General features: G+C 45.8%; 53 protein-coding genes, 15 tRNA genes and 2 rRNA genes (1 of these 70 cut by a window edge). 12 read left to right on the forward strand and 58 right to left on the reverse strand.

What is annotated here, in order from left to right; translation table 11 throughout:
• Positions 1–645: 645 nt before the first annotated feature.
• On the forward strand, positions 646–774 hold the full coding sequence (locus NSQ57_RS20460; RefSeq protein WP_258012605.1) for a hypothetical protein: 129 nt from the start codon (positions 646–648) through the stop codon (positions 772–774).
• Between the two features lie 44 nt (positions 775–818).
• On the opposite strand, the gene NSQ57_RS20465 is transcribed toward NSQ57_RS20460, so the two are convergent.
• From NSQ57_RS20465 to NSQ57_RS20620, 32 genes are all read right to left on the reverse strand, one after another.
• Positions 819–897 (reverse strand) — tRNA-Leu (locus tag NSQ57_RS20465).
• An 11-nt stretch (positions 898–908) separates the two neighbouring features.
• Positions 909–983, reverse strand: a tRNA-Cys gene (locus NSQ57_RS20470).
• A 12-nt stretch (positions 984–995) separates the two neighbouring features.
• A tRNA-Gly gene (locus NSQ57_RS20475) sits at positions 996–1067 on the reverse strand.
• A 7-nt stretch (positions 1068–1074) separates the two neighbouring features.
• Positions 1075–1149 (reverse strand) — tRNA-Gln (locus tag NSQ57_RS20480).
• Between the two features lie 10 nt (positions 1150–1159).
• A tRNA-His gene (locus tag NSQ57_RS20485) sits at positions 1160–1232 on the reverse strand.
• 17 nt (positions 1233–1249) lie between these two features.
• Positions 1250–1323, reverse strand: a tRNA-Trp gene (locus NSQ57_RS20490).
• A gap of 7 nt (positions 1324–1330) precedes the next feature.
• A tRNA-Tyr gene (locus tag NSQ57_RS20495) sits at positions 1331–1416 on the reverse strand.
• 5 nt (positions 1417–1421) lie between these two features.
• A tRNA-Thr gene (locus NSQ57_RS20500) sits at positions 1422–1497 on the reverse strand.
• 22 nt (positions 1498–1519) lie between these two features.
• Positions 1520–1592 (reverse strand) — tRNA-Phe (locus NSQ57_RS20505).
• 37 nt (positions 1593–1629) lie between these two features.
• Positions 1630–1706: transfer RNA gene (locus tag NSQ57_RS20510), tRNA-Asp, on the reverse strand.
• 15 nt (positions 1707–1721) lie between these two features.
• Positions 1722–1798 (reverse strand) — tRNA-Met (locus NSQ57_RS20515).
• A 26-nt stretch (positions 1799–1824) separates the two neighbouring features.
• Positions 1825–1900, reverse strand: a tRNA-Val gene (locus tag NSQ57_RS20520).
• Between the two features lie 69 nt (positions 1901–1969).
• Positions 1970–2041 (reverse strand) — tRNA-Glu (locus NSQ57_RS20525).
• A 17-nt stretch (positions 2042–2058) separates the two neighbouring features.
• Positions 2059–2150 (reverse strand) — tRNA-Ser (locus tag NSQ57_RS20530).
• Positions 2151–2153: 3 nt separating this feature from the next.
• Positions 2154–2229 (reverse strand) — tRNA-Asn (locus NSQ57_RS20535).
• 65 nt (positions 2230–2294) lie between these two features.
• Positions 2295–5222, reverse strand: a 23S ribosomal RNA gene (locus NSQ57_RS20540).
• Between the two features lie 353 nt (positions 5223–5575).
• Positions 5576–7131, reverse strand: a 16S ribosomal RNA gene (locus NSQ57_RS20545).
• Together the 16S and 23S rRNA genes with 15 tRNA genes alongside form the textbook arrangement of a ribosomal RNA operon.
• A gap of 458 nt (positions 7132–7589) precedes the next feature.
• Positions 7590–8468: a nucleotidyltransferase-like protein gene (locus NSQ57_RS20550; RefSeq protein ID WP_341039997.1), complete on the reverse strand. Its 879-nt coding sequence runs from the start codon at positions 8466–8468 to the stop codon at positions 7590–7592.
• A gap of 112 nt (positions 8469–8580) precedes the next feature.
• The gene (locus tag NSQ57_RS20555; protein WP_342425224.1) at positions 8581–10299 is read right to left on the reverse strand and encodes a glycosyl hydrolase family 18 protein; all 1719 of its coding nucleotides are present in this window, start codon (positions 10297–10299) and stop codon (positions 8581–8583) included.
• A gap of 184 nt (positions 10300–10483) precedes the next feature.
• Entirely contained in the window at positions 10484–10915 is a 432-nt protein-coding gene (locus NSQ57_RS20560) for a Fur family transcriptional regulator (protein ID WP_029517193.1), read from the reverse strand.
• Between the two features lie 108 nt (positions 10916–11023).
• Entirely contained in the window at positions 11024–12427 is a 1404-nt protein-coding gene (locus NSQ57_RS20565) for a DUF4097 family beta strand repeat-containing protein (RefSeq protein WP_029517192.1), read from the reverse strand.
• Positions 12428–12434: 7 nt separating this feature from the next.
• Positions 12435–13088 (reverse strand): hypothetical protein, encoded by a 654-nt coding sequence (locus NSQ57_RS20570; RefSeq protein WP_029517191.1) that lies wholly within the window; start codon positions 13086–13088, stop codon positions 12435–12437.
• Positions 13089–13171: 83 nt separating this feature from the next.
• A complete protein-coding gene (locus NSQ57_RS20575; protein WP_029517190.1) occupies positions 13172–13885 on the reverse strand; it encodes an MgtC/SapB family protein in 714 nt (237 codons plus the stop codon).
• Between the two features lie 95 nt (positions 13886–13980).
• Positions 13981–14442, reverse strand: a complete 462-nt coding sequence (locus NSQ57_RS20580; protein WP_029517189.1) for a GNAT family N-acetyltransferase — start codon at positions 14440–14442, stop codon at positions 13981–13983.
• 129 nt (positions 14443–14571) lie between these two features.
• Positions 14572–16017 carry an Asp-tRNA(Asn)/Glu-tRNA(Gln) amidotransferase subunit GatB gene (gene gatB, locus NSQ57_RS20585; RefSeq protein WP_342425225.1) on the reverse strand — a complete coding sequence of 482 codons (1446 nt, stop codon included), beginning with the start codon at positions 16015–16017 and terminating at the stop codon, positions 14572–14574.
• A gap of 26 nt (positions 16018–16043) precedes the next feature.
• Positions 16044–17501 carry an Asp-tRNA(Asn)/Glu-tRNA(Gln) amidotransferase subunit GatA gene (gene gatA / locus NSQ57_RS20590; protein WP_340933161.1) on the reverse strand — a complete coding sequence of 486 codons (1458 nt, stop codon included), beginning with the start codon at positions 17499–17501 and terminating at the stop codon, positions 16044–16046.
• Positions 17502–17528: 27 nt separating this feature from the next.
• A complete protein-coding gene (gene gatC / locus NSQ57_RS20595) occupies positions 17529–17816 on the reverse strand; it encodes an Asp-tRNA(Asn)/Glu-tRNA(Gln) amidotransferase subunit GatC (protein WP_013311910.1) in 288 nt (95 codons plus the stop codon).
• A gap of 305 nt (positions 17817–18121) precedes the next feature.
• A complete protein-coding gene (locus NSQ57_RS20600) occupies positions 18122–18508 on the reverse strand; it encodes an ATPase (RefSeq protein ID WP_342425226.1) in 387 nt (128 codons plus the stop codon).
• A gap of 81 nt (positions 18509–18589) precedes the next feature.
• Positions 18590–18799 (reverse strand): hypothetical protein, encoded by a 210-nt coding sequence (locus tag NSQ57_RS20605; RefSeq protein ID WP_039273621.1) that lies wholly within the window; start codon positions 18797–18799, stop codon positions 18590–18592.
• 243 nt (positions 18800–19042) lie between these two features.
• Positions 19043–19672, reverse strand: coding sequence for an MBL fold metallo-hydrolase (locus NSQ57_RS20610; RefSeq protein ID WP_039273623.1), 630 nt, complete (start codon positions 19670–19672; stop codon positions 19043–19045).
• Between the two features lie 3 nt (positions 19673–19675).
• Entirely contained in the window at positions 19676–20245 is a 570-nt protein-coding gene (locus tag NSQ57_RS20615; RefSeq protein ID WP_029517186.1) for a thioredoxin family protein, read from the reverse strand.
• 1 nt (position 20246) lies between these two features.
• Positions 20247–20861: a DedA family protein gene (locus tag NSQ57_RS20620; RefSeq protein ID WP_029517185.1), complete on the reverse strand. Its 615-nt coding sequence runs from the start codon at positions 20859–20861 to the stop codon at positions 20247–20249.
• A gap of 145 nt (positions 20862–21006) precedes the next feature.
• Between NSQ57_RS20620 and NSQ57_RS20625 the strand changes: the two genes are divergently transcribed.
• Complete coding sequence (locus tag NSQ57_RS20625) at positions 21007–21330, forward strand: hypothetical protein (RefSeq protein WP_029517184.1); 324 nt, start codon at positions 21007–21009, stop codon at positions 21328–21330.
• A gap of 80 nt (positions 21331–21410) precedes the next feature.
• Here NSQ57_RS20625 and NSQ57_RS20630 read toward each other — a convergent pair whose 3' ends face one another.
• Together NSQ57_RS20630 and NSQ57_RS20635 are read right to left on the reverse strand one after the other, a co-directional pair.
• Positions 21411–22625 (reverse strand): SAM-dependent methyltransferase, encoded by a 1215-nt coding sequence (locus NSQ57_RS20630; protein ID WP_029517183.1) that lies wholly within the window; start codon positions 22623–22625, stop codon positions 21411–21413.
• Positions 22612–23268 carry a DUF6483 family protein gene (locus NSQ57_RS20635; RefSeq protein WP_069012001.1) on the reverse strand — a complete coding sequence of 219 codons (657 nt, stop codon included), beginning with the start codon at positions 23266–23268 and terminating at the stop codon, positions 22612–22614. The genes NSQ57_RS20630 and NSQ57_RS20635 overlap by 14 nt, the downstream gene beginning before the upstream one ends.
• A gap of 394 nt (positions 23269–23662) precedes the next feature.
• Between NSQ57_RS20635 and NSQ57_RS20640 the strand changes: the two genes are divergently transcribed.
• A complete protein-coding gene (locus NSQ57_RS20640) occupies positions 23663–24229 on the forward strand; it encodes a pyridoxamine 5'-phosphate oxidase family protein (protein WP_069011999.1) in 567 nt (188 codons plus the stop codon).
• A gap of 154 nt (positions 24230–24383) precedes the next feature.
• Here NSQ57_RS20640 and NSQ57_RS20645 read toward each other — a convergent pair whose 3' ends face one another.
• Positions 24384–25178 (reverse strand): alpha/beta hydrolase, encoded by a 795-nt coding sequence (locus tag NSQ57_RS20645; protein ID WP_029517180.1) that lies wholly within the window; start codon positions 25176–25178, stop codon positions 24384–24386.
• An 88-nt stretch (positions 25179–25266) separates the two neighbouring features.
• On the reverse strand, positions 25267–25857 hold the full coding sequence (yyaC, locus tag NSQ57_RS20650) for a spore protease YyaC (RefSeq protein WP_039273804.1): 591 nt from the start codon (positions 25855–25857) through the stop codon (positions 25267–25269).
• Positions 25858–25977: 120 nt separating this feature from the next.
• Here yyaC and NSQ57_RS20655 point away from each other — a divergent pair, with 120 nt between their 5' ends.
• Positions 25978–26205 carry a DUF1128 domain-containing protein gene (locus NSQ57_RS20655; protein ID WP_029517178.1) on the forward strand — a complete coding sequence of 76 codons (228 nt, stop codon included), beginning with the start codon at positions 25978–25980 and terminating at the stop codon, positions 26203–26205.
• A 192-nt stretch (positions 26206–26397) separates the two neighbouring features.
• Here the strand turns inward: NSQ57_RS20655 and NSQ57_RS20660 are convergent, their stop codons facing one another.
• Positions 26398–27117, reverse strand: coding sequence for a pirin family protein (locus NSQ57_RS20660; RefSeq protein ID WP_342425227.1), 720 nt, complete (start codon positions 27115–27117; stop codon positions 26398–26400).
• A 231-nt stretch (positions 27118–27348) separates the two neighbouring features.
• On the opposite strand from NSQ57_RS20660, the gene NSQ57_RS20665 reads away from it, so the two are divergent.
• The 4 genes from NSQ57_RS20665 to NSQ57_RS20680 all read left to right on the forward strand — a co-directional run bounded on the left by NSQ57_RS20665 (position 27349) and on the right by NSQ57_RS20680 (position 29461).
• The gene (locus NSQ57_RS20665) at positions 27349–28053 is read left to right on the forward strand and encodes a phosphatase PAP2 family protein (protein WP_069011993.1); all 705 of its coding nucleotides are present in this window, start codon (positions 27349–27351) and stop codon (positions 28051–28053) included.
• Positions 28054–28188: 135 nt separating this feature from the next.
• Positions 28189–28446, forward strand: a complete 258-nt coding sequence (locus NSQ57_RS20670) for a GlsB/YeaQ/YmgE family stress response membrane protein (RefSeq protein ID WP_069011991.1) — start codon at positions 28189–28191, stop codon at positions 28444–28446.
• 41 nt (positions 28447–28487) lie between these two features.
• Complete coding sequence (locus NSQ57_RS20675; RefSeq protein WP_029517175.1) at positions 28488–28889, forward strand: YtxH domain-containing protein; 402 nt, start codon at positions 28488–28490, stop codon at positions 28887–28889.
• A 95-nt stretch (positions 28890–28984) separates the two neighbouring features.
• Positions 28985–29461, forward strand: coding sequence for a DUF5665 domain-containing protein (locus NSQ57_RS20680; RefSeq protein ID WP_049816975.1), 477 nt, complete (start codon positions 28985–28987; stop codon positions 29459–29461).
• Positions 29462–29575: 114 nt separating this feature from the next.
• Here NSQ57_RS20680 and NSQ57_RS20685 read toward each other — a convergent pair whose 3' ends face one another.
• The 11 genes from NSQ57_RS20685 to NSQ57_RS20735 all read right to left on the reverse strand — a co-directional run bounded on the left by NSQ57_RS20685 (position 29576) and on the right by NSQ57_RS20735 (position 41623).
• Positions 29576–30535: a magnesium transporter CorA family protein gene (locus tag NSQ57_RS20685; protein WP_342425228.1), complete on the reverse strand. Its 960-nt coding sequence runs from the start codon at positions 30533–30535 to the stop codon at positions 29576–29578.
• Positions 30536–30656: 121 nt separating this feature from the next.
• A complete protein-coding gene (locus NSQ57_RS20690) occupies positions 30657–31430 on the reverse strand; it encodes a sigma-70 family RNA polymerase sigma factor (protein WP_013311929.1) in 774 nt (257 codons plus the stop codon).
• The gene (gene rsbW / locus NSQ57_RS20695) at positions 31427–31879 is read right to left on the reverse strand and encodes an anti-sigma B factor RsbW (RefSeq protein WP_013311930.1); all 453 of its coding nucleotides are present in this window, start codon (positions 31877–31879) and stop codon (positions 31427–31429) included. The genes NSQ57_RS20690 and rsbW overlap by 4 nt, the downstream gene beginning before the upstream one ends.
• Positions 31880–31897: 18 nt before the next feature.
• Positions 31898–32236, reverse strand: a complete 339-nt coding sequence (locus NSQ57_RS20700) for an STAS domain-containing protein (RefSeq protein WP_023990272.1) — start codon at positions 32234–32236, stop codon at positions 31898–31900.
• 99 nt (positions 32237–32335) lie between these two features.
• Entirely contained in the window at positions 32336–34006 is a 1671-nt protein-coding gene (locus tag NSQ57_RS20705) for a response regulator (protein WP_029517172.1), read from the reverse strand.
• A 19-nt stretch (positions 34007–34025) separates the two neighbouring features.
• Positions 34026–34895 (reverse strand): protein-glutamate O-methyltransferase CheR, encoded by an 870-nt coding sequence (locus tag NSQ57_RS20710; RefSeq protein ID WP_029517171.1) that lies wholly within the window; start codon positions 34893–34895, stop codon positions 34026–34028.
• Between the two features lie 79 nt (positions 34896–34974).
• On the reverse strand, positions 34975–38694 hold the full coding sequence (locus tag NSQ57_RS20715) for a response regulator (RefSeq protein ID WP_342425229.1): 3720 nt from the start codon (positions 38692–38694) through the stop codon (positions 34975–34977).
• On the reverse strand, positions 38678–39859 hold the full coding sequence (locus NSQ57_RS20720; RefSeq protein WP_342425230.1) for a fused response regulator/phosphatase: 1182 nt from the start codon (positions 39857–39859) through the stop codon (positions 38678–38680). The genes NSQ57_RS20715 and NSQ57_RS20720 overlap by 17 nt, the downstream gene beginning before the upstream one ends.
• A gap of 234 nt (positions 39860–40093) precedes the next feature.
• A complete protein-coding gene (locus NSQ57_RS20725) occupies positions 40094–40435 on the reverse strand; it encodes a general stress protein (RefSeq protein WP_023990277.1) in 342 nt (113 codons plus the stop codon).
• A gap of 96 nt (positions 40436–40531) precedes the next feature.
• Entirely contained in the window at positions 40532–41050 is a 519-nt protein-coding gene (locus NSQ57_RS20730; protein WP_029517168.1) for a hypothetical protein, read from the reverse strand.
• Positions 41051–41101: 51 nt separating this feature from the next.
• Positions 41102–41623: a DUF948 domain-containing protein gene (locus NSQ57_RS20735; protein WP_029517167.1), complete on the reverse strand. Its 522-nt coding sequence runs from the start codon at positions 41621–41623 to the stop codon at positions 41102–41104.
• Between the two features lie 260 nt (positions 41624–41883).
• Between NSQ57_RS20735 and NSQ57_RS20740 the strand changes: the two genes are divergently transcribed.
• A complete protein-coding gene (locus NSQ57_RS20740) occupies positions 41884–42051 on the forward strand; it encodes a DUF1328 domain-containing protein (protein ID WP_029517166.1) in 168 nt (55 codons plus the stop codon).
• A 126-nt stretch (positions 42052–42177) separates the two neighbouring features.
• Here the strand turns inward: NSQ57_RS20740 and NSQ57_RS20745 are convergent, their stop codons facing one another.
• Both NSQ57_RS20745 and NSQ57_RS20750 read right to left on the reverse strand, forming a co-directional pair.
• Positions 42178–43344 (reverse strand): SH3 domain-containing C40 family peptidase, encoded by a 1167-nt coding sequence (locus NSQ57_RS20745; RefSeq protein ID WP_029517165.1) that lies wholly within the window; start codon positions 43342–43344, stop codon positions 42178–42180.
• A 191-nt stretch (positions 43345–43535) separates the two neighbouring features.
• On the reverse strand, positions 43536–44405 hold the full coding sequence (locus tag NSQ57_RS20750) for a cation diffusion facilitator family transporter (protein WP_029517164.1): 870 nt from the start codon (positions 44403–44405) through the stop codon (positions 43536–43538).
• 454 nt (positions 44406–44859) lie between these two features.
• Between NSQ57_RS20750 and NSQ57_RS20755 the strand changes: the two genes are divergently transcribed.
• Complete coding sequence (locus NSQ57_RS20755) at positions 44860–45045, forward strand: hypothetical protein (protein ID WP_029517162.1); 186 nt, start codon at positions 44860–44862, stop codon at positions 45043–45045.
• Between the two features lie 182 nt (positions 45046–45227).
• Here NSQ57_RS20755 and NSQ57_RS20760 read toward each other — a convergent pair whose 3' ends face one another.
• The 8 genes from NSQ57_RS20760 to isdC form a co-directional block, all read right to left on the reverse strand.
• Positions 45228–46856 carry an ATP-binding cassette domain-containing protein gene (locus NSQ57_RS20760; protein WP_013311942.1) on the reverse strand — a complete coding sequence of 543 codons (1629 nt, stop codon included), beginning with the start codon at positions 46854–46856 and terminating at the stop codon, positions 45228–45230.
• 283 nt (positions 46857–47139) lie between these two features.
• Positions 47140–47919 carry an ABC transporter ATP-binding protein gene (locus NSQ57_RS20765; protein WP_029517161.1) on the reverse strand — a complete coding sequence of 260 codons (780 nt, stop codon included), beginning with the start codon at positions 47917–47919 and terminating at the stop codon, positions 47140–47142.
• Positions 47909–48892, reverse strand: a complete 984-nt coding sequence (locus NSQ57_RS20770; protein ID WP_241113419.1) for an iron ABC transporter permease — start codon at positions 48890–48892, stop codon at positions 47909–47911. The genes NSQ57_RS20765 and NSQ57_RS20770 overlap by 11 nt, the downstream gene beginning before the upstream one ends.
• 14 nt (positions 48893–48906) lie before the next feature.
• Positions 48907–49866, reverse strand: a complete 960-nt coding sequence (isdE, locus tag NSQ57_RS20775; protein ID WP_342425231.1) for a heme ABC transporter substrate-binding protein IsdE — start codon at positions 49864–49866, stop codon at positions 48907–48909.
• Between the two features lie 280 nt (positions 49867–50146).
• Positions 50147–54130 carry an NEAT domain-containing protein gene (locus NSQ57_RS20780; protein ID WP_342425232.1) on the reverse strand — a complete coding sequence of 1328 codons (3984 nt, stop codon included), beginning with the start codon at positions 54128–54130 and terminating at the stop codon, positions 50147–50149.
• 98 nt (positions 54131–54228) lie between these two features.
• Positions 54229–54726, reverse strand: coding sequence for an NEAT domain-containing protein (locus tag NSQ57_RS20785; RefSeq protein WP_039273678.1), 498 nt, complete (start codon positions 54724–54726; stop codon positions 54229–54231).
• Positions 54727–54758: 32 nt separating this feature from the next.
• Positions 54759–55226 carry an NEAT domain-containing protein gene (locus NSQ57_RS20790; RefSeq protein WP_029519187.1) on the reverse strand — a complete coding sequence of 156 codons (468 nt, stop codon included), beginning with the start codon at positions 55224–55226 and terminating at the stop codon, positions 54759–54761.
• A gap of 72 nt (positions 55227–55298) precedes the next feature.
• Positions 55299–55814 carry a heme uptake protein IsdC gene (gene isdC, locus NSQ57_RS20795; protein ID WP_069012154.1) on the reverse strand — a complete coding sequence of 172 codons (516 nt, stop codon included), beginning with the start codon at positions 55812–55814 and terminating at the stop codon, positions 55299–55301.
• A 398-nt stretch (positions 55815–56212) separates the two neighbouring features.
• Between isdC and NSQ57_RS20800 the strand changes: the two genes are divergently transcribed.
• Together NSQ57_RS20800 and NSQ57_RS20805 are read left to right on the forward strand one after the other, a co-directional pair.
• Positions 56213–57193, forward strand: a complete 981-nt coding sequence (locus NSQ57_RS20800; RefSeq protein ID WP_069012155.1) for an ABC transporter substrate-binding protein — start codon at positions 56213–56215, stop codon at positions 57191–57193.
• Between the two features lie 9 nt (positions 57194–57202).
• Positions 57203–57671, forward strand: partial view of an iron ABC transporter permease gene (locus NSQ57_RS20805; protein ID WP_176715747.1) — the 5' end (the start) only. The gene runs 530 nt beyond the window's last position; only the first 469 of its 999 coding nucleotides appear in the window; the start codon lies at positions 57203–57205; its stop codon lies beyond the right edge, outside the window.

Raw genomic sequence — 57671 nt, forward strand, 5'->3', positions numbered from 1 at the left:
CCGTCAGTTACCTGTGTCTAGATATATTATGGGGCCAAAGAGTATACCAAAAACTGTGGTTTTTGCTGGTGAATCCGAACAGGCGATGCTCCATTCTAGCCAGCACCGATCTGACACTGGAGGCGACCTAGATCATCGGACATTATACCGCCCGGTTCAAAATCAAATGCACCTTCTGGGCGCTAAAGCAATCCATCGGCGGATTCAGCTACCACTTTTGTAGCAAATCCATTCCGAAGCTCAACCGGTATTTGAAAAAGGATCGGGTTCACCCTCTGGAGGTGTTGGAAGAGGAGAAAGCGCAACGGGACATCCGCCTAACTGTAAAGATGAGAATGGTAAACGATAACCAAAATGGATCCCTACGGGGCTTAAGATAAAAGGAACCAAGAAAAGAGCCGAAATCTTGCTTCAGGAAGCCAGGAAGAATTCTCATATGGAAGGACAAGCACTCGCGGTTGAATACGAAGATATGCTGTAAGAGTAAAAGCGGCTACTCCATCCGGTAATCTGCCACTGGTGGACACGTTCTATGAGCTTCTGATTCGTATGAAGGAATAACAGGAATCCTATCGCTTATCTTCTGACAATTCTTATTGTCTTGAATACCTGGAGTATATTTATGTAGATGTATTAGGGGTAAGCATGAAAGAAGTTCAGGAATGGTTAGGCCACAGCGATTATGCAACAACGGCAAATATTTATTCGCATTTGGAATACAACTCAAAGGTGTCTTCAGCTCAAGCAATGAGTGGGGTACTAAAGCTCAAATAAAAAAAGCTCACTAGAGAATGTCTCTAATGAACTCTTTTAGTTAATACCGGCGAGAGGACTCGAACCTCCACGGTTTCCCACTCGATTTTGAGTCGAGCGCGTCTGCCATTCCGCCACGCCGGCGTATTCAATTATGGAGGCGCCACCCAGATTTGAACTGGGGAATAAAGCTTTTGCAGAGCTTTGCCTTACCACTTGGCTATGGCGCCAGAGTGTAACAAAGCGGACGACGGGAATCGAACCCGCGACCCTCGCCTTGGCAAGGCGATGCTCTACCGCTGAGCCACGTCCGCATAAAGATGGCTGGGGATATAGGATTTGAACCTATGCATGACGGAGTCAAAGTCCGTTGCCTTACCGCTTGGCTAATCCCCAATAAGTAAAGGGCGGCCGATGGGGCTTGAACCCACGAATGCCGGAGTCACAGTCCGGTGCGTTAACCACTTCGCCACGACCGCCGCAAGTAATGAATAATTGGCAGGGGCAGCAGGAATTGAACCCACACCAACGGTTTTGGAGACCGTTGTTCTACCTTTAAACTATGCCCCTATAAAACTGGTGGAGGATGATGGATTCGAACCACCGAACCCGTAAGGGAGCAGATTTACAGTCTGATGCGTTTGGCCACTTCGCTAATCCTCCAAAAATGGTGCCGGCGAGAGGACTTGAACCCCCAACCTACTGATTACAAGTCAGTTGCTCTACCAGTTGAGCTACACCGGCACATAAAATATTCAATTAAAAGTGGCTCGGGACGGAATCGAACCGCCGACACGAGGATTTTCAGTCCTCTGCTCTACCGACTGAGCTACCGAGCCTTAGAATAAGGCTCTTCATTACACGTTATAATACTAATGGCGGAACTGACGGGATTCGAACCCGCGATCTCCTGCGTGACAGGCAGGCATGTTAGGCCTCTACACCACAGTTCCATAATAATTTTTAATTGGTTGCGGGGGCAGGATTTGAACCTGCGACCTTCGGGTTATGAGCCCGACGAGCTACCGAACTGCTCCACCCCGCGACAATAATAAATATTAAATTTTCAAATGGTGGAGGCTGAGGGGCTCGAACCCCCGACCCTCTGCTTGTAAGGCAGATGCTCTCCCAGCTGAGCTAAGCCTCCACACCGAAACACTTTTCATATTATACCATAATAAAATTTTTATTGCAAGTTTTTTTTATGATATTTTTATGACCCGTAGGGGATTCGAACCCCTGTTACCTCCGTGAAAGGGAGGTGTCTTAACCCCTTGACCAACGGGCCATGCTACAAATGAATTATGGCGGAGAGAGAGGGATTCGAACCCTCGAGACGCTTTTGGCGCCTACACGATTTCCAATCGTGCTCCTTCGGCCAACTCGGACACCTCTCCATATGGCTCCCCGAACAGGACTCGAACCTGTGACAACTCGATTAACAGTCGAGTGCTCTACCAACTGAGCTATCAGGGAATATTAAGCATTTGTTTCAAGGTTACACCCTGAAAACTGGATCCGAAACTCATTGCGTTTTATCTTAGGATAAGCCCTCGACCGATTAGTATTGGTCAGCTCCATGCATTACTGCACTTCCACCCCCAACCTATCTACCTCGTCGTCTTCAAGGGGTCTTACTAATTGGGAAATCTCATCTTGAGGGGGGCTTCACGCTTAGATGCTTTCAGCGCTTATCCCTTCCGTACATAGCTACCCAGCGGTGCTCCTGGCGGAACAACTGGTACACCAGCGGTACGTCCATCCCGGTCCTCTCGTACTAAGGACAGCTCCTCTCAAATTTCCTACGCCCACGACAGATAGGGACCGAACTGTCTCACGACGTTCTGAACCCAGCTCGCGTACCGCTTTAATGGGCGAACAGCCCAACCCTTGGGACCTACTTCAGCCCCAGGATGCGATGAGCCGACATCGAGGTGCCAAACCTCCCCGTCGATGTGGACTCTTGGGGGAGATAAGCCTGTTATCCCCAGGGTAGCTTTTATCCGTTGAGCGATGGCCCTTCCATGCGGTACCACCGGATCACTAAGCCCGACTTTCGTCCCTGCTCGACTTGTAGGTCTCGCAGTCAAGCTCCCTTCTGCCTTTGCACTCTTCGAATGATTTCCAACCATTCTGAGGGAACCTTGGGGCGCCTCCGTTACTCTTTAGGAGGCGACCGCCCCAGTCAAACTGCCCACCTGACACTGTCCTCGCACCGGTTTACGGTACCAAGTTAGAACCTAGATACGATCAGGGTGGTATCCCAAGGATGCCTCCCTTCAAGCTGGCGCTCAAAGTTCGACGGCTCCCACCTATCCTGTACAGATCGTACCCAAATTCAATATCAAGCTGCAGTAAAGCTCCATGGGGTCTTTCCGTCTTGTCGCGGGTAACCTGCATCTTCACAGGTATTAAAATTTCACCGGATCTCTCGTTGAGACAGCGCCCAAGTCGTTACGCCATTCGTGCGGGTCAGAATTTACCTGACAAGGAATTTCGCTACCTTAGGACCGTTATAGTTACGGCCGCCGTTTACTGGGGCTTCGGTTCATAGCTTCGCCCCGAAGGGCTTACCACTCCCCTTAACCTTCCAGCACCGGGCAGGCGTCAGCCCGTATACTTCGCCTTGCGGCTTCGCACAGACCTGTGTTTTTGCTAAACAGTCGCTTGGGCCTTTTCACTGCGGCCCCCTCGGGCTATTCACCCTACCGAGGCACCCCTTCTCCCGAAGTTACGGGGTCATTTTGCCGAGTTCCTTAACGAGAGTTCTTCCGCGCGCCTTAGAATTCTCTTCTCGCCTACCTGTGTCGGTTTGCGGTACGGGCACCTTCTCCTGGCTAGAGGCTTTTCTTGGCAGTCTGAGATCATGACCTTCGCTACTACAATTTTCGCTCCCCATCACAGCCCAGCCTTACGATGTGCGGATTTGCCTACACACCAGCCTCACTGCTTAGACGGACATCCATCCGTCCGCGTCACTACCCTACTGCGTCACCCCATCGCTCATAACGGATTACGGTGGTACAGGAATTTCGACCTGTTGTCCTTCGACTACGCCTATCGGCCTCGCCTTAGGTCCCGACTTACCCTGAGCGGACGAACCTTCCTCAGGAACCCTTAGGCTTTCGGCGGATCTGATTCTCACAGATCTTTTCGTTACTCATACCGGCATTCTCACTTGAATGCAGTCCAGCGCTCCTTACGGTACACCTTCAACCCGCATTCAACGCTCCCCTACCCCTGATGCAAAGCATCAAGCCATAGCTTCGGTGGTGTGTTTAGCCCCGTTACATTTTCGGCGCAGAGTCACTCGACCAGTGAGCTATTACGCACTCTTTCAATGGTGGCTGCTTCTAAGCCAACATCCTGGTTGTCTGTGCAACTCCACATCCTTTCCCACTTAACACACACTTGGGGACCTTAGCTGATGGTCTGGGCTGTTTCCCTTTCGACAATGGATCTTAGCACTCACTGTCTGACTCCCGGAACTAAATCTATGGCATTCGGAGTTTGACTGAGCTTGGTAACCCTTGCGGGCCCCGCACCCAATCAGTGCTCTACCTCCACGATTCTTCTTTCCGAGGCTAGCCCTAAAGCTATTTCGGGGAGAACCAGCTATCTCCGGGTTCGATTGGAATTTCTCCGCTACCCCCACCTCATCCCCGCATTTTTCAACATGCGTGGGTTCGGGCCTCCAGTGCGTGTTACCGCACCTTCACCCTGGACAGGGGTAGATCACCCGGTTTCGGGTCTACGTCCACGTACTCATTCGCCCTATTCAGACTCGCTTTCGCTGCGGCTTCAGCTCTTCACCTTAACCTTGCACGGGAACGTAACTCGCCGGTTCATTCTACAAAAGGCACGCCATCACCCCTAGATCGGGCTCTGACTTCTTGTAAGCACACGGTTTCAGGATCTATTTCACTCCCCTTCCGGGGTGCTTTTCACCTTTCCCTCACGGTACTGCTTCACTATCGGTCGCCAGGGAGTATTTAGCCTTGGCAGATGGTCCTGCCGGATTCATACGGGGTTTCACGTGCCCCGCACTACTCGGGATCCGTCTCGGAGGGAACAAGTTTTGAATTACAGGGCTTTTACCTTCTCTGGCGGGTCTTTCCAGACCTCTTCATCTAACCGGTTCCTTTGTAACTCCATGTGAGACGTCCCACAACCCCAAGGAGCAAGCTCCTTGGTTTGGGCTAATCCGCGTTCGCTCGCCGCTACTGACGGAATCACTATTGTTTTCTCTTCCTCAGGGTACTTAGATGTTTCAGTTCCCCTGGTCTGCCTCTATTCTGCCTATGTATTCAGCAGAAAGTGACTGTCGATGAAGACAGCCGGGTTTCCCCATTCGGACATCCCCGGATCAAAGCTTGCTTACAGCTCCCCGAGGCTTTATCGTTGTTCGCCACGTCCTTCGTCGGCTCCTGGCGCCTAGGCATCCTCCGTGTGCTCTTTGTAGCTTAACCTAGTATTTACATCGTAAATACGATTTGCTTTGAATTTCGGTTCAACACTTACGTGTGAATGAAATTCAAGGCAGCTACCTTTATTTCACTTGTTTACACAAGATCAGCTTAAAGGAATATTCTAAAACGCAATTTCGTTTCGGTATCCAGTTTTCAAGGTGCAATTCGCTTCATCGAAGCGAAACCCGATGAATATTTCGGTTCCACACGAATGTGTGAATGAAGTATTCGTCGAAGCTTGAGAGTTTGAGCTCTCAAAACTGAGCAACGAGTGAGTAACAGGCCTAAACCTGAGTTTTGAAGCTTACGCTTCATATTTGAATGTTTCCATTGCAGGAAACGATTCTCCATAGAAAGGAGGTGATCCAGCCGCACCTTCCGATACGGCTACCTTGTTACGACTTCACCCCAATCATCTACCCCACCTTCGGCGGCTGGCTCCCTTGCGGGTTACCCCACCGACTTCGGGTGTTGTAAACTCTCGTGGTGTGACGGGCGGTGTGTACAAGACCCGGGAACGTATTCACCGCGGCATGCTGATCCGCGATTACTAGCAATTCCGACTTCATGTAGGCGAGTTGCAGCCTACAATCCGAACTGAGACCGGCTTTTCTAGGATTGGCTCCACCTCGCGATTTCGCTTCCCGTTGTACCGGCCATTGTAGTACGTGTGTAGCCCAGGTCATAAGGGGCATGATGATTTGACGTCATCCCCACCTTCCTCCGGTTTGTCACCGGCAGTCTGCTTAGAGTGCCCAGCTTGACCTGCTGGCAACTAAGCATAAGGGTTGCGCTCGTTGCGGGACTTAACCCAACATCTCACGACACGAGCTGACGACAACCATGCACCACCTGTCTCCTCTGTCCCGAAGGAAAGCCATATCTCTACAGCGGTCAGAGGGATGTCAAGACCTGGTAAGGTTCTTCGCGTTGCTTCGAATTAAACCACATACTCCACTGCTTGTGCGGGTCCCCGTCAATTCCTTTGAGTTTCAGTCTTGCGACCGTACTCCCCAGGCGGAATGCTTAATGTGTTAACTTCGGCACCAAGGGTATCGAAACCCCTAACACCTAGCATTCATCGTTTACGGCGTGGACTACCAGGGTATCTAATCCTGTTTGCTCCCCACGCTTTCGCGCCTCAGCGTCAGTTACAGCCCAGAGAGTCGCCTTCGCCACTGGTGTTCCTCCACATCTCTACGCATTTCACCGCTACACGTGGAATTCCACTCTCCTCTTCTGCACTCAAGCTCCCCAGTTTCCAGTGCGACCCGAAGTTGAGCCTCGGGATTAAACACCAGACTTAAAGAGCCGCCTGCGCGCGCTTTACGCCCAATAATTCCGGACAACGCTTGCCCCCTACGTATTACCGCGGCTGCTGGCACGTAGTTAGCCGGGGCTTTCTTCTCAGGTACCGTCACTCTTGTAGCAGTTACTCTACAAGACGTTCTTCCCTGGCAACAGAGCTTTACGATCCGAAAACCTTCATCACTCACGCGGCGTTGCTCCGTCAGGCTTTCGCCCATTGCGGAAGATTCCCTACTGCTGCCTCCCGTAGGAGTCTGGGCCGTGTCTCAGTCCCAGTGTGGCCGATCACCCTCTCAGGTCGGCTACGCATCGTCGCCTTGGTAGGCCTTTACCCCACCAACTAGCTAATGCGCCGCAGGCCCATCCACAAGTGACAGATTGCTCCGTCTTTCCTCCTTCGCCCATGCAGGAAAAGGATGTATCGGGTATTAGCTACCGTTTCCGGTAGTTATCCCTGTCTTGTGGGCAGGTTGCCTACGTGTTACTCACCCGTCCGCCGCTAGGTTATGTAGAAGCAAGCTCCTAAATAACCCCGCTCGACTTGCATGTATTAGGCACGCCGCCAGCGTTCGTCCTGAGCCAGGATCAAACTCTCCATTAAAGACCAACCGAAGCTGGTTTATAGAAAGAGCGATAAGCTCATGTTGAAACTGACGAGATAAAAATATCTCTTGTTTGATTTTGCAAGCAAAATCGTTTTACTCACTCGTTGTTCAGTTTTCAAAGATCAAACCTACATAACGTCTTACTTTGTTTCACCACCGCGTCTCAGCGGCGACTTAAATAATGTAACACATAACCTCATTTTTCGTCAAGCTTTTTTTTTGAAAACTTATTTTTTCCGCTTGATGCAACACGTTTATCCTGCTTTAAACAGTTCAAAACTATTCATGCTGCTTAATGGGGCGAGTTATAACTTATCACATATTTTATATACTCGTCAACCTAAATTAATAATTTATATTTTTTAACTATTTATAAATACTAGATCATGTGCAAAAAAAGGAAGAAAAGTCGGTTTAACAACCTTTCTTCCTGACAAATCAACCCCTGTATACATCAAATAAGAGAGTAACGCAGTTCACGATTTTGCCCGCGATCCCTAAAATCCCCGGCAGCTGTTTCTCTAATAAGTGATCGATATACCAGTTTACGGAGCACGACGGTAAGATCCAATTGGAGATTCTTTAGCTCAGGATGGTTAATAAGTTCATTTATAGACCAAGGTTCCCGTCTGCTGCCTAATATACGGAATAGCGGAGAGGAGCACTCCTCCATTTTTGACATAACTGAAAATTCACAAGCAAGCAGTACTAGTTCAACCCGTTGTTCCAAGGTTTCCGTACTTAATGTGAGTTCGTTATACAGTTTGTCAATTGTTCGATCCAGAGGCTGTACCTGAACCCATAAGTGAACCTTTGGATAAATCCCCCGTTCAATGAGTTCAATAGATGCCCAATGATCCAATGCTTTCAGAACACTTTGATAAGCGTCAATGATCCGCCCTTCTCGCACCGCTCTTTTACCATGAACGTAATTGACCAGAAAGCGGGAGAACTCATGAAATCGCTTCTGCTCCCGCAGTGGATCGTTAAAATCAACAATTTCCTGTCTTAAAAAACGAACCCTGTCATCCCTTTCCCAGACAATACGCCCTTCTAGCACATAATCTATAATGTTGGCTTGTTCACCAGCTATAATCCATTCCTTCAGACAACTGAGCGTTGCGTACAACACTTGGCATCTTAAACCATTCACAAATAAGTGTTGAATAGAACGGACTGGCTTGGTGCCTTCTCCAATAATTAGAATGAGTTCATCAAAGTCATACAACATCGAACCGTGAAAATACTCTCCCGGTTTTCTGTACGAAATAATACCTATCGAATCCTCCTGCAACAATTCATCATATATCAGGTTTAATTTGGTTAGCTGCACTTCTCCCTCCATACCTGCAAGGCGGCTATGACCGCAAATTGGATATTTGGATACATGTGATCATTTCTACATAAATAAGAAACTTCCTTCTTCAATTGTAAATTTTTTTATCTTATTCACTTATTTTTTTCAGTGTTATCCAAGCGTCTTTATCTGCAAAGCTTCGATTCCACACACCAATTCCTCCGAGCTTCAGCGATTTGGCAAGTTCTACTCTTGCCTTCAGAGATACCTGATCCTCCAGCCAAATCTTTTTGACTACGCCGTCTTCTGTATACTCGACATAATTCTGGCCTTCGGAAGCTCTAAACTTGGGCTTCAACTTAAATTGGGCTATGATATTGGCTGCTGACTCCATACCAAGTGATTTGGAGGTGACCTTAATCTTCCCTTCTTTGGGAGTCTCGGACCACACGCGAGTATATAACGGAATACCTAAAACCACTTTTTGAGACGGCACTTCATCTTCCCGAATAATTCGCTTAATTGACGCTTCCGTCCATGGTAACGAGGCGACGGAACCAGCTTTTGGACTAGCCGCCCAATGCTCATCATACGCCATTACCATGAGATAATCTGTTATAGTCCCCAATGCTTTTCGATCCAAAAAAACAGACCACATCTCACTTTGAGATTTAGGCGTAACATCAATGGACAGTATCAAATCATGTTCCCGAGCCATCGGTTTAAGTTCACGCAAAAATTGGGTGACATTGGGGCCATCCTTTGTATGAACATTTTCAAAGTCGATATTAATACCGTCCAGATCATTTTGTTGAGCAAGTGAAATCATCTGATCTACAATCGACTTTCGACGTTCAAAGGTAGACAAAGCTTCTGTTGTTAGTTCGGGATTAAAACTGTTGCTCAACAACCCCCAAACCTCCATACCCTTGCGATGTGCCCAGCTGACATAAGAAGGATCCGCTTTGCTTTCTACAGTGCCCTCATGATCGACGACACTGAACCACGTAGGGCTCACCACATTTACTCCAGGCATAGGATCAAACTTGGAAGGATCGGGCTTGCGATTATAGACGGCTTCCCAAGCGAGATTCACTGGTCTACCCTCCCAATGCTTCTCCGATATGGACAAATCGTCCTTAACCGAAGGAATCACAAGCTCTTCTCCTTCAGCGATATGGTCTGATTTAATGTATCCTGCATAGCCATTGTCTAACTGCACAAAATACCAATCACCCTGTTGGGACCAGATACGTACTTTCGTCCGCTGAGGTACATCTGTCAAAATAAAAGATAGGCTAGAGGCTTCTTTACGTAAGGCAATTCTAGCATCCTGTTGCCCATCCTTCTTTTCTACATTACCCAGCCTGACCTTCTCGCCGGCCTTCATCAAGATAACGGCACCCGTTACAGAATCTTCGTGTATAGAAACGCCGTATACTTCACGTACAGCCTCTATCGGGATATATACCTCTCTACTGATCACCTGGGGGGCTGCGCTCAGCGCATATGTTTTACCATTCAATTCCCCTTGTGCCTTCGAAACCTTCATATAGAGCAAGCTTTGTCTCGTCGCCATAATGACGGTTTGGCTGTCATCCTCATAGCGAACCGAAGGATCAATTTGACTTTGCACCAATTTAAGCGGCATCAGCATGTTCTTGCCGGAGCTTTGAGCTTCATACCCAGTCAACTTGCCCTGCATAAAAATAGGACGGACACTGCCCTGCCAATCGGGTTTCTCATGAAGGGGATTACCAAACCATACGACAGTAATTGCGCATATAATCGCTGCAAATAATAGCAGGCTTGCCGCTCCTTTGAATCGTGAACGTTTACGGCGGCGTCTGGAATGATTTCTGGCCAATATTGAACCTCCATTGTATGAACTTTGAATTCCGTATTTTGTAACCTCAACAGATTACTTGAAACAAAAGTAAAGTGATTTAAACAAAAAAACGCGGTAAATCCCCGCTTACGGAGAATTGCTCACGTTTCCAATCCATTACAATATATACATACCGCACAAAAAAACTCTATTCCTTGTTTCGTTACGTTTGTTTGTTACTACAAGTTTTGCATACTCCGTGTAACTCCATACGATGTCCATGCACTTCGAAGCCTGTTTCCAACGCAGCATGACGTTCCACATCAGCCAAATAGGGATAACTGAAATCTTCAATTTTTCCGCATTTTTCGCAAATGATGTGATAGTGCTCCGAAATATTGGCATCATAACGACTGGCGTTATCTCCATAGGTCAACTCATGTACCATACCCGCTTCTATAAACATCTTTAAGTTATTATAAACCGTAGCCACACTCATACTTGGAAACTTGGACTCAAGCGCTCGATATATTTCATCTGCAGTCGGATGCCCCATGGTTTCCATCAAATAGTTTAATATGGCATGACGCTGGGGTGTTATGCGTACACCTGTCTTCTTTAGAAGTTCCAAAGCATGCTGGACGCGTGCTGCCATATATGTCCACCGCCTTATCCCTTACTTACGATCCTATCAATTACCACGCATCTATTTACAACTTACTTCTAAACCTACTCACATTGTACGGTCTACTCAAGTTTCTTGTCAACGCGCCGTATTGTCGCCGGATGCTCCTATAGAGGTATCTGTCTCGGGAGCTCTAGGTTCAGCCGGAGAGATTTCAGATGTATCGGGCGCAGTCGTACCCCCGGAATCTTCCAAGTCGGGTAACGACGGCATCAGTAACTTTTTAATGGTTAAATTACTGTTGCCCTCCACGTTGATCGCATACTTGCCTGTCCCGTTTTGGCCTGAAATACTTTTACTGTCTATTTTAAATGGAAAATCGGATTGAAGATTACCATAACTGCTTGAACCCTCTAACTGAAAATCTCCATTCGACGGAAGATCCAATACGATATCACCGACAGCACTGTATATTTTCCAATCTCCGCTCACCTGTTCGCTATGCACTTTGATAGAGCCATTAAGCGAATTAGCATTCAGCTTGGCTGTAGAATTCAACACATTCATGTCCCCATTCTGAGTATCAACAGTGATATCTCCTTCCGAACGAGCAAGCTGAATGTCACCTACCATGGTATGTAGTGTGACAGCTCCCTCAATATCGCCTGCCTGCATGTCGCCTCGGTTCGTGCGCACATCCACATCTCCAGAAATCCGATGCAATTTAACCTGACCGTTCAGCGTGCCTCCCTTGACATTGCCGATAGCGTCATTAACGATGAGATTTCCATTACCGCTCTCGAGTCTAATGCTGTCAATAGCATCAACTCCATTCAAGGTAATATTCCCGTTGGAGGTTCTAATCTGCATATTGAACCGTCGGTCCTCAGGCACGGTGATCAGCATGTTCACACGGGGCTGACGTTTGCTTGATGCTCCGTATGACTGTGCCTCCGGACGAATCTGGATAGTCTTGCCGTCGGTAGAAGTCAGTGAAGAAGCTTGAGCAATCTTGTCCGCTTCGGCAGCAGGCGCTTGATCCACCCATAGAGTCCCTCGTACCTCTATATTGGACACAGGTCGTCTGATCAGTGTTACATCACCATTAACCGAATCAACTATTAAATCGGACGTCTGCATAGTTACAGGTACCAGCACACCACCCATATCATACCGATTCTCTTTAGCCTGGCTAAAATCCATAGAGGCTGACGTCAGATTGAGACTGACCCGATTCCACAGATACATATAATGATTTTGCTGGGTCACGATAAAAACCGAGGCTGCCACTACCAAAGCGGACAGAATCCCCTTTAGGTCAGGTCTGAATCGCCTTCCATTGTCAGACTTGCCTTCTTTCCGAAAGTACACAGCAAAAAAAATTAGATACTCCAGTCCCCAAAGCACGAAGATTACGGGCCACCAAACGAGGAGTTGAAGCATATATTCAGTATTTTGAAACACATCTACAATAAGCAAAATGCCTACAGCCATCAACAGAAGCGAAGAGGTGTAGCGCCCGACTCTTATTTTACGGTGCACGCCAGCTTCACCCTCTTTCTTTCAACTTTTTACGCTTAAAGGTCAGAAAGGCTTCCCTTAGAAAAAGGAATAAACCGATCATCATTAATAAAATAGCCAGCGTAAGGAATCCATAATCCTCAAAGAAATTGCTCAACCAGCGAGGTTTCATGCGAAACAAAATCATAAGCCCACCGCCTGCCACCATCAGCACAGCAAAAGCAAAGCCTCTCTCCCACGCATAAAAAGGACTACTTTGCTGGCCTCTAGCATCCATTCGTACATAACGATCAGGCTTACGTCGATAGCGAACCATATAATCTGCAGACTGTAAGACATCATATACATTATAAAAATATAAAACAGGTATGAACAATCCAAGCAAAATAAGTAATGGAATGTTGATCCTTAAGCCGTCAGAGGAAACATACAGCATCGCAAAAATATCTAGCAGGAGCAATACAATAAAACTAAGCCCCCTGATAAACAGTCCTAAAAAAAGATGTCCCAGTCCGGGTAACAATGCCGCCATGATAATGGCAATCACTTTGCGAAATTTAGCGTATTTTAGACGCTTCCCCTGTCTGGGTTGTTCCAGCTGTTCCGATGCTTGTAGCTGTCCAGCCTCTCCAGACGGTAACGGTTGTTCCGAGTTCATGCCATCCTCCCCTTTGAATCCCATACGTGGTTCCGCTGAAAAACATTTCAATGCTTACATAGTACCCCAATCAGATTTAAGAGTAACTGTTAAAAAAAGGTACCCTATTACTCAACAGAGACTGCAGCTATATCTTCCCATTGTCGTAAATCTGCTGCAATACGTACAGGATTAAAATCATGACGGGCCAGCACCTCTAGGGAAACCTCCATACTCTGCCGATCTGGATGTAATTCGTGAAATGGGACATTTTCATGTTCTTTAATCATTATTTTACGTATTTCCACTTTTTCTTGCTCTAAATAAGTCGAAATCTGATCCAGCAATCCGTGAGAGGCCAATCCGTACAATGTAATAAGATGGCGCTTGCGTCCACGCATATACCGAAGTTCAACTTTGTTAAACACCCATAAATTTAAAAATACGAGCACTGTCGCCGCTATAGATGGGAAATAAAACCCTGCTCCGACCCCAAGGCCAATAGCAGCCACGACCCAAATGGAAGCCGCAGTCGTTAGTCCGGTAATGGATTTACCTGTGAACATAATCGTTCCTGCACCCAAAAAGCCTACGCCAGTGATCACAGCGGTAGCCAAACGAGCGGGATCTATGCGTACATTAGCTTCTTTAATAAAATCGGCAAAGCCGTAAATGGAGAGTAGCATAATCAGCGTCGAACCAAGGCTGACCATAATATGAGTCCTCAAACCAGCTGCGTGATTGGAACGCTCGCGTTCAAACCCAATGAATCCACCGAGAAGCATGGACAGTAAAAGCCGTAAAATGATATGTGAATCGTCTATAATCCACGGATTATTCATTCGAGTCTCTCCTCCCGGTTATGTCGTGCTTCCCACTCCGGGTGCGCGGTTTGTGGGCTTATGTGCATTTTTAATGTCAATTTGATACCTCAATGCTATTCCACCTTATGCAGATGGTAGGTAGTTAATTCCACGCCTGGAGCGACCTCAGCCGCAGATACGGGACGAAAGCCATGTTTTCGATATAACGCCACCGCAGGAGTATTTAGAGTTCCTGTAGAGACGATAAACAACGGGATATTTTGATATTCATTCAAAACATGCTTCATTAAAGAATCTGCAATGCCTTTACGAAAATGATCTGGGTGAACCATCATACGTGTAAGGGTAAGCGAATCGGGCGATTCGGACTGCACAGCCAGTGCTCCTAGCAATTCACCGTCCTCCAGCCACCCATAAAAAGACTCTCCACAGCTTCTCAGCGTATCCAATGTATCCATCAGTGGAGGAATTTCATCAAACCCAATCAGCTCAGCTTCCAGCCTATAGGCAACATGCTGTAGACGCCATATCTGACTGACGATATCATCATCTTCCAATGAACATAGGGTAACCATGCTGTTTTCCCTCCTAAGGAAACTCATAAAATGCCATCAGGTTCTAAAGCTTGTTCGCGCCAACCATTCTTAGCGGCTATGCAAAAGGGGCCTGTCCCTAAAAGACAAGCCCCTGTCAAATCTATGCCATTAGCGGTTCAGCACTTCCGTCAGCAACTTATTAGCAAGGCCAGGGTTTGCCTTCCCCTTGCTCTCCTTCATCACTTGACCGACTAGGAAGCCGATGGCCTTTTGCTTGCCAGCTTTGTAATCCTCAACTGATTGCGGGTTAGCTGCTACAACTTGTTCGACAATTGTAAGGATCGCACCCTCATCACTGATTTGTACAAGCCCTTTTTCTTCGACAATTTGCTGTGGCAGTTTATCACTTTCCAGCATTTCCTTGAAGACCGTTTTAGCGATTTTGCTATTGATCGTTCCCTTCTCCAGCAGTCCGATCATTTCACCCAAGCCCCGACCGGTCAATTTAACCTGCGACAGTTCAACACCGGCACTGTTCAAATAACCGAGTAGATCCCCCATAATCCAGTTGGATACTGCTTTGGCATCCTTGGTGAATTGAAGGCTATCCTCGAACAAATCGGCCAATGGCTTGGAGGACGTAATCACCTGGGCATCATACTCAGGTAATCCATATTCGGAAGTGTAGCGTGCTTTACGCTGGTCAGGCAATTCAGGAATCGAAGCACGGATGCGCTCTTTCCATTCCTCGTCTATATGAAGAGTAACGAGATCCGGGTCTGGGAAATAACGATAGTCATGGGCCTGTTCTTTACCACGCATGGATAAAGTTTTACCTTGTGCTTCATCCCAACGACGTGTCTCCTGTACAATTGTTCCGCCTTCGTCCAGCGTCTGCGCCTGCCTGAACTGCTCATATTCCAGTCCGCGCTGTACGCCACGGAAGGAGTTCATGTTTTTCAGTTCCGCTTTAGTTCCTAGCTCTTTTTGTCCATGCGGACGAAGACTGATATTCGCGTCGCAGCGAAGTGATCCTTCCTCCATCTTCACATCGGATACGTCACAATACTGCATAATGGCACGTATTTTTTCCAGATAGGCCTTGGCTTCTTCCGGCGAAGATATTTCCGGTTCCGAAACGATCTCGACCAATGGTGTGCCGACCCGATTAAAATCGACCAAAGATGCGTAGCCACCATCAACATGTGTTAATTTCCCTGCGTCCTCTTCCAGATGCAGTCGAGTAATACCGATACGCTTTGTCTCACCATTCACTTCAATATCAATCCAGCCATTTTCGCCAATGGGTTGATCGTATTGTGAGATTTGGTAGGCCTTAGGTGAATCGGGGTAAAAATAGTTCTTGCGGTCAAACTTGCTCACATCAGCAATGGTGCAATTCAGCGCCATTGCTGCTTTCATTGCATAATCAACGGCCTGACGGTTCAATACCGGCAATACCCCTGGATGACCGAGACAGACCGGACATGTATGAGAGTTGGGTGGTGCTCCGAAGGATGTCGAGCATCCACAGAATATTTTAGACTTCGTATGCAATTCCACGTGCACTTCAAGTCCGATGACCGTCTCATACTTGGATGTAGTTGTAGACATAAATAGGTTCCCTCCTTTTTGGCAAATTACAGCTGCGGACGCTGCTTGTGAAATTCGGTATTTTGTTCAAAAGCATGAGCTACGCGTAGCACGGAAGACTCGTCAAAGGCTTTTCCGATGATTTGTAGTCCGACTGGCATTCCATCCGCTAGACCACACGGAATGCTAATGGCTGGCACACCAGCCAAGCTCACCGGAATCGTCAAAATATCGTTCAAATACATTGTTAATGGATCGTCCACTTGCGAGCCGATTTTGAAAGCAGTTGTCGGTGCAGTAGGTCCGATAATCACATCATATTGTTCAAATACACGATCAAAATCCTGTTTAATCAGTGTGCGCACTTTTTGAGCTTTCAAATAATAAGCATCGTAGTACCCGGAGCTGAGTGCATAGGTACCGAGCATAATCCGACGCTTCACCTCAGGACCAAACCCTTGCGTACGGGACTGATGGTACAGATCAAGCAGGTTATCTGGATTGTCAGCGCGCACACCATAGCGCACACCGTCAAAGCGGGCCAGATTGGACGATGCTTCGGATGAAGCCAGCAGGTAGTATGTCGCAACCGCATATTCCGTGTGTGGAAGAGATACCTCTTCCCATACAGCGCCCAATCCTTCCAGCGTTTTCAGTGCATCCAGCACCTTCTCCTTGACCTGAGGATCGACGCCCTCACCAAGATACTCTTTAGGCACAGCGATACGTAGTCCTTTTACATCCCCGGTTAAAGCGTTCAAATAATCAGGAATGTCTACCTTTGCAGAAGTGGAGTCCTTCTGGTCATAACCTGCAATGGCTTGTAGGACATAGGCCGAATCCTGAACATTTTTAGTAATGGGTCCAATTTGGTCTAAAGAGGAGGCAAAAGCCACCAGTCCAAAACGGGATACTAGACCATAGGTTGGTTTCAGGCCAACTACTCCGCAGTAAGAAGCGGGCTGGCGAATGGAACCCCCTGTATCCGAGCCGAGCGTGAAATAAGCCTCACCCGCTGCAACAGCCGCAGCCGAGCCGCCACTGGAACCACCGGGAACACGTTCTAAATCCCAAGGGTTACGTGCAGGGAAAAAGCTGGAGTTCTCGTTAGAGCCGCCCATGGCGAATTCGTCCATGTTCATTTTACCGAGTGTCACGGTTTGCGCTGCGCGTAACTTGCTAACAACTGTGGCATCGTAAACGGGATCAAAATTTTTCAAAAACTGACTGCCACATGTTGTACGCAGCCCTTCTGTCACAATATTATCCTTAATGCCAACTGGCAGGCCAAACAACAACCCTCTTTCCTCTCCGGAAATCAGTTGATCATCCAGCTGACGTGCGGATGCACGGGCCTGTTCCTCGTCAACGGTAATATAAGCTCTGATCTTGTCTTCCCGCGCACCAATTGTCTCCAGAGCGTGTCCTACCAGATCACTCACGGAAATTTCCTTTTGATGCAGCTTGTTATGTATCTCGGGCAATGTGTTATTGAACAAGCTCAATTTGCATCCTCCTTTCAAATATGAGATCTATTCCAGAACAGCAGGAACCTTAAACTGTCCGTCTTCTTCTTCAGGTGCATTGCGCATCACTTGCTCATGTGTCAAACTTTCGCGAACTTCGTCGTCTCGCATGACATTGCTGACGTGCAGCACATGAGTGGTCGGCTTTACCTGCTCCGTATCCAGCTCATTCAGCTTCTCCGCATAATGGAGAATGGCGTTTAATTGTCCTGTCATCGTTTCTTCCTCAGCCGCGGTCAGATTCAACCTGGACAGCTTGGCTACGTGACGGACATCTTCCGTGGAAATGTTCATACAAAACCCTCCTCATGTATATGAGGATTTTGCAAAAAATCCCAATAAGCGACTGAAATCGAATTTTGCAAAATCCTGATATTAAAAAATGCTGCACCGAACTTTGAAATAACGTTTTTAATTATAGGATAGAACCCTTTACAATTCAATCTTTGACGCGGTACAGAAGCAAACTGCACTTCGATGAGGTAAATGTTGCTAAAAGAATATAAAAAAAGCACCTTTCGGTGCTCTTTCGTGAAAACTATAGGAGCTGAGATTGTGCCCTTTATATATTCTTAAAAAGAATCGACCGTAGCCGACTTCTATATCCAAGCACGCAAATTGACTTGTCTGATAAAATCAGCCTGTGACAACAACTCCGCCGCGGTTTCTTCTTCCTCAGTCTCTACCGAATCAATACCACCGTTCATCACATGCATGAACAGTTGCTCATTATGGGTAGCAAGGGCGTAATCTATCAGCGCTTCACGCTCAATCCGCTCGGCTTCCAGCTTGAGAATACTCTCTTCCAGCTCGATGTCTCCGGATGGTACAAAAAAATTGCGGTTCACCTTCGGTACGCGAATGACATAGTCAAAAGCATTGTCCGCATTACGGTCGTAAGCAATGATATAACCATGTTCGCCCACAGGAAGATTCTGCTCAAAAGCATCCGCGACGATCATAATTCTAGATCCTAAATGATGCATCGTTAGCCCCCCCCGTTTGTCTGAACTTATCTGCTAAGTCTACTAAAAAAAAAGTAGCTTGTCTATATCATCTATGTATCTTCATAATCGACCGTCTCCACGTCCCAACCTGTGTTCATCCAGCCTCACATGCCAGTTTTGTGTAGGGATTCCGCCCCGTCGTTTCACCTTTTTCCAAGTTATGATCTTCGGCTCGGAATCTGCCACAGAATCTTCAATATCTATTATATTGGGAACCCGGAAACTACCTCCAATCTCACGTTGTACCCCATATATATGTTTTCTTTTCATTCTTGCTCCCCCTTGTGATCTGACGGCCTCATGCCTCTTTATCCTCTTAATGGGCAAAAAAAAGAACGCAAACCGGGATTCATCCACAGCTTGCGTGCTTCGCGAGTTTAGTATGTAACTTCAATAAATTTATGTTAACAAAAATAAAAACCTTTGTCTATACATAATTTATAATTTGTTGTCGAAATGGGGCAAAACCTGTCACACCTTTGATTTTGCCCCTACTGAAAACATTCATCACATTTACCGGATATACGGATTGTTAGCTTTCTCATAACCGATGGACGTTTTGGGACCGTGACCGGAATAGACTGTAACGTCATCTCCGAGTGGAAACAATTTGTTCTGAATAGAATCGTATAGATCCCGTTCGCGGCCGCCCGTCAGATCCGTGCGTCCAACGCCCTGACGAAATAGCACATCCCCGGAAAAAAGATCTTTGCCGCATAAAAAGCTGACACTTCCGGGTGAATGGCCCGGTGTATGGAAAACCCGGAACGTGTGACCGATCAAGTTCAATTGTTGACCTTCTGCCAAGTCATATTCGGCTGGTTCCGTCGAGATCGGAGGGGATGCCTCTGGCCACATCAAGGAGCCATTCAGCTTAGGAGATGTAAGCCAGTCTTGCTCCAAGGCGTGCAGATAAACCGGGCAGCCTTTGGCATTGCGAATCTCCTCTACTCCTCCGATATGGTCAAAATGGGCATGCGTCAGCAGGATAGCTTCAATCGTCAGTGGCTCAATGGCTCTCAGCAAAGGACCCGGATTCATCCCTGGATCAATAATAACAGCGCGCTTCGGATCATCTCCTTGAAGCAAATAAGCATTCGTCTGGAGCGGGCCGAGATTAAAACTGCGAATAGATAATGTCATAAGTTAAAATCCCGAGATCAGCTCGCGTAATTCCTGAACAATTACAGGATGGACCTCGGTTCCCTCCCCATATTTTCCAGCCATTTCTTTACGAGCAACTGCGATTTTTTCTTGATAATCATCGGCTTCCCGATCTGGATTTTCACGTTTGAATGCGATCATAATTTGTTGAACATGTGCAGGGCGTGGTCCCCAGTGGCCAAGTACATGACCTCCCGTATCCGCAAAAATCACAATCGGCACAGCACGTCCGCCCATTGTCAGGAAGTCGTCCATCAGCGCCTGATGATTTTCCAGAATCAATACTTCGGTTGGAATCCCGCTATTCTCCAACGCGCGGAACACAACTGGCACATTGCGTACTACATCCCCACACCAGTCGGCAGCCAATATAAGCACACGCAGATCATCACGATGGTTCAGGCTTTCAAAAAACTCCCGATCCTCTTCGCTGCTCCACACAAACTGATCGTATCCAGAGCGGAAGGCTTCTTTGTTCTTTTCCATGCCCTCCATAAATTGTTCAGGACTCAAGCCCTTTCCGAAATATTGCGATACGTTAGTACGGCTCATGTTATACACTTCCTTTTTTGTTTTTGGCTACAATCCATTTGATAACAAAATAAATGATCAAGAGCGCAAGAGCAACCAGCAAAATCGGTTTGATGTAAGGTGCTGCCACTTCGTCAATTTGTTCCCACTTGTCTCCCAACAGCATACCTAAATATATAAACAAAACAGACCAAGGTATAATCGCCAGCGTTGTCAAAATAATAAAGCGCCATACGTTCATTCGAGCCAACCCGGCAGGGATTGAGATCGCGTGACGAACAACAGGGATAAAGCGAGCTGTAAAAATGACCCCTGTGCCATATTTATTGAACCAGGCTTCAGCGTGGTCAACATGACTTTTTTTGATGAGTATGTATTTCCCATACTTATCTAAAACGGGTCTGCCGCCATAGCGTCCAATCCAGTAAATGAACAACTGGGCCAGCACCCCGCCAATCGTTCCAAACACGACTGCGCCAAAAAAATTAATATGACCCGAGGACACTAAAAAACCGCCATAAGCGAGGACTATTTCACTTGGAATGACCTCCACCATCAAGCCTAGCATAATACCAAAATACCCAAGACTACGAATGATCTCAAACAAATAATTAATGATACTAGATATTTGGTCCATCTCTCTTCCCACTCCCTGCCTGTTTCTCTATTTTCATTTAGTGTATCACAGCGGCAGAACAAGTCGCCACTTCGTCCAAAAAGGGAAGTCAGTGACCCCGGATCCTCTGCCCGCATAAGTTGTGAGAGAGAGGAGGGGGTACAATATGCCTCCCGGCAAATTCCCCAAACATGACAATTCACAATCCCGATTACCCACGGCTCGTGGTATCCGCCGCGCATGTACCAAAGAGTTGTATCGAACCTGCAAACGTCTGCCTGTTCACATTGCTCCTGATCTGGTCAAGCAGGGCGAAGAACTATACTGCCGCAAGGTCGTCGGACACCTTATCTGGATTGCGGAAAACCATAGTAATCGCAAACTACTGTGCGACTGGTGGGATGAAGATGTCAGCGAGGAGCTCGCGGCATTGTGGAAGGTGGATCGCGATGTCTTGTGCACCGCTTTTAGAAATGCCTATGGCGGATAGATGTTTGCGTACTGCAATCATGAACTGTGAACTACAAAAAAGTGGAGCCACCCCGCAGCGGCTCCACTTTTACTATATTCCTAGCTATGTGTCTGCTTTTTCCCCGCTCCTTCGGGAAGCAAGTCCGCACAAGCGCGTTCCAAATAAGGATCAGCATGAATAAAATCCCGAAATGCTGTGTATTCACGCCACAGAACGGATTGTTCTCCCGCTTGCCCTTTGACGGCACGAATCAGAATATTTTTAGGTGTATGCTCCATGTCGATAAATTCCAATAGCTGTGTCCGATATCCCATCATATCCAGCAGTTTGGCCCGGATTCCATCCGTTGCCAGTGCAGAAAAACGCTCCTTTAAAATGCCGTGGGAAAGCAATGGCTCCAATACCGGATTTTCCAGTTGGTTAAACAGCTCATGCTGGCAACACGGAACCGACAAAATGACGGAAGCACCCCAGCGAACAGCCTTTTCCAGCGCCGCATCTGTTGCAGTATCACAAGCGTGCAAGGTAACAACCATATCCACCTGTTCCAGTTCGTTATAGTCTGCGATATCACCGACCAGAAACTCCAACTGTCGATATTGCAGCTTTTGAGCCAGAACATTACAGGCTTCAATGACATCTGCCTTCAAGTCCAAACCAACGATCTGCAATGGTCGCTTTTGCTGTACAGCCAAATAGTGATACAACGCAAAGGTCAAATACGATTTGCCACAGCCAAAATCCACAATCGTCAATGGGCGGCCTACCGGAAGGCTAGGTAATACATCCTGCACCATTTCGAGAAACCGGTTAATTTGACGAAACTTATCATACTTGCGGGCCAGTACCTTACCATCCTCATTCATAATCCCCAGCTCAATCAGGAAAGGAATTCGTTCCCCTTCTTCGAGCACATATTGCTTTTTGCGATTATGAGACAGGTCCGCTTTACTTTTGCTCGGTGACTTTGTCAGAATGGATACTTTATATTTTTTACTGATCAGCACTTGGTAGTCTGCATCCTTGGCGCATAAAAGTCCTTGGCGGAACGTGTCCTCAAACAAGGCAGTCATACGCTCGTTAGCTTCGTCAGGGGTCAGATTTTCATGAATGACTTTGTTGCTGTAATGAAAAGCAAACTGGTAATGCAGTTTGTTTTTCAATTCTACAGGTTTAATTTGTACTTTAGTAAAAGAAGCATCCTCCCGTTTGCGAAGCTGACTCAGCGTCGCTGTTATGAGGGATCCTCCCGTGGTCAATTGGTATATAAGTTCGCGCAGTGAATCCAAAAGGTACATCTCACTTTCTTTCATGTAATTGGGTGATCTCGGTCAAACCCTCGGTGACTTCCTGGCGTGAAATTCCACCCAGCTCCAGCTCTGCATTGGTCTTATCCAGTAATTGACTATAAAACGTCTCCGCTTCCGCTAGCAGCTCTGGCTGCTCCCATGCCAATCCAAACCAGACATCGGCGGCTTCGTCCAACCTGTTTTCTCGCTCGTAATGAACAGCCAGCAGCTTGCTGGTTTCAGGGGGGAGCTCATATTCGCGCACCAGCTTTACGATACACGCTATTCGTTCAGGCAGGACCTGCAGATCACGAGTCGCGCCATTCGTATCGCTGTACAAATATAAATGAAGAGATTTCATCAAGATTCGTATACCTTCGTCTGTTCTGCTGGTTTCCAGGTAAATCGCGGCTTCTTCCTCCAAAATGCGAGCCACCTGCTGAAGCTTATCCGCTTCAATTCCAGGGCCCAATCGGAAAAGCTCAATAATTTGTTCCGGCGGCAATCGTCTGAGCAGATCTGAACGAAGACGAAACTGCTTGTTGAGCAGGTCATCTAGCTGTTTCAGCGCTTCGATGTGTTTATTTTCGCGCCTAAGACCGAGCACCGATGCTACTGCGGATGTCAATTCTTCCATCATACTGAGCAAATAGTCTTTTCTAAGCAAGCCGTTTCCTTCCTTTCATCCCGATGCCTAGACAACCAGAAACTTCTGTCTTCTGATTGTATGACATCCTTGTCTAAAAGCCAAATGCCACCGCCATGCCGCAATTTCATTTAACACAATTACAAATACTTTATAGCATCAAAGATTCGACACTCAGAAATCACGTATGGCACGTAACATTCCGTTAGTACAGTGTTTTGTAGCCGATCATGGACTAACGAAATAGAGTATTTGAAAATTTGATATTGATTCTCCGTTAGTCTCGTGTTATTTTTGTTTCATACGAAACAAAAATAATCTTTATTATTTATTGATTCATATAATAAAATAAAATATTTATTTTCATTCGAAACAAAATTATGCATTGATATTTTACAGGGGAGGACGTTTAAGTATGGGAAAAAAATTCAGTGCGATACTACCGGAATATAAAGAGTTCATACAGCGACAGCATATTTTCTTTGTAGGATCAGCACCGATATCCGAGACGGGGCATGTGAATATTTCCCCCAAGGGATATGATTCCTTTCGTATTTTGTCAGATCAGGAGGTAGCCTATCTCGACTTGTCGGGAAGTGGCAACGAAACAAGTGCGCACATTATAGAGAACGGACGGGTAACCATCATGTTCTGTGCATTTGAAGGCGAGCCCAGTGTATTAAGACTCTATGGTACTGGCACAGTCGTGTTGCCCAATACAAAGCGTTGGAATGAGCTGTATCCTCTCTTTAATCCACTTCCTGGAGCAAGACAAATCATAGTAGTTGATGTTCATATGGTGCAGGATTCATGTGGTTTTGCAGTTCCCTTCATGACTTACACGAGCGAACGGGAAAAGCTGAAGGACGTGGCGATTCAGATGGGCGAAGAAGTACTTAAAAAGTATGCATACGAGAAAAGTTTAGAGAGTATTGATGGTTTGCCGACGGCGTTTGCCTTGAACAAAAATAATATGACTTAGGTATTCTGCACAATAACCGATATGATACAACAAGTCAGCAAAATTCAAATAAACTGAATGTATAGTGACCACATCTAAAAACAATTTGCATACAAGAAACCGGAACCTTCTGACGATCACATCAAAGGGTTCCGGTTTTTGGGCTTACCTTAGTCTACTTTTTCAAGTTTTGCTCCAAAAACGCCAAGATAGCATTAGCTAATAGCTCCGGTGCCTCAAACAGGCTCATGTGACCTGCTTCCGGCAGGGTAACCTGAGTTACTCCGGCCCGATCTGTTGTAAACGTCCGCGCTGGAGGAACCGCCTGATCCTGCTCCCCCGCTACTAAAAGAGCTGGCAAGGCAGAAGCCGACAACACATCCCGTCGGTCAGGACGCTCGCGCATAGCCAATGATGCTCCTACAGCTCCTTGCGGAGGTGTTTTGTAGCCAATTTCTTTGACTTTAAGTAATTGGCTGGACATCGACTCCACATGATCAGGAGCAAACAGTCCCGGTACGAGTCCATCTACAAAGTTGGTAATCCCCTCCGTTTGGATGGTAGATACAGCCTTGTTACGCTTTTCTTTACCTTCGTCCGTATCTGCATAAGCTGTGGAATGAATCAGTCCAAAGGCTGTAAGGCGCTCTGCATGTCTCTGCACTGCCGAAAGGGCTAAATAGCCTCCTAGGGAGTGACCAAACCAGGCAGCCTGAGGGATGTCCAATTGTTCTTGAAGTTTAAGCACATCATCTGCCATTTGATCAATCGTATAGGCTCCTAGTGGAGCATCGCTGCGTCCGTGTCCACGCAAGTCTGGAACAATACAACGATAGCTTGGGGACAGCAAGGGAACAACCTCATCCCAATAGGAGGAGCTTCCGCAAAATCCGTGCAATAGAATGATCGGATCTCCTTTTCCCTGTTCGGCATAGCAGATCGTCGTTCCTTCGCATAATACCTTTTCCATGTGGAACCCTTCCTTCTCTGTATATAATCTATTGGATCTGAATATATTAGTGAGTAGAACATGCTGATGTATATTATTAAGCAGACGATCAATATCTGAAACGGTAACCCTCTGGAAAATCTTGCGAAGCTGTTTTTAAGCCAAATTCACAAGCCGCCGCATTAGCAATATGCGCAGCCATTGTCATGACCAAGTGAAGCGAAGTCATTTGGAGTGTCCAATAGGGTTTGGGACTGCGCTCATTCACAATCGCTGCAACACTATAATGACCCACAGACGGCAGAGACAGCCCTACCGATCGCGCAGGAGTTAGCGGTTCACACGCAATAAGAAACATTCCCGTTGAGCCGTGCTGTCCAAGACAAGCATCTATGGCGATCACATGATGATCTTGGGGAATGCACTCCAAGTATGGAACCAGATGATCCGCATCACAGGGCTCCGACATTGTCCCAATCACGTGCGGAAAACCTTGCTCCTTGAGCATGGTGCCTACCAGTGGCCCCAGTGAATCACCCGACGAGCGATCTGTACCGATACAAACAAAAGTCAACTTATCTATAGCATGCTGATGATGAATTTCTCGGAAAAACGGCGCGAGTCCATCTCGATCTGTTTTCTTTACATTATGTTCTAAGGACGAGCGTCCGGGTGCGGAAGCTCGATTATACAAAGACAACTTTGCCCATCCTCCTTGATTCGGTTGTATATTGGTAATCTGGCTTTCAGTACATTCTACAACAAAAACATGATACAATACAGGCAACTTCCCCTGTTATGAAAGGATGGAAAATTAACGATGGATTTGTCTGTACCGTCTCATGCCAACATTGAGTATATGATTGAGGGCATTAAAACCAAGCTCCGTATGGCGAGTGGTGCTGCTATGCAAGCTTCCGCTTTCTCGCTGGAGCAATACGAGGACATCCATGATGTCTATGATATGGTGATAAACAAGCCTAACCTGAGCATTTCCGAGGTTGAAGCTATTGTTTCTGAACTGGGTAGATTGCGTAAGTCCTCCTGAATCAGCCTATAGGAATACAGCTTAGCTGTATTACAACCTATCATCATGAGCAACAGCCTTCATGCCAGTGGCCCTGTCACCGTAAATAAAGCTCGTACCTCCGCTCGCTTCAACAGACGCGCAACGGGGATACGAGCTTTATTTTTCGATTGCATATACGCATTTTCATACACTTCTTCACTCAAGGATGCTTCAAGGTAAATCTGCTAACACCAGTTCAGATATATCCTCATTACCTGTAGCTAGTATCTTTAATGCACAACTTTTTTGAATTCGTGCAGCATCACCAGGCCCTAACTGAAAATCTCCATCCTGGCACGTAACTTCCACATGACCGCTAACTACATAAATGTGGGTGCGGCGCTCCTCTTGCTGCGGATATTCAAGCTGCTGGCCTTTTTCCAATCTGCTCAGATACAGATTTATATCCTGCGCGATGGATAACGTTCCCTCCACTTCTGAACCAGACACAACAGGCTGAAGCCGATTTAGGCGTTCACTGTGCTTGAATCTTTGCACCTGATAAGAAGGCTGAATGTCAGGGCTCTCGGGTAAAAACCACATTTGCAAAAAGCGAACCGGTCTTTCATCCCCAGTATTTCGCTCTTCATGTTCAATCCCGGTGCCTGCACTCAGAACCTGAATCGAGCCGCTTTTTAAATCCTGCTCATGTCCCAAGCTGTCGCTATGATGCAATTGGCCTTCAATTACATAAGTGACGATTTCCAAATCGTGATGCGGATGTCTTTTGAAGCCTTGCTGCGGTTCAAGTTTGTTATCATTATGGGCTAGCATACAACCAAAATGGGCATTGCTCGGATCTTCATAATCGGCAAATGAAAAGCTAAACTCACTATGAATCCATCCTTTATTTGAGGTATGTCTTTCTGCCGATGTCACTATTTTAATCATCCTTAACACCTCCATGGATTACAGTTCCGTAAAGCAGCCTTGCTTCGTGATGACTATTCCACTTTCGGCCCTGGCATTGCAAACACTGTGATACGATCCCTTTACCCCGGGCTTAAATGCCTCAATCAGCCTGTCGTCTCCGTCGAGTTTTGCTCTTAAGTTCATTATTAGTTAAGTTAATAGTACGAAAAATTAAATCTATTACAGCCATAAGGAGGAGATTTATTACATATGCTATCCCATAAACCCCAACCATCCCGGTTCCTACCAAGCTATTTGCGTCGTAGTCTGTATGCATCTATTATCATGATCGCTGTGATGCTTCTCATCGCCTACTCTGTGCAATGGATTGGCACGGCTCCTTTTCTATATTGGGATGAGCGTATACAGGATGCTATTTTTCCAGACACAGCAGCTACTCATGACCAATTGCTAACCATCGCTATATTCATTACGTCTTTCGGTTCATTCAGCATGTCGTTAATTATCGCCCTCGGTGCTGCTACCTTATGCTGGGTCTTTCTTCGTTCAAAAGCTTATTCCTTTGCGATCCTAAGCAGCTTTACGGCGATGTGGGTGCTGAATACGCTCATTAAAGAAATTCTGCAACGGGAACGCCCGTCACTTCAACATTTGGTTGAAGCCGGGGGCTACAGTTTTCCCAGCGGTCATGCGATGATTTCCATGGGATTTTACGGCATGATATTTGCCATCTGGGCTATAGAACGAAAGATTCGTGAGCGTTCGCTCTTCCTCCCGTGCGTTCTTGGTGCACTGCTCATTATATTGATTGGACTAAGCCGTATATATTTAGGAGTTCACTTTCCTACAGATATTGTGGGTGGTTATATTGCAGGCATCATTTGGCTGGCGTTTACCGTTCCTATGATCTATTGGCGAGCGAAAATGCAACTTTCTTCTCCCCCCCGCCCATAACGTCCGATTCGGCTTTTTGTTTCACTCCGGGTCATGACGTTTATATACGAAGTAAGCAAGGCACAGCAATATCGAAGCTCAGCATTTATCAAAAACGTTATCGTTTGTGAACTTAGGATAAGGGAGGCGATCCTTGTGTGGGGAATTGTACTAAGTATTGTAATGGCCATTATTATCGGATTGATTGGCGATGCACTAGCTGGACATGAAATGCCTGGCGGCATTGCAGGCTCTATGATTGCTGGATTTGTAGGAGCTTGGCTAGGTGTCATGCTGTTGGGAGACTGGGGCCCGGTCATCGGAGATTTTGCAGTCATTCCAGCCATACTTGGAACCGCATTGTTCGTATTCTTGCTCGGACTTGCGTCCAGGCTATTGAGAAGGGCTACCTAACATTTATATATATTTTTATTCTATAAAAGGAGTGATATATCATGAGTAACATTGACAATCAAAATATGGCAAGCACTTCAGGTTTTGCAAAGGGTTTATTCATTGGAGGTTTGATTGGTGCTGCGGCAGCCCTGCTGTTCGCTCCAAAGCCGGGTCGCGATTTACGTAGTGATCTGTCCGAAAAAATGACTGTTGTCTCCGATAAAACGAAGGATGTCGCATCTGTAGTTAGCAGCAAAGCGACAGATTTGGCCAAAACCGTTTCCACTAAAACAGCAGATGTAGCCAAAACGGTATCCGAGAGTAAAGACAACATCGTATCCAGCGTAACCAAAGCTTCTGCCGATGTCGCTAATGAAGCGGCCAAAGCGGATAAAGAAGTTATGGATGCAACCGCTCAAGCAGCCAAGGACACTCAAAAACAATTAAATGCAAATTCCTAATAGGAACACATTCCGATTACAACCAAAATAATATCCAAACACTGAACAGCCAGCATGCAAGAAGCTGGCTGTTTTTAAATGATAGAAAGGCTGGGATGACAATGAACAAACCAAACTCCTATGGAGATGATCTTGCTCGGAACAACAAGAGAACCTTTCACCCCCTCCAGGCTCAAGATCAGCCAGATGAGATTTCATCCAAGCAGACCTCTTCTACTCATCATCATGTTAAAACACATGATCCGGAGAGAGACTTTGATGTAAATGAGCATCCTTTTGAACTTCGCCATGAGGTCAAGCGGCTTAACAAACGCCTAGATCAAATCGCAGATACATTGGAAAAAGCAGAATTCAAAGATATTATAGAGAACTACTCCAGCACGAAAAGAAGAATTATGAGCAATCTGACTGCAGGGATTGCACGTGGTCTCGGCCTTACGCTGGGTACAGTGGTCATACTCGCCTTGCTCGCTTGGTTGCTCAGTTTCCTGGTACAGTTAAATCTTCCGGTCATCGGAGATTTCATCGCCGAATTATTAGGATATATCAAAATGAGCCAAGGTACTAAGTAATTGTCCCTATCTCAATTAAAAACGATCCATCGTAACCGATATAGACTCCCCAAAGAGCTTCCTGTTACGATGGATCGTTTTTTATTTGTAAATTATAACAGCTGTAAGCAGCCGCTACAATTTGTTGCGCTTGTTAGTTTTCAATAAGTCTCCTGTCCACCCCTTCATCATCAGCCAGCCGTACATTCCCGCCATACATAGCAATGTGGCAATAATCACGGCGGTAAAACCCCAGCCTGTTTTAATCCAAGGCAGATTTTCAAAGTTCATGCCCCAAATGGCCCCCACTACAGTGGCAGGTGTAAAAACGGCGGTCACAATGGTGAGCGTCTTCGTAATCTCATTGCCCCTAAAAGCGGAAATGGCCTCGTCAATAGAGATCAGGGTGTCGATTTCCTTTTCATAATGCAGGAAAAGTCCTTCCATCCGAGTCACACGGTAAAGTAACTGCTTAAAAAAGCGATTCTCCTCCAGTTTATCCAAATATGCCTCCCGAGAAGCCGTTACCAGCTCTGAAAAAGGAATGAACATATTGCTCCAATACAACAGCTCGAAACGTGCATTCAATATAGAATCCATCAGTGTACGGGCATTTCTTTTCTCCATGTCCTCTTCCAGTCTTCTCAGGTTGATCTCGAACTTATCCATACCTGTATGAAAATAATGAAGCACGGCTCTCGCCAATACAAACATGCCGTCAGCTGCATCCTCACACTGTTCCAGCATTTTTTGGCGTTCCGCGGTGTGCATAATTTCACGGGTGTTTTGATCCAAATTTAACGTCACCAGCTTCTGGTTTAGAACCAGAAAATAAAACTTGTTGCAATTGCGTTGACTATCGATTTCCTCTTGAACGGAGTAGATCAGCGACCCGTACATTAAGGGCTGATTGCCATCTGGAAAGCGTACAGATATAAAGCTGGATGGAATGTCCTCTACCTTGTCCAGCCATTCTGCGGCTTCTGGGAGCTTCTCCTTCAAGTGCTGTATGACCGAATCTTGCCAATTCCCAGCACTGATGTCCCACCATTCCCATCCTCCACGAAAGGAAGAAATCTGTTCAAATGCTGTCATGGATTCCAACCTTCCTCCCAACCTTTTTCGCTTTATAAAAAGGACACGTTTCCCCAAATCGGAATAACGTGTCCTTACGATGTGACATCAAATATGTTAAACCAAGAATTCCGCGTTTTTCTCATGAAATAGAGGAATTAGACATAATCTGCTTCAGCTTTTCCGTAGCCCGCTTCTGAATACGGGAAACGCTCATCTGTGATACGCCCAACGTCTGGGCAATCGCACGTTGAGATTGACCGTCCTGAAATGCCAGAAGAAGCACCTTCTGTTCCTGCTCCTTCAGTTGGCTTAAAGCCTGCTGCAAATCCATTCGTTTTTCCACAGTGTCATAATCGTTAGCATCCGAGCTAATGAGCTCGCCTAACGTAGCTGCACTCTCTTCCTGGGATAAAGGCGAGTCCAGTGAAACATAGTGATAGCACTCACGACCAGCAAGCACCTCGATCGTTTCTTCCACGGTTAGATCCAAATAGGTCGCAATCTCGTCCACATTGGGTGAGCGTTCCAACTTAACGGTCAGTTCATCAATAGCATGTTGAACAAGCGCACCCTTTTCCTTAATGCGGCGAGGAACCTGGATGTACCAGGATTTGTCGCGCAAATAATTTTTCATATGTCCCAGCATACTTTTCATAGCGTACGGTTCAAATGGGATACCCAAGCTGATATCGTATTGCTGAAGCAGACGTATCAAAGCCATCTGACCGGTCTGATATAAATCCTCGTATAAGTCCGGACGGTTACGGGAGATTTTCCCGGCAGCCATCTTGACCATCGGCTCATACTTGCGGATCAGCACGGTAGCAATCTCGTTATCCTTGGTTTGCTGGTACTCCCAGATTAGACCAACGGCTTCATCCATCGACTCCGGGGGAGTTACCTTTTCATTCATACTCTTTCCTCACTTCTGGTCAAGCGCTTTACCAGCACCACTTCGGTGCCTTTTCCTGTCTCATTCAAGATATGGACATCGTCCATAAGCGCCTGCATGAGATAAAAGCCTAATCCGCCTATCTGTGCATCATTCAACTCCTTGTCATGCAAGGATGCGATACGGGACGGGTCCTCCACGCGTTCAAAGCTCTCCCCTTCATCTTTGACACGAATGGACAGCGAAACTTCATCAAATTCGAATGTCACTTCCACGACTCCCCCCTCATGACCATATGCATAAAGGACAGAGTTATTACAGGCTTCCGATACAGCCACTTTCATGTCTTCAATATCCTCATAAGAGAATCCCATTTTCGCGGCAATACCGTATAAATTTAATCTTACAATATCAACAAAGTCAGCAGTTGCCGGCAAATTAAGAACTACTTTTTGAATTTGAGCGTTCATTTCTTTTTCTTTCCTTTCCTATTGGGAATTCTCCTGGGGGACAAAGAATTTGGCAATACCAGTCATATCAAATAGCTTTTGAATTTGAGGCGGTACCTCTTGAACAGCAAAGCGAGACTCCATCCCATGCCTTGCTTTTAAAATGGATAACAAGATTCCAATACCTGTGCTGTCAATGTATTTAAGGTCTCTCAAGTTAATAATCAAATCTTGGCTGGATTCCCCCACCAAAGGCTCCATCACCAGACGAAAATCAGGTGCTACCGAAAGATCCAACTCTCCACTCAGATAAACGGTATTTACGCCATCGGTTGTTTCCGTAATTGCATTAAACTTCTCATTTTTATTTGTATTCATAGGCCTACTCTCCCAAAAAAAGATTTCCCTACATACTAACCCATTATACGAGCGTTTGAATCACGGTATAACTTTTTAAACACTACCAAATGCCACCATCTAAGCTTCATTGATCTGATCTTTACCCGGTTGCATTGGAAAATGGTCCGGAGAATGCCGTAGCAATGCCTGTTTTACACTGCTGATTTTAACGGGCTTACTAATATAATCGTTCATCCCCGCTTCAATACATCGAGGCTGAATACCCTCCATCACATTAGCCGTCATGGCGATAATGGCAGGTTGCGATCTTCCCGCCAATTGTTCACGCACTCTCCCTGTGCACTCCAGACCGTCCATCACAGGCATCTGCAAGTCCATAAAGATATAGTCATAGTCCTGATTAGCCGTGACCATATCAAGCGCCTGCTGTCCATCTGCTGCCACATCTGAAGCCAGACCGAGCTTATCCAGTATATTAACCATCAGCTTCTGGTTAATCGGATGATCATCAACGACCAGTACAGGTCTACGACTTGGAGATTCCTGATGTGGAATTTCCCAATCGTGGCTGGACTCTCCCTCCAGTTCATTTTCCTGAGCAAAGCCAAGCTTCATTGTGAAATGAAACGTCACGCCCTGTTCTCCGCTCGTATCTACACGGATATCTCCGCCCATCATATTCACTAAGGTTTTACAAATGGCGAGTCCTAACCCGGTTCCACCATATTTACGTGTCATTGAAGAATCCAGTTGGGAAAAGGGCTGAAACAACCTTCCAACCTTAGCCGGATCAATACCAATGCCTGTATCCTTCACAGAAAACTCAACGGTAAGTCCATTATCGCTTTGCTCTTTGACAGATGCGAAGACATACACCCCGCCCCGGTCTGTAAATTTGACAGCATTGGATATCAGGTTAATCAGTACTTGACGCAATCTTCCCATATCTCCATATAACACAGGAGGCATCTGTTCATCGAGAAAATAAACCAGTTCCAAGTTCTTTCGGTTCACTTCTACCGTAAATAGGCTGAAAACTTCCTTGATACAGGAAACCAGATCAAAAGGATATTCCTCTACCTCCATTTTGCCTGACTCCAGCTTAGTGAAGTCCAGAATATCATTAATGACTGCTACCAGTGCGTCTGCACTACGACGGATGATATCGGCATATTCCTGTTGGTCGCTTTGCAGCTCCGTCTCCATCAGCAAATCAATCATTCCAATGACGCCGTTCATAGGTGTGCGGATCTCATGGCTCATCATCGCCAGAAATTCCGTTTTGGCATTGGCAGCAATCTCCGCTGCCTCCTTGGCGGCAATCAGTTCGCTGTTCATCTTCTCCAGCTGCTGGGTCTTCTGATGAAGCAGATGAGACTGTGTCTTCAAACGCTTGTTTGTCAGATACATTTGCACGAAACCTTCAATTTTGGACTTGAGAATTTGAGGGATGAACGGCTTAACCATATAATCAATACCGCCCGCTGAATACCCCGCAAATAAATGCTCCGCTTCCTTGCTGTTAGCTGAAATGAAGATAATCGGAATATCCTTCGTTTTCTCTCTGGCCTTGATTAGCTTTGCGGTCTCAATACCATCCATACCCGGCATCTGCACATCCAGGACTACGAGTGCAAATTCATCTTTTAATAGACATCGCAGCGCTTCTTCCCCGGATGTGGCCTTTACCAGATTATATTGTTCACTCTCTAGCACCGCCTCAAGAGCGAGCAGGTTCTCAGGTCTGTCATCTACCAGCAATATATGAATCGGTTCATGAAGCCCCATGGAATCCTCCTAAGCATCTCTATTTAATCTTCCGGTATATTTTTTCTATCCGATCCAGCGGCTCGTAGGAATCACTATAATCGGTAAAATGTATGGATTCCTTGGCCCCAAGCACCAACACGCCAAAATGACTCAAGCTATCATAAAACAACCCATGTACATGGTTGCGAAGTTCGTCGTTAAAATAGATCATGACATTCCGGCAAAAAATAACATTGAACTCGTTAAAGGACCGGTCTGTCGCTAAGTTGTGCTCCGCAAAAATAATATTTTTCCGTAAAAAAGGATGAAACATCACTGAATCATACTTGGCTGTATAATATTCAGAGAACGATTGTGTGCCCCCGGACTCCAAATAATTTTTGGTATACAGCTTCATTCGGTCGATCCCGTATACGCCTTCCTTCGCCTGCTGTAAAGACAGGTTATTCATATCCGTCGCATAAATGCGGGCCTTATCATATAAGCCTTCCTCATGCAGCAAGATCGCCATAGAATATACTTCCTCACCCGTGGAGCAACCTGCATGCCATATTCGAATATACGGATACGTTCGCAAAATAGGAATGATTTTCTGTCTAAAATTCAGAAACAGCTCCGGGTCACGGAACATCTCGGTCACCGGAATGGAAAGGCTCTGAACCAGCCTATCGAAGGCGCTGCGATCATGCAGCACCTTCTCCTGAAGTCCTGATATCGTGCTTACATTCTCGGACTGCGCATGATAATAAACACGCCGCTTAATCGAAGGCAGAGCGTAGTTACGGAAATCGTAGCCGTACAGCCGATGTATACCTTCCAGCAACAGCTCAATCTCAATCAATTCCCGCTCAGCATCATTCGATTTCACTTCATTAGCAGCATTATCCGCCATATCCTTAGATGTCATAATCTCTCTCCAATTCCTAAATAGGTTTTGCCTGTGCCGCTCCCATCATGTGTCGATTTATATTACCCATTTTTTTGGGTTACGAATACAACCACACCCGCATTAATGATAAAAGTTGTTCGGTTTGAATCGGTTTTTTCACATAATCGGAAGCGCCTGCCTCAATACACTTGGAACGATCATCCTTCATGGCCTTGGCTGTCAGGGCAATAATAGGCATCTTCTCGAATTGTGGCATTAGCCGGATACGTCGCATCGCTTCATATCCATCCATTTCCGGCATCATCATATCCATCAGCACCAGATCAAAATCAGGTGTCTGTTCCAGCAGTTCCAGTGCTTCTCTTCCATTTTCCGCAAAGGTAACATCCATACGATAGCTTTCCAGCACACTGGACAGAGCAAATACATTGCGAATATCATCGTCTACCAACAATATTTTTTTACCTTCAAACAGCTCTTCCTTGTTGTATAGCTTTTGCAAAATTTTGCGTTTGTCCTCAGGAAGATTCGCCTCTACACGATGCAAGAACAGCGTTGTTTCGTCCAAAAGCCGTTCCGGCGATTTAACATCTTTAATAATAATAGACTCTGCATATTTGCGAAGTTGCGTTTCTTCTTTGTTATCCAGATCTTTGCCTGTATAAATAATGATCGGCAGATCAGCTAGCTGCTCGTTCTCTCGAATACGATCCAGCAGCTCAAAACCAGTCATGTCGCTCAGCATCAGATCCAGTACCATGCAGTCATACCGCTGAGTGGCCAGCTCATTCAGTGCTTCCTGACCTGTCGATACCGCCGTAATGGCAACATCATCATGATCGATCAGCTCAATAATGGATTTACGCTGATTATCGTCATCTTCAACCACAAGAAGACGTTTGACCATTTGGTCTGTATACGATTTTATATGTGAAAATGCCTTATCCAGACTTTCCTTCGAGGAAGGCTTTTTGAGATAGGCAATCGCGCCCATCATTAGGCCCTGCTTCACATCATCTATGACTGAAATAACATGCACTGGAATATGACGTGTCGATGAATTTCCTTTTAGCTCGCCTAAAATGGACCAGCCATCCATCACAGGTAATTGAATATCTAATATAATAGCGTCCGGCAAATAAGACTGAGCCATGTTGAGCCCATCGTCTCCTTGGAGAGCGATCAGTGCCTTAAAGCCCCGGCTACGGGCCATATCGTACAAAATATTAGCAAAGTTAATATCATCCTCAATAATCAGCAGCACTTTATCCTGCGAGGTAATCTCGTTTCGGTCGTCCCCTGGATGTATAATGTCCTCCGCTTTGTTTTTCGAATGTATCTGATATAATGGCAACTGTTTAGCAGGCATAATCATGGGAAGGTCCGTTTCTGCCGAGGCTGCAACATTCTCAAAATTCGAATTCACATCCGTACCGTTAAATTCCTCTCTCGAATGAGAATCCATATCCTCAGCCGTAGGCGTTTGTTCCGGCAAATACAGTGTGAAGCAACTGCCCTGTCCCTGCTCGGATTCCACCGTAATCACACCGCCCAACAATCTGGAAAGCTCGCGGCTGATTGACAGACCTAGTCCTGTCCCCCCATATTTCCGGCTGGTTGTACCGTCTACCTGCTGGAAGGCTTCGAAGATCAGATCCGTTTTATCGGAAGCAATCCCAATGCCCGTATCATGCACAGATAGAGCCAGATAGGATCTTCGTGGATTTAGCAGACCCGGAAGCTGTTCTCCATTTGCCCGAGATACACTGAAACGAATAGATCCTTCCGTGGTGAACTTGAATGCATTGGACAACAAATTACGTAAAATTTGTTTGAGACGATAACCGTCACTGATAATGGCATCTGGCAAGTTCTCTTCGATCTCGGTATGCAGTTGAAGCCCACGTTGGGCTGCGACCGGAGCAAAATTCTGCTCCACAAACAGTTCCAGTTCCTTCAAGTGGACCGCTTCATGGTTAATATCCATTTTTCCAGCGTCCACTTTGGATAAATCCAGAATTTCATCAATCATTTTCAGCAAATCCGCGCCTGACATATAAATGGTTTGTGCATATTCCACCTGCTTCGGCTTGAGATTGCCTTCCTTGTTCTCAGACAAGAGCTGAGAAAGAATGAGCAAGCTATTTAGCGGAGTACGCAGCTCATGAGACATATTGGCCAAAAACTCAGATTTGTATTTGCTTGTGATTCCTAGCTGCATGGCCTGTTGTTCCAACTGAGCTCGTGCATGTTCAATCTCGTCGTTCTTTTCTTCCACTTCTCGTACCTGTTCTTCTAGCGCTCTGGTTTTGGCAATTAGTTCAGTATTAAAATGCTCCAATTCTTCTTGTTGACGCTGTAACAATTCCTCTGAACGCTTGAGTTCCTCTGTTTGCTCCTCCAAATTTTCGTTGGAGCGCTTGAGTTCCTCTTGCTGAGTTTGTAGCTCCTCGGACTGGCATTGCAATTCCTCAGTAAGTGCCTGGGACTCGCGCAGCAATTGCTCTACACGCATCCGTCCCTTGATATTGTTCAGAATGATCCCCATGCTCTCTACTAATTGAGCAAACAGCTTCGTTTCCAGATCACTGAAGCGATCCAGTGACGCTATTTCTATAGCACCGATGCACTCATCTTCGAACAAAATAGGGAAAATCATAATTCCCACTGGCTTACTTTCTCCTAAGGCAGAGCCTATGGACAAATATCCGTCAGGAGCCTCTGTAATCAAGATCGGCTTACGATCCAAAACACATTGTCCGAGCAACCCTTCGCCTACCTGGATAACGTCTCTAATCGAATTTTCGCCAGTCACCTTTGCATAGGAGCCGTATAACTTAAATCGGTTGTCTTCTACATCTTTTCCTTGCAAATAGATGGCTCCATAACTGCCTCCCAAGATGGGCGTAAACTCACTAATGAACATCTGAGCAACTTGCTCCAGTGAATTTACGCCACGGAACAACTCAGTCACCCGAGCAGTATTGGCATTAAGCCAAGTTTGGTCCTTCTGCGTTTGAAGGACGGAATGTTCAAATTTCCGCTTTTCTTCCAAGTCTCCGGCCATTTGTTGAAATACACGAGCGACCTCACCGATTTCATCTTTGGAGGCAACACTCATTCGGCTGATGGCCCTGTACTTTCCCTTGCCAAAACCATTAATCATGAGATTCACGACATTTAGACCTTTGGCAATACTTGGGAGCACCCACAAAATAACCAGTAAGCCCATGATCAGGCCGGCGGCCATCAGAATTGTGGTAATCTGCACAGATTCTTCATACGCCAAATTGGCTTGCTTCATGTCGCTATCAATTTCCCGATCCTGAAAAACGGCAAGGGCATTAATACTATCCATCGCCTCCTCTTGGGCAGGCAAACCAGTACTATTGCGGAAAGCGTTAGCCTCATCAATACGATCTTGCCCCAACAAAGAGACCAGTCTTTGTTCGTAACTTAAAAATTCATTCCACGCGACGGCTACCCGATCAACCTGCTGTTGCTCTTCACTGGTGCCGGAATTCGTTTGCAGACTAGCCAGCACTTTCGTTCCAGTAGCCGAAATATCGTCCAGCTCGCGTTTGGCCTCACTAACGGAGGAACCTGGATTCAAGATCAGATTGGCCATCACTTTGGCCATATCGTTCACCTGCCCGCGAATAGCTGTTGTTTTCCGGACTTTCATATATCGATCCTGATAAACCTGATTCAACTGCTCATTCAGGCTCCCCATCCGGTCATAGCTGATTAGTGTCAGCACAAGGAGGATCGCCATAAGCGATCCAAAGCCAATCAGCAGTTTATTTCTGATTTTCATGCAAGCTCTCTCCCTCTTTCAACGAAATCCAGATCAGGCATTTATCATCATCACGATCTTGTAGCGCCTCTTTACGAAAAAAAGCATCCAGCATCGCTTCTTCATTCCATTGCTCATATTTACGCAGACACTCAGTCAGATACTCCAACTGCTCCTCATATTCACCTTCCACCGCCTCCAGCAAGCCATCCGTATACAAAGCGATATGCCCTGTTCCTTCATAATGAATCGTGTGCATTTCTGCATCAATCTTATCAAATAAACCAACCGGGCTGCATGCACGGTCAAATTTGGTAATGCTACCATCCTGGTTGAACAGCAAACCGGGAGGATGTCCCGCATTTACATAGTCAATTCGCCGTGCACGGGTATCAATCACCATATAAATCGCCGTAAAATAATACTGTACCAGCTGTTTGCCCAGATCCAGTTGATTAAAACGACGATTCAGCTCTTGTATGACCTTCTCAGGCTCCACATACGTGGTCACCGTGTCCTTAAGTACAGATGCAATGAACATGCAGAACAGCGAAGAAGAAATGCCATGTCCCATCATATCCAGCAAAATGATGGCATATCGCCCCTCCCCTAACGGATACCAAGAATATAAATCCCCTGCCAGTTCAAAGGAAGGCTGATAGAGCGCATTTACTTGCAGCACCGGGTCCTGAATGGCAGGACTAAGTACCGCTTGCTGCACCATCGCGGCCAGCTTCAACTCATCCTGAATTCGCTGATCCCGATCCTTATGCCAGTCCTTCTCCAATTTGAGACGCAAGGCAGATCGGATTCGCGCCATTAGCTCTACCTTGTTGATCGGCTTCGTGACGTAATCGACGGCTCCCACATCCAGAGCTTCAGCCAATTTTTTAGAATCACCTACAGCCGTTACCATAATAATCGGGATATCTTTTAAATGCTCATATTCCTGCACAATACTGCAAGCTTCAATGCCGTCCATTTCAGGCATCATCATATCCAGCAGCACCAGATCAATATCTGAAGAACGGGGCCTGAGACTAATGGTACGATCGCCTATTCCCAGATGCTCTAACATTTCTGCGGCCGAGTTAGCAGAGATCACATCCCGATAATTTTCTTTTTTTAGTATCTCACGAATAATAATGATATTCGTCGGGTTATCGTCAACAATTAGAATTCTCATTGGCTTCTCCTTATCTGTAACTCATGTATTATACTATACCTACTTAAACGGCAACACCCTTGTTGATTAGTAGTAGTGTTTCCGTAAGAAGGCATTCCAAAAACATAGATAAGGAATGAGGCTGAACCCCATTCCTTATCTATGTTTTTGGAGGACCCGCGAAACACTTGTGCTGCGGTCAACTTCCTCTTTTTCGAATCTAATGTCACGCTGCTCTTATAGTGAACAGCGATATCACGCTTTTTTAGCAATGACCAGCACTTTCCCCTGATCCAGTTCTTTTTCATAAAAGTCAGCTTCCGTATCTGTAAATCCCAAGGAAGTAATTTTAGCGCGAAGCTCATCGCCGCGGGAACGGAACAAGTTGGCTAATGAATCGAAAACGCCCTCTTCCTTAATCCCGATTTCCTTGGCATCCACCGTATCGGCAATACGATCTGTCCGATCCTGATCATGAGCGAGCACGAACACATCCTCATAACGATAGCCTGTGTTACGCAACTCATTTACTGCTTCAACGGCTTGTACACCGTTATCTACCACTTTGGCATAAGATTTATGATTGGTCTGATTCATGTTTCTCACGCTCCTTTAAGGATTGACTTCTCTGACTATTACACTTCACATATCCATTTGAAACTTCCATGTTATGTCATGCCTTAAAAAAATCAATTACCATTCCGTTTCATCAAAAAACTCAACATACTTAGGTTTATCAGACGTCTCATCCATAAACACTTTGATTGCACGTTGTCCGCGTACATATACCTCTCCGTCTTCCGCCGTGAATTGCGAGCCACCCAGCGCCTGATCGAGCGTTTTCCGTTGCAGCGGCAGCCACTTATCATTCACCTTGATTCGACCGGCAGCAGGATCTACATGCACATAAGAAACGACGTCCTCACGCATACCTACCACAACATCTGGATATTGGTATTCTGTAGAAAGCAGCAACTTATCCTTTTTGACTCGCTGTGGCTTGCCCAGCTTTTTCAATACATCAGCACGTGTATCATCCAAAGATATGCCATTTAAGGTATGAAAATCTGCTGGTACAGCATGTGGAGCGGGTATCGTCTGCACAGTCCTAACCACATGTCCCGCTATTTGCGGGGAAACGGTTTGCTGAACCGTATCCTGTCCGGAAAAGGGAGTGAGCAAACCAGCAGCTAGTAATAACGTCTTCATCATAAATCTCACCCTTTCAATGAATTTCCTGTAGTTTACGGTTCAGCCACTATGCTACTGACGCATTTTCTGCCACACCCCAGCAGCGATGTCTACATAACCCAACCAGTTTTTACCTGGCTTGGCCGCAGGCTCCTCATAAGTCGCATTGTAGCTCTGAACCGTCCGCTCCGTTGCGGTCAAAGGTCTATTCGATGTCGTTGCCTTGATCGCGTTATCCGTTCTGGAAGTATTACTCGCAGCGCTATGCGATTTCTGAAACCGTGTCATTAAGGCTGTTGAAGCCTGCTTGGCAGCCAACGTCACTTCGCTGAGTACCTCCCCCAAATTTCTAACCGATTCCATCACTGGCTCCACTTGCTTCAATTTATGATCAACATCTGCGGTGATGTCATTCGCATGTCGAACCGTTTGTTTTACTTCATAACTCAGTTCATCAATCGTTTTTTGTACATCCTGCAAGGTTTGAGTCACCTTATCCAAAGAGCCTTGTGCTGCTTTCAACGTTTTAATGAGGAAAATAACGAGAACTGCAAATGCGATAGCAATAATAAAAATGCTGACCTGTGTTAACATAGCGTAACCTCTCTTTCGTCTTTCACGATGATGTTTATGATTACTGCATAGTTACCCTTTAGATTCAGACACGAAACAACGTCCAGGCTGGCTTCTTCTCCGCTCCAAACGTTATGATTCACGGACTCTCACACCGTTTAAAACAACGTATAACGATGGCACAGACACGAATATTCTATAGAAGTCTCCATCATCTGCAACCATGCTCTATCGGGGCGTGAGTATGCCACATTATATACAATTAAAGGAGGATACAGAACATGCTAAAATGGTCCGCTTTATTCTTAATTTTTGCTGTGATCGCCGGTATCTTAGGTTTTTTTGGTATCGTCGTGTCCGTAGCTGCTACAATCGCTAAAATATTATTTGTGATATTTCTGGTGTTGTTCGTCATTTCACTCTTCACCAGAAGAAAACGGGTTTCATAGTTATCGGATGCTAGCTGCACAAAAGCAATATTCTAAATGTCTATAAAAAAAGGATGTTCCCACCCTGGTCAACAGGGCTGTGGAACATCCTTTTTTGATGCAGCTTTTTAACAGTTAGCGGCGCTTTTATTGAATCACGCTGCCCCCAAACAGGAAACGGTCCTGCCAAGGCTTGCTGAAATCCGTAACTTTTACACCGCCACCCGCTACAGAAAACGTATGGAGAAGCTTGTTGTCTCCCAAATATACAGCTACGTGTGTAATCGTTTGGGAGGAGTTATCCAAGGACGTGTACGCCCCGGAAGATGCATTATAATTTGTAAAGAAGAGCAAATCGCCACGCTTCAGCGTAGTCATGTCCGTATTCGGCTGACTGTTTTGCTTGATCCACTCACCCTGTGAACGAGAATCTGCCGGAAGCTGGATACCTACAGCCTGACGGAAAATTTGACGGGTAAATGCCGAGCAATCAAAAGTAGCCGTACTGCTACGATCCGAACCATATTCATATGGAGTTCCGAGATAAGTCATCCCCGTGTTAATAACCTGCTCTATTGCAGCCGCTGCATCACCGGAAAATATGTTCATAGTTGACGCAGGAGAGGCTGTCACAGGTATTGCAGTAGTATCAGGAGTGGTTGTCACCGGAGCAGACACAGGCTGCTGCACAACAACGCCCTCACCAATACGAATATACTGTGGAGACGAGCTGACGTAACCCACCGTACCACCAGCATTGGTAACCTTGAACCAATAGGCATTACTTGGATCGGTAATCGTAACGACATCCCCTGCATTCAAATAGCCCAAGACCTCGGAAGAAGTGGATGCCTCCGCCCGCAAACGAACGGACGTTTGAATCGTAGCTTTCGTTTGACCGGCAGAACTATTCACTGAGGCCACAGCCTCTTTAGCTGAAACATTTTTAACTGACTCTGTGGCTTCCGATTTACGAGTGGTAGACGGGGTGACAGCAGCAGCGACGCTGGTAGCGCCAACTTTTATGTACTTGTCGGAGCTGCTAGTGTATCCGGTTACTCCATCAGAAGTCTTGATCTTATACCAATAGCTGTTGGTTTTCTCCAATACCGTTACGGCCTCTCCCTGCTTCATAAAGCTGACTACATCCCCTGTAGTCGAAGGACCGGATCTAAGCTTTACAGCCGCCTGAATAACCGCCTTCTGTCCCGTGGATGCTGTTGATGCCGCTGCGTCAACCTGACCCGGCGCCACATGAATTGCTGTCAACAGCGCGGCTGACGTCATGAGCATTCCCATCACGCGTCTTCTCAATGTTGCACCTCCTGGCTGTTTTTACGAATTTGAAGAGCATATCCAATTCCGACGAATATAGCCGGACATGCCTTCATTATAGTAAAAGCAGCAGGAAGAGAGATATAATCCAAACGTCACAAAAGGAAGCGTATACGCCTTTTACATATAGGTCTAAAGTCACTTTTAATACTAACTATTTAATAATTAATCTATAATTTGGGTTCTACATGGACATGGACATGCATCGTATTATGAACCTCTTGTAGGCGCTCCTCAATCCGGTCGCTGATCCGATGCCCTTCAATCAGGCTGAGTTGCGGATTCACCTCAATGACCACATCCACTAGTGCATGATTGCCGTGTACACGTGCCTTAACGTCCCGAATCCCCTCTACTCCAGGTATACGGGCAATCGTACTTCGTAAGTCAGACAGTTCTTGCTCATCAAATCCATCGGTCAAGCTGTGTGTGGAATCCTTAAAAATATCCCACGCTGTTTTGCAAATGATACATCCTACCGCGATCGCAGCTACAGTATCCAGCCAGGGTAGCCCGAACTGTGCGCCGATAATGCCAACTGCTGCCCCAACACTGACAAGTGCATCCGATAGATTATCCTTGGCCGCTGCCAGCAAAGCCTTATTGTTAATTTGCCGTGCCAGCCTGTTATTGTACAAGTACACTCCCAGCATAATCACGGCACAAATCACAGCTACACCCGCGGAGGTGATATCCGGTATTTGCTTTCCGCCCTTGAAAATGCTGCCGATCCCATCAATAAGCACCTGCAAACCGACGACAGCCATAATAAAGGACGCCAGCAGCGCCGCGATCGTTTCTGCCCGAAAATGTCCATAGGCATGATCAGAGTCCGGTGGCTTTTGGGAAATTCTCAGTCCAACCAGTACAGCAACCGACACTACAATATCGGTGACATTATTGAAGCCATCCGCCCGCAATGCGCTAGAAGCAAATATATACCCGCTAATCAGCTTAAAGGCGGACAGCAAGAGATAAGCAGCAATGCTTACCCACGCCCCACGCTCACCTTTTCGGATTTCATCATAGACATTTACCACAACGTAGGACACTCCTTCAAATATATAGTTCCCAGCAGAACGACCTCACCGGGCCCAAAAATAAAAATAGCAGCATCGCTGCCTTGAACCCTCAACATTAACTTTTCAAACAAGCAGCGTAGCTATCCTGAAAATAACAATTCACCTTTGGGTAACTGTTATTTTCAGGATAGCAGACGAACTTTGTGTGGGTCTAGAGAAACAGTCTTTCCGCTCTGCATCGCTGTAGGAACAACGAAAAAGTATTGCCAGGCCCCATTCCTGTAGGTTACACAAAACATTTTTTCCTTCACACAAAAAACAGACGTTTTCTCTCCCGCCCCACCCCAGATGGGTGTTATCATTGTTGCCCTTGTCCCTTCTTTTAAAAACGTATAAAATGAGGACACAGCCGCGTTTTTCTTCAATCCAACATGATTGACATGAATCTGGCGGCAACAGGAGGAATTTATTCATGAGCGATGCCAATGAACCACGTAAAGTTAATCTCGCAGATGCCATTCGGGAAAAGCTGGCACAAAAAAAACAGCAGTCCGGTGCTTCACAGCAGGGCGGCTTTCAAGGCGGTTCCACCAAAACACTGAAAAGCCAAAATACGAAGAAGCCGAACAACCAACGCCGTCGTACAGGCGGATCATAAGCCACCTCATAGCCTTTATAGGGTACCAAAGGTCTGGCGAGGTCTATCTTACCTCACGGCCAGAGCCAAGTAAGCTATGGGCATGGCACAAAAACGAAAAAGAGGAGTCTCCCTGCCATCTCAATGGCCTAAAGGAGCTCCTCTTTCGTTTATCTAGTTGTTGAAGATAGCCGGTTGGAATTTTAGCCGATTTCTACCGGATACATACGTTCACGCAATTTCGCGATTTCTTCATTTTCCAAGTATTCATCATAGCTCATTGTACGGTCGATTACGCCGTTTGGTGTAATTTCCACGATGCGGTTCGCAATCGTTTGAATAAACTGATGGTCATGAGATGTGAACAATATAGTACCGTCAAAATCAATCAGACCATTGTTCAGCGCTGTAATGGACTCCAAATCCAAGTGGTTGGTCGGTTCTTCCAGCAACAGCACATTGGCACCGTTCAGCATCATTTTCGCCAGCATACAGCGAACCTTTTCGCCCCCGGACAGTACACTTGCTTTCTTAAGTGCTTCTTCACCAGAGAAAAGCATACGTCCCAAGAAGCCGCGCAGGAACGTTTCGTCCTGATCCTTGGAATATTGACGGAGCCATTCCACAAGATTCATGTCCACACCTTCAAAATAGGTGGAATTATCTTTCGGGAAATAAGCCTGGCTAGTTGTAATCCCCCAAGAAAATTCTCCGCTGTCTGCTTCAATCTCGTTCATCAATACTTGGAAGAGCGTCGATTTAGGCAAACCGTTCGGCCCAACAAACGCGATTTTATCGCCTTTGTTCACAACCAGACTGAACTCATTCAGCACTTGCTCGCCTTCAACGGTTTTACTGAGGCGGTCTACTGTCAAGAGTTGTTTGCCTGCTTCGCGTTCAGGCTTGAAGTTCAGGAAAGGATATTTACGGTTCGATGGACGGATGTCGTCCAGCGTAATTTTATCCAGTTGTTTTTTACGTGAAGTAGCTTGTTTGGACTTGGAAGCATTCGCGGAAAAGCGCTGAATAAAGGCTTGCAGTTCCTTGATCTTCTCTTCCTTTTTCTTGTTGGCATCACGCGTCAAGGCAAGCGCAAGCTGGCTGGACTCATACCAGAAGTCGTAGTTGCCGACGTACATCTGGATTTTGCCAAAATCGATATCCGCAATATGCGTACATACCTTGTTCAGGAAGTGACGATCATGGGATACGACGATGACGGTGCCTTCATAGTCCATCAAGAAATTTTCCAGCCATTGAATGGATTCGAGGTCCAAATGGTTGGTAGGCTCATCAAGCAGCAAATTGTTCGGACGACCAAACAACGCTTGAGCCAGGAGAACACGTACCTTGTCATTACCACTCAGCTCAGACATGTTCTTGTCATGCAGGTCGCGGGGAATACCAAGACCGATCAGCAAGGAAGCTGCATCCGGCTCAGCATCCCAACCGTTCAGCTCCGCAAATTCGCCTTCCAGTTCACCGGCACGCAGGCCGTCTGCTTCAGTAAATTCTGTTTTGGCATACAGCGCATCTTTTTCCTTCATGATTTCATACAGACGCGTATGACCCATAATAACGGTTTCCAGAACCGGGAATTCATCGTATTCATAATGGTTCTGCTTGAGCACTGCCATCCGTTCGCCCGGTGTCATGTGAACCTCGCCTGAATTGGCTTCGATTTCACCGGAAAGAATTTTCAAAAAAGTGGATTTGCCCGCGCCATTCGCCCCAATCAGGCCGTAGCAGTTCCCAGGAGTAAATTTGATATTTACGTCTTCAAAAAGTGGGCGTTTCCCATAACGAAGCGTTACGCCGCTTGTACTGATCATATAAGCATACCATCCTTATCATTAGTTAAGTGCTAAACACAAAATTACCGACGGCAATAGTATAACACACAAAAGATCGGATTCGAACCGTAGTATAAGCATAACCGTCCCTGAATCTCATCCAATATCTTATAAATAAAATAAAAAATGCTTCTGTCTCCACGGTTGTCACCTGACAAAACACATGGACCAGAGCCATTTTCATGTTTTAAATTCGTTGAAATGCCGTGAGGACAAACGCGTTATTCAGTCGCAGCAATAATGTTCCGTATGCTTGTAAATGTCAGGAAGCCCCGACTCCTATCGGAATGAGATACATGCCCGCTTCATCATCCTGTTTGATTACGACCTCCACATCATAAACTGCCTGGATCAGTTCAGATGTAACGACCTCTGTAGGTGGGCCGTTCGCTATAATACGCCCTTCCTTCATGGCAATCATTACATCGCTATACCGAATAGCCTGATTGATATCATGCAGCACCATCACGATTGTCAGTCCATGTTCCTGGTTTAACTGCCGAATGAGCTCTAAAATTTCAAGCTGGTAGTACATATCCAAATAGGTGGTCGGCTCATCCAAAAATAAAATGGGAGTCCGCTGTGCCAAGGCCATTGCAATCCATACACGCTGCCGTTCTCCTCCTGAGAGTTGATCCAACGTGCGAGTTCTACGTTCGTTCAGGTTAGTACAGGCTATCGCCCACTCAATCGCCTCCTCATCCTCGTCACGCCTCGCTGTGAACATGTTCTTATGCGGCAACCTGCCGAAGCTTACGAGCTTTTCTACAGTCAGGTCGGAAGGTGCCTCGTTCTGCTGATGGACTACCGCCAATTGACGGGCCAGCTCCTTGGGCTTGTAGTGGGCTATTTCTTTGCCGTCCAGAATCACCTGTCCCAAGCGAGGAACAGCATTGTTGGACATCACGCTGAGCAGCGTCGATTTGCCGCATCCGTTGGGACCAATAATGGTCGTAATCCGTCCTGACTCAATAACAGCATGAATAGCGTGCAGACGATCTGTTTTCCGATCATATGAGAAGGTTATATCCTTAATGTCCATAGCTGCGATCCGCCTTTCTGATCAGGAATATCAGGAACGGCCCGCCAATGACGGCCATAATAATAGAAGCCGGGATTTCATTGGGAGCAAGCACCGTCCGCCCCAGAGTATCCGCGAGCAGCAGCAACAAGCCACCGCATAAGGCTGAAAATGGAATCAACCACTTATGATCCGAGCCAACTAGGTAGCGGGCACAATGCGGAACGAGCAGGCCGATAAAGGCAATCACTCCTGCGATGGCTGTAGCCGTTGCTGCAAGCAGCACTGCAATCACAGAAATCAAAAGTCGTGCGCGTGTTACATTGAATCCCAGATTTTTAGCTGTTTTATCTTGAAGGGACAAGAAATTGCACCAAGAGAACACGAGCATGGCCAAAATTAGTCCAATCCCGCCATAGGTCACAATAACCTCGACATCTACCCATTTTTTCATAGACAAGGTTGAAGTAGTAACCTGGTTAATGCTGGTGACCGCATAACTGCCTCGATAATTAAATGACTGACCTAAACCAGAAAAAATGGCATTCACAGCTACCCCGATCAGAATGAGACGAATCGGATGCAAGCCGGATCTCCATGAAAATCCATAAACCATTAAACAAGCTATCGCACCGCCAATAAATGAAAAGAACGGCATCCAGAAATAAAGCATTGGAAAGACCGTCACCGCAATCAGCGAGATCAATGCTGCTCCCGAAGAAATGCCGATAACTCCGGCATCTGCCAGCGGGTTTTTCATAACAGCTTGCAGCAAGACACCCGCCACTGCAAGTGCTGCACCTGCCATCACGGCTACGATAATTCTCGGTAGTCTCAGGTCCTTGACCACATTCACCTGATCATCTGTACCTGTCCACAATCCGGTGACCAACTGACTCAAATCCACCTTGAGACTACCTGTCATCGCTGAATATAACATGACGCCGACGAGCAAGACCATTACAACAATAAGACTCCAACCTTTTTTGGACATGTCATCAGCTTCCTTTAATTCGAAGGATACAGCATTTTCATCAGCTCATCTAGCGCCGAGTTTGCCGCTAGATTCCCTGTTGTGCCAAACAACGGTTCAGGCAGATCATAGACATGCCCATTTTTCACAGCGTTGAAATGCTTCCAGATATCGTTGGTTTTGAACTCTTCATCGAACATTTTCACTACTTCATCCGGCATCCCGTGTGCAGCGCGCAAAATGATATCAGGGTTGGATTGCTGCAAGGCTTCGGTATTGTGGGCAATGAACTCCACCTTCTCGCCCTGAACCACATTTGTTCCGCCTGCAATTTTAACCAGATCCCCAATATAAGAATGCTCGGTAGCCACCAGATAGCTTCCCGGTACTCCCAGCAAAATCAATACTTTAGGAGATTTCTTCCCTTTGATCTTTTGTTGAATCTCAGTTACTTTGGCATCCAACGCTCCATTAATCTCTTTGGCCTTATCGGCTTTGCCAAACGTGTCTCCCAGCTTTTGAATTTCTTTTTGCATATTCGCGAGACTTTCAAAATTTAAAAATTTGGCATTGATTTTCAAATCTTTAAATTTAGGCTCCAGATCATATTTCAGTGTCGTCACCGACAGTACATCCGTCGGCTTCAATGACATCACTTTTTCCATATCAGGGCTCATCGGATTACCCACATCAGGCACATCCTTGTAACGGTCCGGCAGCACTTTCGTGCTTGTCGGCTTACCTGCCAAATCCAAGCCCAGCGCATCCGTGATTTCCGCAATGGCTACCGTAGTCGCCACAATACGAGGAGCTTGAGCTTTACCGTCAGACGACTTTCCGGTTGCATCAGATGTTGCCGTTGATTTCGAACCATCGCTCTGATTCTGTCCAGCCTGTCCTCCTCCCGAACATCCGGCCAGCAACAAGATCACGATGCCGATTAACATATACAAACAAAACGATCTTCCTTGAGCCCATGCTATATATCGTTTCATGAAAATCCAGTCACCTCAATTCAAAATATAGAACTGCATTAGGAACCCTAACTTTTCGGGTATCAGGATTTAGCAAAATTCGATTCCAGTCGCTCCAAAGTGCAATATATAGACGAACTAGACTGTTTGATCTACATATTGTTCACTAGAAGTCGCTTATTGGATTTTTGCAAATTCCTCGGGTATGTAAATGCTGACAAGTCTTGACGCCGAGGCACCAAGACTTGCTCGCATACAAACTTTGCTGTTATTCGGGCTTCATTGACGTCACAACCTGAGGCTACTTCGCTTTCAGGCTTGCTTCATCAAATTGGAACTGAACTGTATACCAGTGATCATACGGCACTCCGCCAAGAACCAAGCCAGGCACAATAACGTGTGTGTAAGCACTGATTTTCTGGGACAAGTCCCCTACCTCGAATTGAACGACACGTGTATCGCCGGATGTCGAGATCACTTCTACATCTTTCAGGGTACCGTTTTGCTCCACTTGTAGAGTTGGCATCCAAGAGCTATTTTTCAAAGTCACTTGGATATAGCGCTTGTCTCCCTTTTCAATCAGTGTGGCTGGCTTGTCGAGATAACCGTCCATAACGGAAGCTTCACTCGTTTTGTCTTTAAATACGTTGTAATTAATCGTGTATTGCTTCTCGGAAGCCATTTGAACCGGTTGCTCAACTACTGGTTTGGTTTCAGCTACAGATGCAGTTGTTTCTGCTGCCTTGTCCGTAGAAGCTACTATCGGTTCAGTAGGGGTTACGGTTGTAGCTGTATTGACTCCCTCACCTTTAAGCGATGCACGGTCAAATTGAATCTGTCCGCCGAATTTCTCATTTAGAATGTATTTCTCAGGCAGATATACCTGTGTGTACACACTTAACTTCTTATCCAGATCAGGTACTTCGAACGCAATCGTGTGCGTGTCACCTTTAGTGTCCGAACCCATAATCGTCGGATTGGCATAACGACCTTCAAAATCTGTTTGGAATAGCTTCAAAGCCTGGTTGTTCGTAACGGTTACATGAGCCTGAACCTTACCGTTTTTCACAATCAACTTCGCTAGACTCTGTACAAAAGGAGCCACTAGAGAATCCTTATCCGTTCCGTTCGCCAGCACACGGAAGTTCGCAGTGTACTCTCCATCGGCCAAGTTATTTTTCCCCTGTTCTACTTCGTCTGTTTTGGTTTCGTTGTGATAAGATACATTACTGGTATCGAATTTAAATTCAAAATCATATACCTTTTCTACTCGATCCTCTGCCTTGAAAACCATCGGAGCGCTACTTGCCACTTTAGGAGCTTCATAGACAACCAGTTGGCCTTTTACATTGTTCTTAAAGTCACTTACGCTAAAACGAACGTGCTTCGTATTGCTTGCTGCATCTTCCTGGGTCACTTCTGCATCTCGGTAGTCCCCGCTTGCGTTGTCCCAAATGCGCAGCGCCTTCACTTCATTGCTGTTTTGCAGCTTCAGACCTACAAACCGTTTGTCGCCTTCCACGACCAATTGCGCCGGTTCGTCAGTGATGAAGCGTTGAGCCTGTGAATCTGCTGCTGTTGAGCCATCTGACAAAACAATACTGAATTTCAAAGCATATTTACCATTGGCAAGCTTGTCAAAATCCAGTTTAATCATGGGATCAGCCGCCCCTGAAGAGGTAGGCTCAACAAAGCTTCGAATGGTAGCAGGCTCGAATTGGAACTGCACATCATACACGTGATCATATGGGATGCCACTCAAATCCAATCCAGGTACGATGACATGCGTGTTCACTGTCACTTTATCCGACAGATTTGGCACTTCAAATTGTACTGTTCTTGTATTTGCGGAGCTCGATTGATCGACAACCTGAGCCTCTGCACCATTTACTTTGAACGTTTTGATCCAGCTGCTCTTGTCCATTTTGATCTGAATGATATTTTTACCAGACTGTTTTAACAGTGTGGCTGGCTTTTGCATATATCCATCCATCACAGATATTTCATTGCTTCCGTTTTTGAGTACGGAGAAATCAATGCTGTATCTGCCATTTTCAACTGGGGTTGTGGTTCCGTTATCCGGTCCTTTAGCTGTAATGCTACTGCGGTCAAATTGCAGACGAAGCTTATGATCCATCTCATAAACCCCACCTGGATAGGTCGTGCTCACATGTACCTGTGCATTCAGAATAGCGTCCAAATCCGCCACTTTGAATTTCACAACACGTGTATTAGCATTCCTGTCCTCACTAACGATATCTGCATCCGTAAGTGTCCCGCTTTGTTCTGTTTTAAACTCTGTCACGGTGGTGCTGTCTTTGATGGTAAAGGAGGCTTCATACTTGCCTTTTGATACCGTCAGTGTGGCCGGAGACAATAAATATTGCGCCATGGCCGATTTTTGATCTTTGATTGCGTGCAGCGCATCGAAGTTGATTGAATACGTTCCATCAGCTAAATTCTTTCCGGGCGTGCCTGGTGTGCCTGGCGTCCCAGGATCAACCGGGGTTGTTACCGCTCCTAATTGAAGATCGACATCATAGGTTTCTACATAGTTCAGCTCAGGCCAGTTGATGCTTACCCATGCATTCAGTTTGGCAGGCACTTCCTTAACCTCAAATTCGATAACACGTGTATTCGCCGTTTGATCTTCACTTACTACGGTCGTGTTGGTCAATACTCCATTTTGTTCTACTTTAAAGCCGTCAATTTGTTTGCTGTTTTTCAAAGTGAACTGTACATATTTCTTGCCTTTACGTTCAACCAGAGTACCCGGTTTTTCTGTATATCCATCCATCATGGACTTTTCACTTGAACCGTCTTTTAACAGCGTGAAGTCCAGATTTGACGTTACTGGAGTTGAACCGTTGTCCGTTCCCGAGATACTGTTTTTATCGAACTGAAGACGAAGTTTATGGTCCATCTCATAAACCCCACCTGGATAGGTCGTGCTCACATGTACCTGCGCATTCAAAATCGCGTCCAAATCCGCTACTTTGAATTTCACAATACGTGTATTGGCGGTCTTGTCCACACTTACAATATCTGCATCCGTCAACGTTCCATTTTGTTCAGTTTTGAATTCCGTCACTGTAGTGCTGTCTTTAATGGTGAAGGAAACTTCTTTTTGTCCCTTCGCTACCGTCAAAGTTGCCGGAGACAACAGATACTGTGCCATGGCTGATGGCTGATCTTTTGTGGCGTGCAGGGTATTAAAATTAATAGAATACGTTCCATCCGCCAAATCTGATGGGGCGGGTGCAGAAGACATCTGAAGATCTACATTATAAGTATGCACGTAGCCCAGCTCAGGCCAGTTGATGCTCACCCATGCGTTGAGCTTGGCAGGCAGTTCTTTCACTTCAAACTCGATCACTCGTGTATTCGCAGTTTGATCTTCACTTACAACAGAAGTGTCGGTTAACACCCCATTTTGCTCTACCTTAAAACCATCAATCTGTTTGCTGTTCTTTAATGTGAACTGGGCATATTGTTTACCTCCACGCTCAATTAGTGAGCCTGGTTTCTCCGTATACCCATCCATCATAGACTTTTCATTGGTTCCATCTTTCAAAAGGGTAAAGTCCAAATCAGAAAGTTTTTCTCCTGCATTAGGAGGCGTCACCGGTGGTGTTACAGGTGGAACCGTTGGATTCTCCGTTGAGTTTTTAAGTCTCAAGCTGGAAGGATCAAACTCAATCCATTCCTTCACTGAACGATCTGGATCGGTATCTACATACCACGGAGAACTGCTATTAAATCCAAACTCCGTATTTACATTTTGATGAAAATCATAAACATCGAAGCTTACAGTCCCGGAAGCTTTCCCAGAATCCACCTCTATTTTTGCGGGAACTGTTTCCCCGTTTTGTTCTACTAAAAATTTCGATAGCCCTTGAGTTTCCGCAAACTTAAATGAAAAATGGTATTTTCCATCCTTAATGATCAAATCTCCAGGATAGGTATAGTTTGTTTTGAAACTCGAATCTCTGGTGTTACCGCTGACTGTCTTTCTTAAAGGTTTGTAATCAATCAGGTATTCTCCATCTGCATAGGTCGCATCTGTGGTAGTTACAGCATTGGTAGGCTCAGCATATGTGCTAGGTACTTCTACCGGCATCTCATAAGTAGCATAAGTAGCACTAGTGACTGTAGTGCTTGAATCGGGCAAATTTTGGGAAGTGGAATCAACTTCAGGGGTTGCTCCTACGTATGGTGAAAATAAAGAAAACAACATTAGAATAGCAGCGAATGTCGTAATGTATTTGTTAAATCGGCTTTTCAAGGTGATGTATCCCCCTACTTAAAATATACTCATTTGGGGCATTGAAAGTAAGCTCCAAATGAGTATTCAATTCAAAATTATATTTTCAAAAAGAAGCCTTAGATATCGCTGTCGTCGAATTGGAATTGAACAACATAGTCGTGATCGTACGGAATACCACCAGTGTATTCTGCAGGCACACTTACATGCAGTTTAACGTTCAATTTTTGAGACGGGCTAGTTACAGGGAATTCGACTATTCTTGTATCCCCTGATGTGCTTACCACAGTCGCATTCACATACTGACCGTTTTGTTGAGTTTTGAATTCAGTAACCCATGCACTCTTGGTAATAGCTACTCTCACTTTATATTGACCATTCGTAACAATCAGTGTGGCTGGTTTTTTCACATAACCATTTGTATCCATGTAAGATGGCTGAGTGGTTCCATCTTTATAAACGGTATAAGGCAATTGATACGTTCCATTAGGCAAAGCCGCATTCGCCTTATTGGCAGAAAATGGAGCCAGTACCACAAAAACAAGCGCTGCCATCAGTACAGTAAGCATTACTTTTTTCAAAGACAATTTTTCCATACGATTCATAATCATGTTCATGTTCTTAATCTCCTTTACGTTTTATTTTTGGATTATATTTCGTCGAATTGCAGTTGTACATCATACTTGCCTGTGTAGCCGATTACTGGGATTGTGATTTCAGCGTAAGCATTCACTTTTGCATTCAGATCAGCAACCTCGAATTCCACTACACGAGTGTTGCTAGCAGTATCTGTGCTCACTACAGTCGCATCTTGCAGTACGCCATTTTGCTCTACTTTGAACGTTGTAATCAGATTGCTGCTTTTCACAGTCAGACGAACGACATTTTTGCCGTTAGCTACCGTAACCTGAGCAGGCTTCGTCAGGTAGCTATCCAATCGAGAAGTCTCATTGGTTTGATCCTTCAGAACGGTGTAGTCTACGTTGTACGTGCCGTCGGCTGCTGCCGCTTTAGCTGAGAATGGAGCAACAAGTGCAAAAACAAGCGCTGTCATGATCAATGCTACGAATACCTTCTTAAAAGAAAATTGCTCAAAGCGATTCATTACCATATTCATATCTACACACACTCCTCCATTTTTTATGCTTGAATTTGTGTTGATTTTATGAACGATAGAGATGGCTTGAATTTACTTCTTGGAAGATTTAGTTGATTTTGCTGACTGGACGGCTGCTACTTTTTTGACACTTTTGGAATCAAAAGCGAAACGGATCGTATAGTCATGATCGTAGTTATACGCAGGGACAGTAACATGGATTTTAGAGATTAGCGGGCTGTTCACACTCGTAATTGGAAATTGTACGGTGCGGGTATCGGTTTTGGCATCCTTATGGATGACCTTGGTATCGATGATTTTGCCTTTGTAATCTACTTTAAACCCAGTTGTCCATTCGCTATGATTCAGCTTAATTTGCATGGTCATTTGACCTTTTTTCACATACAACTTAGCTGGTTTTTCAAAATAATCATTAGCCATGGACACCGAGTCATTTTCTGCCTTGAGGATATTGTATTTGAGCGTGTATGTACCATCCGCCAATTTTGGAGAAGCCGCAGCGGCTCCTACAGATGACGAAGTTGGCCAAAAGCTCAGCACACTCACCAGCAGAAACACAGCAATAATTGCAGAATACCCCTTCTTCATTTTGACAGCAGTCCCTCCCCACGAGAATAAACTAATTGATTATCATTCTCAATTGGTAATTTAAAAAAAATAGCTCTTTTCGAGCTTGTCTCCCCACCTCTCTATTCCATAATTTCGCAAAATAAAGTAAACCCATCACCAATATATCTTACACTTTTCAAAAATGTCAATATGTATTTGCGTGTACGAAATCCCTTGATATATGCTATTTTTTAAGAAAAATTTGTAGTTCCTTCTTCTTTAATTCGAATATATCCCTTTTATTTTTAGTTCAAAATTTATTTAAAAATTTTGTTTTTTTAATTGACATTGCCCAGTGATATTCATTATCATTCTCTTATATATAATTGAAAATGATTATCATTATTGTTTAACTCGAAAATTGCAGGAGGAATAACATGAAATCTTATATGTTGTGGTCGTCCGCAGTGCTTTTATTGGCAGTTACCGGATGTAGTAATGGTGCCCCGACCACAGATCATAAACCAACCAGTGCCTCCGTATCTGCCACTTCTGGCACGACAAGCAGTGCAGCCATCCAAGTTACTGATTTTTCAAAACGGACGTTGGCGTTTCAAAAGGTTCCTCAACATATCGTTGCGCTCAGCAATGGCGATCTGGATATTATATACGCATTGGGCGGGACAGCCGTAGGAAGACCCAACTCCAATGGACCTGTCGTCGTACCTGCTGCTGAGAACGTTCAGCAAATAGGCTCCACTCATGAAGTAGATTTGGAGAAAATTACGATGCTCAAACCGGATGTCGTGCTAGGCAATTATCCTATGAATGAAAAAGACATTCCAGCCATTGAAGGAGTAGGTTCACAGCTGCTGCTGACTAGTGCCAATTCAGTTCAGGATATCCAGACACAAATTACACTGTTCGGACAATTACTACAAAAGCAAGCCGGGGCCGTAAAGCTGAACCAGCAAATTGACCAACAAGTAACCAAGCTACAAAAGGAAACCGCTTCTGCCTCCAAACCGAAGGTGTTGCTCGTCTACGGAGCCCCGGCTACGTACATGGCGGCACTGCCGAATTCACTGAGTGGAAACATTCTGGAAGCTGCGGGTGGCTCTAACATCGCCGCTGATTTTCCGGGCCTGCAAAATTTCCCGCAATATGCGCAGCTGAACACAGAACGCATCATACAGGCTGACCCTGACTACATCTTCATCATGACTCATGGCAATACAGAAGATGTTAAAGCTGCATTTATAAAGGAAATGCAGGAAAATGCAGCTTGGAACGGAATCCGAGCAGTCAAAAACAATCAGGTCGAGGTTTTACCTTCAGATCTGTTCGGTACGAATCCGGGCACACGGGTCACTAAAGCGCTGGATTTGATGCATCAAAAGCTGTATCCGGCGAAATAGGCGATGGCGATGAACAAACTACAGCGCGCCAGAAGACGCACCATCGCCTGGATTACCCTTCCGATTCTACTGCTGGCCGTCTCTGTGTACGGTCTAGCCTACGGTTCGGTGTCGATTCCACTTCAAGAAATCAATCATGTTTTGCTACATAATGATGAATCTACATATCGCACGATCCTGATGGATCTCCGGCTACCCAGAGTATTAGTAGGTTTACTGGTAGGAGCTTGTCTTGCAGCTTCCGGAGCACTTCTTCAAGGTGTCATGAAAAATCCATTGGCTGACCCTGGCATTATTGGTGTATCGGCTGGAGGTGGACTTGCCGCCGTCATTACGATGGTGATGCTTCCCCAGCTCAGTTACCTTCTTCCGATAACCGCCTTTTTGGGAGCCTTTCTGAGCGCAATCGTCATTTATCTGCTGGCTTGGGACCGAGGGGCGTCGCCTGTCAAAATTGTGCTGGCTGGCGTTGCGATCA

The sequence above is a fragment of the Paenibacillus sp. FSL L8-0502 genome (genome assembly GCF_038593055.1).
Lineage (GTDB): Bacteria > Bacillota > Bacilli > Paenibacillales > Paenibacillaceae > Paenibacillus > Paenibacillus polymyxa_D.

What these genes read in the sequence shown, in the direction of transcription:
- NSQ57_RS20460 (WP_258012605.1), top strand. Translation starts at nt 646, where the DNA reads ATGAAAGAAGTTCAGGAATGGTTAGGCCACAGCGATTATGCAACAACG.
- NSQ57_RS20560 (WP_029517193.1), bottom strand. Translation starts at nt 10,915, where the DNA reads ATGGCAGCACGCGTCCAGCATGCTTTGGAACTTCTAAAGAAGACAGGT.
- NSQ57_RS20570 (WP_029517191.1), bottom strand. Translation starts at nt 13,088, where the DNA reads ATGGGATTCAAAGGGGAGGATGGCATGAACTCGGAACAACCGTTACCG.
- NSQ57_RS20575 (WP_029517190.1), bottom strand. Translation starts at nt 13,885, where the DNA reads ATGAATAATCCGTGGATTATAGACGATTCACATATCATTTTACGGCTT.
- NSQ57_RS20580 (WP_029517189.1), bottom strand. Translation starts at nt 14,442, where the DNA reads ATGGTTACCCTATGTTCATTGGAAGATGATGATATCGTCAGTCAGATA.
- gatB (WP_342425225.1), bottom strand. Translation starts at nt 16,017, where the DNA reads ATGTCTACAACTACATCCAAGTATGAGACGGTCATCGGACTTGAAGTG.
- gatC (WP_013311910.1), bottom strand. Translation starts at nt 17,816, where the DNA reads ATGAACATTTCCACGGAAGATGTCCGTCACGTAGCCAAGCTGTCCAGG.
- NSQ57_RS20600 (WP_342425226.1), bottom strand. Translation starts at nt 18,508, where the DNA reads ATGCATCATTTAGGATCTAGAATTATGATCGTCGCGGATGCTTTTGAG.
- NSQ57_RS20605 (WP_039273621.1), bottom strand. Translation starts at nt 18,799, where the DNA reads ATGAAAAGAAAACATATATATGGGGTACAACGTGAGATTGGAGGTAGT.
- NSQ57_RS20610 (WP_039273623.1), bottom strand. Translation starts at nt 19,672, where the DNA reads ATGACATTATCTATTCGCAGTTTTAATCTCGGCCCGCTCCAGACGAAT.
- NSQ57_RS20615 (WP_029517186.1), bottom strand. Translation starts at nt 20,245, where the DNA reads ATGAGCCGTACTAACGTATCGCAATATTTCGGAAAGGGCTTGAGTCCT.
- NSQ57_RS20620 (WP_029517185.1), bottom strand. Translation starts at nt 20,861, where the DNA reads ATGGACCAAATATCTAGTATCATTAATTATTTGTTTGAGATCATTCGT.
- NSQ57_RS20625 (WP_029517184.1), top strand. Translation starts at nt 21,007, where the DNA reads ATGCCTCCCGGCAAATTCCCCAAACATGACAATTCACAATCCCGATTA.
- NSQ57_RS20630 (WP_029517183.1), bottom strand. Translation starts at nt 22,625, where the DNA reads ATGAAAGAAAGTGAGATGTACCTTTTGGATTCACTGCGCGAACTTATA.
- NSQ57_RS20640 (WP_069011999.1), top strand. Translation starts at nt 23,663, where the DNA reads ATGGGAAAAAAATTCAGTGCGATACTACCGGAATATAAAGAGTTCATA.
- NSQ57_RS20645 (WP_029517180.1), bottom strand. Translation starts at nt 25,178, where the DNA reads ATGGAAAAGGTATTATGCGAAGGAACGACGATCTGCTATGCCGAACAG.
- NSQ57_RS20655 (WP_029517178.1), top strand. Translation starts at nt 25,978, where the DNA reads ATGGATTTGTCTGTACCGTCTCATGCCAACATTGAGTATATGATTGAG.
- NSQ57_RS20660 (WP_342425227.1), bottom strand. Translation starts at nt 27,117, where the DNA reads ATGATTAAAATAGTGACATCGGCAGAAAGACATACCTCAAATAAAGGA.
- NSQ57_RS20665 (WP_069011993.1), top strand. Translation starts at nt 27,349, where the DNA reads ATGCTATCCCATAAACCCCAACCATCCCGGTTCCTACCAAGCTATTTG.
- NSQ57_RS20675 (WP_029517175.1), top strand. Translation starts at nt 28,488, where the DNA reads ATGAGTAACATTGACAATCAAAATATGGCAAGCACTTCAGGTTTTGCA.
- NSQ57_RS20680 (WP_049816975.1), top strand. Translation starts at nt 28,985, where the DNA reads ATGACAATGAACAAACCAAACTCCTATGGAGATGATCTTGCTCGGAAC.
- NSQ57_RS20685 (WP_342425228.1), bottom strand. Translation starts at nt 30,535, where the DNA reads ATGACAGCATTTGAACAGATTTCTTCCTTTCGTGGAGGATGGGAATGG.
- NSQ57_RS20690 (WP_013311929.1), bottom strand. Translation starts at nt 31,430, where the DNA reads ATGAATGAAAAGGTAACTCCCCCGGAGTCGATGGATGAAGCCGTTGGT.
- rsbW (WP_013311930.1), bottom strand. Translation starts at nt 31,879, where the DNA reads ATGAACGCTCAAATTCAAAAAGTAGTTCTTAATTTGCCGGCAACTGCT.
- NSQ57_RS20700 (WP_023990272.1), bottom strand. Translation starts at nt 32,236, where the DNA reads ATGAATACAAATAAAAATGAGAAGTTTAATGCAATTACGGAAACAACC.
- NSQ57_RS20705 (WP_029517172.1), bottom strand. Translation starts at nt 34,006, where the DNA reads ATGGGGCTTCATGAACCGATTCATATATTGCTGGTAGATGACAGACCT.
- NSQ57_RS20710 (WP_029517171.1), bottom strand. Translation starts at nt 34,895, where the DNA reads ATGACATCTAAGGATATGGCGGATAATGCTGCTAATGAAGTGAAATCG.
- NSQ57_RS20715 (WP_342425229.1), bottom strand. Translation starts at nt 38,694, where the DNA reads ATGAAAATCAGAAATAAACTGCTGATTGGCTTTGGATCGCTTATGGCG.
- NSQ57_RS20720 (WP_342425230.1), bottom strand. Translation starts at nt 39,859, where the DNA reads ATGAGAATTCTAATTGTTGACGATAACCCGACGAATATCATTATTATT.
- NSQ57_RS20725 (WP_023990277.1), bottom strand. Translation starts at nt 40,435, where the DNA reads ATGAATCAGACCAATCATAAATCTTATGCCAAAGTGGTAGATAACGGT.
- NSQ57_RS20730 (WP_029517168.1), bottom strand. Translation starts at nt 41,050, where the DNA reads ATGATGAAGACGTTATTACTAGCTGCTGGTTTGCTCACTCCCTTTTCC.
- NSQ57_RS20735 (WP_029517167.1), bottom strand. Translation starts at nt 41,623, where the DNA reads ATGTTAACACAGGTCAGCATTTTTATTATTGCTATCGCATTTGCAGTT.
- NSQ57_RS20740 (WP_029517166.1), top strand. Translation starts at nt 41,884, where the DNA reads ATGCTAAAATGGTCCGCTTTATTCTTAATTTTTGCTGTGATCGCCGGT.
- NSQ57_RS20755 (WP_029517162.1), top strand. Translation starts at nt 44,860, where the DNA reads ATGAGCGATGCCAATGAACCACGTAAAGTTAATCTCGCAGATGCCATT.
- NSQ57_RS20760 (WP_013311942.1), bottom strand. Translation starts at nt 46,856, where the DNA reads ATGATCAGTACAAGCGGCGTAACGCTTCGTTATGGGAAACGCCCACTT.
- NSQ57_RS20765 (WP_029517161.1), bottom strand. Translation starts at nt 47,919, where the DNA reads ATGGACATTAAGGATATAACCTTCTCATATGATCGGAAAACAGATCGT.
- NSQ57_RS20770 (WP_241113419.1), bottom strand. Translation starts at nt 48,892, where the DNA reads ATGTCCAAAAAAGGTTGGAGTCTTATTGTTGTAATGGTCTTGCTCGTC.
- isdE (WP_342425231.1), bottom strand. Translation starts at nt 49,866, where the DNA reads ATGAAACGATATATAGCATGGGCTCAAGGAAGATCGTTTTGTTTGTAT.
- NSQ57_RS20785 (WP_039273678.1), bottom strand. Translation starts at nt 54,726, where the DNA reads ATGAACATGATTATGAATCGTATGGAAAAATTGTCTTTGAAAAAAGTA.
- NSQ57_RS20790 (WP_029519187.1), bottom strand. Translation starts at nt 55,226, where the DNA reads ATGAATATGGTAATGAATCGCTTTGAGCAATTTTCTTTTAAGAAGGTA.
- isdC (WP_069012154.1), bottom strand. Translation starts at nt 55,814, where the DNA reads ATGAAGAAGGGGTATTCTGCAATTATTGCTGTGTTTCTGCTGGTGAGT.
- NSQ57_RS20800 (WP_069012155.1), top strand. Translation starts at nt 56,213, where the DNA reads ATGAAATCTTATATGTTGTGGTCGTCCGCAGTGCTTTTATTGGCAGTT.